The sequence below is a fragment of the Nostoc sp. UIC 10630 genome, from assembly GCF_010747425.1.
Classification (GTDB): domain Bacteria; phylum Cyanobacteriota; class Cyanobacteriia; order Cyanobacteriales; family Nostocaceae; genus Nostoc.
Genome location: NZ_JAAGOG010000004.1, coordinates 1 through 57,671, shown reverse-complemented (window position 1 = coordinate 57,671; position 57,671 = coordinate 1). Strand labels below are relative to the sequence as shown.

Below are 57,671 nucleotides of genomic sequence, written 5' to 3'. Positions count from 1 at the left end.
GCGTCTTCACTCTCCTTATTTGCTAGATGTGCTAAAAAGTCAGCAACTACTTGTAAGCGTTCTGAAGATAATCCATCTAAATATTGGTTGATTTGCTGACGAACTTCTGTGTTATTCATGTTTTTGCAACTGTTTTACTTCTCTAATTGTGCCAACTTCTTCTGAGCAAATTCCCGCACTTGCTCATCTGGGTCATTCTCTGCGCGATCGCGCAACAGTGTTAAAGTCTGGGGATGCTGAGGAAATTGCTTGATAATTATCTCAAGTGCAATGCGCCGAGGATTAGTTTCATCCTCTTCCTCGCGCTCAAAGGAATCATCAACAGCGCAGTTGTAGTAGATGTCAAACAACTCAGGCTGATATTTAAAGTATTTAGCTAATTCTTGGACTGCTGCACGTCGCACAAAGCAGTGATCATCCTGGGTAGCGCGTTCTTGGAGGATGGATTTGGTATCGGGGTCATCTTTGAAGTTCTTCGCTAATTGTTGGACTGCTGCACCTCGCACATCATTGTCATCATCCTGGGTAGCGCGTTTTTGGAGGATGGATTTGGTATCAGGGTCATCTTTGAAGTTCTTCGCTAATTCTTCGACTGCTGCACGTCGCACAAACCAGTGATCATCCTGGGTAACACGTTCTTGGAGGATGGATTTGGTGTCGGGGTCATCTTTGAAGTTCTTCGCTAATTCTTGGAATGCTACACCTCGCACATACTCATTATCATCCTGAGTAGCACGTTCTTGGAGCCAGGTTTTGGTATTGGGGTCATCTTTGAAGTTCTTTGCTAATGCTTGGACTGCTGTACGTCGCACCTTTTGGTGATCATCTTGGGTGGCGCGTTCTTTGAGCCAGGTTTTGGTATCGGGGTCATCTTTGAAGTTCCAACCTAATACTTCGACTGCTGCAAGTCGCACATCTTCGTGATCATCTTGGGTAGCGCGTTCTTTGAGGATAGTTTTGGTATCGGGGTCATCTTCGAAGTTCCAACCTAATACTTCGACTGCTGCATCTCGCAGATTCGAGTTCTCATCCTGGGTAGCGCCTTCTTTGAGCCAAATTTTGGTATCGGGGTCATCTTTGAAGTTCTTTGCTAATACTTCGACTGCTGCACGTTGCACATACTTATTATCATCTTGGATAGCATATTGTTTAAGCCAGGTTTTATTGTCGAGAGATTCTTGCCAGGTCGTTATAATTGCTGTGACTGCTTGAGTGCGAATTTCCTTCACTAGCTTAGTTTCTTCTCCATATCGCTGAGGGATGTAATAGTACCAGAGGTCATATTTGGTTAAGTCTTTTAGCTTTTCAAGTAATTTATTAGCCGTTGACACGATCGCCGAGCGATTTCTGACCTCTACAAGACACTTAGCCGCTAAAAAAAGATTGACAAACTTTTCCTCTTCACCATCTTGCGCCATTAAATAATCAAGAATCTCGCCAACGAATTTAGATTCAATCATTCCCGCAATTAGCAGTAAGACTTCATGCCAACTTTCATCTTGCCAGTGTTTGCCAAAAACTTCATTCTTAAGTTCCTCAATAGTCAGCGTTTGCGTTTCTTTAAACTGCCAGACAAACTCCCAAGCACAGAAATATTCTAAAAATGTCCGATGCACAAAAGCATAATAATCCGCACCCAGGAAACATAACATAAAGTTGCGAGTCCGTAGTTGATTAATCATCACCCGCGCCGCTTCTCTGGGTTTATCAAATTCTATGGTTTTGAGATAATCAGTCAGAACTTTGACTAAATCATTTTCATTAATCAAATTACCAGCCAAACCTTTATCACCAGTTTGCATAAGATAAGCAACCTGACGCAGCATCGCTTGCTTATCTTTATAATCAATCGTCTTGGGATCTAACCTCTTATCTTCTGTCAAAGCGCGTTCCACATCCCATTGATGCAGCAACACCCGCGATGCTTGATCGTAAAGTGTAGCTCTATCTCTTGGTAGCTCTTGATTCCGATTAAGAATTGCCATCATCGTCAACAGCAGAGGATTTCCCGCCAATTCTGTAATAGATTTGGAAGCTGCAATTCCTCTTTGTAGCCGTTCCCGTTTTCTCACCTTATCTGCTACATCGGTAAAAGTTAACTCATGCCAACGGTTGATAAAATCCTGAATTTGTTCTGAGTCTAAATCTTGTAATATAAAGTGGCGAAACTCAGCATTAAGCAATCGTTGCGGTTTATAGCCAATAATCCGAGAAGTGACAATTACCTGCACATCAGGATATTCATTAGTAAAGCGATGAATATCAGTAATTACATCCTCTCGATTACCAAGGTGAAAGACCTCATCTAAACCATCAAACATCACCAAGGCATTACCAGCTTTTAATTGTTTATCTAGTTCAAGCTGATTGAGATGATGAACAGCACCACTACATTGATGAAAAAATTCTAGAAAATTATTGCATTCTTTATCTTCCCGTCGCCGCATATAAGTGCGTAATTCAATTAGCAAGGGAATTGGTAATGAGATAACATTATCCAGTGGTGACTCAGCCCAAGTCAAAGCCAGAAATTGCAACAATGTAGACTTACCTGAACCAGGATCGCCCAAAATCACAAGATATTTATAATCTTGCTTTTTATTGACAACATCTAAAACTGAACGGATCGGCTGTTCAAAATAAACCCGTTTGTGGCGTTCTAATTCTTCTAATTCCACTTCTGCTTCTATTTGGTTGCTTTCTCGCAGCCGTCTAAGATGTTCTTTCGGCAGTTCGTGAACTTGTGGTAATACTTGATGAGCTTCCCGGACATTTTGAGCAGTAAAAATCCGCCATAATTTCAGTTCGTTATAAGCATACCCGCTAGTATCTAAGCTATCTAATTTGAGATTGCCATAGCGTTCGCGGATTCCTTCTTGATATTTAACTAAATTAAAATCTACAATAACACCAGCAATCTCTTTGGTATTTATTTCAATATCAGATAACTTTTGTAATTCAAGGATATGGTGTAATTCTTTTGAATCTCAAAGAAGTTCTTGGACTTGTGTTAAATACTGTTCTGTAAGTGATTGCCAGTTAAACTTAGATGGCAGAGGTTTTAATTGCAGCCTATTCCAACTATCTTCTAGGGTTTTAGCGTCTAGAGAATCACAATTAATATCAAAAGCCTTACTAAGAATTTCTGTAACTGACTTATCGCTGATAAATTTCTGGATGTCTTTGGTGTACTCTTTAATCTCAGTTTCAGCAAGTTTGCAACGAACCTTTAACTGCTGCTGCATGAGTTGCAAAAATTCCTTTAACGCTTTACCAGCAGCAATTTCTATGTCTTCCTTCTTAAGTTTCTGGAAAATCTTGCCAGGGATGCCTTTTAATAAATCTTTAGCCCAATCTTTAGCAGCATCCTTGGCTAAGTCTTCCAGAATGGGTTTAAAAATCAATCCGGCGGCCTGAGTTACACCCCAAATAGCTAACCAGTCCAGCATAATACTCGCTTCTGTTGAGATTTTGATTACGAGTATATCCACTAGCTGGAGTAATGTTTCCAGATTTCAGGGTTATTGCAGAAATATCACAGGTATCTGAAGAACCTCTCTCTAAATCTCTCTCCTTTTAGGCTACGGTGTACACACAAGTCTTATAAAGTTGTCTAACAGTGTTTCGATCCCCCCTAACCCCCCTTAAAAAGGGGGGAAATTTCTTCAAGTCCCCCTTTTTAAGGGGGATTTAGGGGGATCAGATGATTTGTGTGTACACCGTAGCCTAAAAGGAGAGAGACTTTGAATTTTTCCCCGTTTCCGCGTCGGGAAGGGGGTTAGGTTTCGCCTTGGTTTTTTAGATCATTGCTAACTGCACACTGCACCTACGCAATTTTCCTGCACAATTACTCCAGCTATAACCACGAGCTGCCGCTAATTATACCAAGGGATATGTGCGCTCAATTACCAAACAGATTTTACCAGGCTCAATCAATTCTTTGAGAAAAACCAAGTCTTGAGCGCTTATAGTTTTTCAAATACCAATTTGGCTTATTGATAGGAGATTAACGCTGTAAGACTTTCTCTACAAGGTTTTGCGGCTGTGTGTAATGGTGATAATTCTGTTGGTTTTGAGGACTATTTTAGTTGGAAAGAGCGATCGCTATGCCTTTCTTTGCAACTCTTGATTCACCCATTTTTTGATGAGTTAGGAAAGATAATAGTATATGTACTATATAAAGATATTTAACGAAGTGTTTTCAAAAACAAGTACCCTGAGTATCTTTGTTCTGACTCTCGGAAAAATCGGCTAGCCGAGAGTTACGTGTGAGATACATCACTACCAGGCTAGAGAAAAGTTAAGAATGGTTATGTTTTCCCTAAACCAAATACCAATGTTCAAACGCATATTATCTGCGTCGCTAGTTAGTTTGATCCCTTCAGTTGCTAGTTTAATATCCTTAGAGGTTTTTTCCCCCGCAGCGTTGGGTCAACCGCCTGCTGCGTCTGTTGAAACCAAGCTGAAAGTGCCTAGTAGCATGAACTATGCACCCTTCAATATTAACCGTTACTTGAAAGTACCCCCCAACTTCTCCATCGCTGTTTATGCTCGCATTAACAAAGCTCGCTTTATGGCAGTTGCTCCAAATGGGGATCTTCTAGTATCACAACCCAGTACGAATAAAGTATTAATTGTCCGGTCAAATGGCAGCAAAGACCCAATTATTTCTGACTTCGTAACGGGTCTACGCAAGCCACACGACATTGTGTTTCATAAAATAAACAACACCACATACGTTTATATCTCTGAAACTCATCAAATTAATCGCTTTATCTACAACTCTGGAGACTTAACCGCAAAAAATCGTCAAATCGTTGTAACTGGTTTACCAGACAGCAGCACATCTGAACTTAAAGGCGCTTATGGTCACGAACTGAAAAACATCGCCCTTGATGCCAATCACAAACTGTATGTATCCATCGCCTCTACCTGCAATGCCTGCAAAGAAGATACTGTTAGTAACCCAGTGCGTGGTGCAGTTTACCAGTACAACGCAGATGGAAGCAATCGGCGGCTGTTTGCCCAAGGCTTACGTAATGCCGAAGGATTAGCATTCTTGCCTAACACAAATGACCTTTGGGTAGTTGTTAATAATCGAGATAACATCGCCTATCCCTTCAACGATGGCAGTGGCAATTACGGTAAGATTATCCCTTCCTACGTGGACAACCACCCACCAGAGGAGTTTACGCGAGTCCGAGATGGTGGTAACTACGGTTGGCCTTTTTGCAACCCCAATCCTGATACTTCAAATGGCATGAACAATATGCCCTTTGACCGCGACTATGAGTTCAATGCTAATGGCAAGGTTAATTGCAATGCAATGGACAGGATTAGCAAGGGTATCCAAGCCCATTCCGCTCCCTTGGGACTAACATTCCTACAAAATACCAACTTTCCCAGCCAGTACTCAAATGGTGCAGTGGCGGGGCTGCATGGTTCATGGAATCGACAGAAGAAAACGGGTTACAAAATAGCTTACTTTCCCTGGAACAATAGCACAAAGACTCCAGGGCAGGAGATGGATTTAGTCAACGGCTGGCTAGTTCCAGGAACACAAGAAATCTGGGGGCGACCCGTAGACATGGTAGTCGATCAACAAGGTAATTTGTTAATTTCGGATGATTATAGCGGCGCCATCTACAAGCTCTCCTACACGCCGTCAGCAAAGGTGGTTAAGGTCTACAGAGATGCTAATTTTGCTGGAGTTTCCCAGTCTTTTCCTACAACTCTAGGAGTATACAAAGCCAACCAAGGTGACTTAAAGGTTGTGGGAAACGACACTATTAGCTCGTTAAGTGTACCACCAGGTACCGTAGTACGTGTCTGCCAACATGAAACTGGTGGTCGATGCCGTGAGTTTAGCGCTGGTGATTATAAATCCGTTGGGGCTGACTTCGATAACATAATCTCGTTTATAGAAGTTAAGTAGCACCACTCGCCGGATTTGAAATTTTGCCCCTTTCCAAAACGGGAAGGGGGTTTTTCGTTAAGGTTTGTAGTGAGCAATTCAGAAAATTCATTGCGATCGCTCAATCATGTTAGATTATAGTTTGTTGTTTCTCTTAAACACAAAATCCGACAGTTTCCTACCCATCTCCTCATTGTGGGAATGAAAAAAAAGGAGTTAAAAGTTAAGTTTTTTGAAAATTATGTGCAGCAATATATCTATTTCCATTGCCTCATATCGCTTATCAGATAAGACTTATAACCACAATTGAATATCATTGTCAAAGCAAAAATTAAATAAATATGAATTGCATTTTTACCCTGAAAAAAATGATATGTTAGATACAGAATTGAATTTCGCACGTTTCTGGAGTAGAACGATATAGACTACTCCAGTTTTTCACCCTCAAACCCTTGGCATTTACTGCTTTTGACTGAATTTGAGGGCAGTCTGAGTACACATTTAAATAACCCAAACCCAGTTACAAGTAGATTAAATTCCTTACTGGGATTGGGTTTTGACTGAGTACAAAGAAATCCTGAACCCCTATCTATAAACACTAGAACCCCAACCAAAAAATACTAGAACCCCTACCCGAAAAAAACTTTTTTAATTCTTGTAATGCTTGAAGAATTAGGTTTTTTAGTATCTGAGTACAAAAGTAATAAATCCAATAAATTCTATCCTAGATAGACATATCGCTTAGCTTCAAGACGGCTGATATAAATCTTTTATCGCCAATCACTTAACGCTCTGAAACAAAACAAAGCGAAAAGTGAGTGGAGGGATGAGATAGCACCATGCCTGAAGTGAAGAGAAGTCGCGGCTGTAAGCACAAATTCTACCCAAGAACCGAACGTTGACACACACCAGCCGAACATCAGATATCTATCGCCTGCTTTACTTGAAAACAAGTCGCCCTCACCCAAGGGTTTGCAGGCAGTGTGGAAGACGCGACTTCAATTCTGGGCATGAAAGAGTAGCAACAGCATCTCCCACAGTGGCAGCCGAGTCCACCGACCTTTTTGCGAAATTCAATGACATCACCGTCTACACGACTCCTCAACTCTAACGCTACGGAATCGCCAACCCAAGCAAAATCCGGTGGTTGCGGCTGCGACAGCACCAGCAGCACCACCGTGGAAAGGGACGAAAAGCTCCAAGAACGCATTGCTAAACATCCCTGCTACAGCGAAGACGCTCATCACCACTACGCTCGGATGCACGTTGCAGTTGCACCAGCTTGCAACATCCAATGCAACTATTGCAACCGCAAATATGATTGCGCTAACGAAAGCCGTCCTGGAGTAGTTAGCGAATTGCTAACACCAGAAGAAGCCGCACACAAAGCTTTAGTCATTGGTGGTAAGATTCCCCAAATGACAGTTGTGGGAATTGCCGGCCCTGGCGACCCATTGGCGAACCCAGAAAAAACTTTCCGCACATTTGAGTTGATTGCAGCGCAAGCACCAGACATCAAGCTGTGCTTATCAACCAATGGTTTAATGCTGCCAGACTACATTGATCGCATTAAACAATTAAATATAGATCACGTAACGATCACCATTAACATGGTAGATCCAGAGATCGGTGCTAAGATTTATCCTTGGGTTCACTACAGACGCAAGCGTTATAGAGGCATTGAAGGCGCAAGAATTCTCCACGAAAGACAGATGGAAGGATTGCAAGCCCTAAAAGACGCTGACATCTTGTGCAAAGTCAACTCCGTGATGATTCCCGGAATTAATGACCATCACTTAGTCGAAGTGAATCGAGTCATCCGTGAAAAAGGTGCATTCTTGCACAACATCATGCCATTGATTTCTGCACCAGAACATGGCACACACTTCGGTTTAACTGGTCAACGCGGCCCCACACCCAAAGAACTCAAAGAAGTTCAAGACAACTGCTCTGGTAACATGAAAATGATGCGTCACTGTCGCCAGTGCCGCGCCGATGCAGTCGGATTGTTGGGAGAAGACCGCAGCCAAGAGTTTTCCAAAGAGAAATTCTTGGAAATGGCTCCCGAATATGACATGGAACAACGCGCTACTGTCCACGAAGGAATTGAGAAGTTTAAAGAAGAACTTAAAGTAGCCAAAGATAAAGCGCTAGCTGGTAAGAAAGTTGCCAATAGTCCGAAAGTTTTAGTTGCAGTAGCAACCAAAGGCGGCGGATTAGTTAACCAACACTTCGGTCATGCGAAAGAATTCCAAATTTACGAAGTGGGTGGAAACGAAGTTCGCTTTATCGGTCATCGCAAAATTGACCAGTACTGCCAAGGTGGATACAGCGAAGAAGCTTCTTTTGAGCATATTATGAAAGCGATCGCAGATTGCAAAGCAGTTTTAGTCTCCAAGATTGGTAACTGTCCTCAAGAAAAATTGCAAGAAGCTGGAATCAAGACTGTTGAAGCTTACGACGTAATTGAAAAGGTTGCTTTGGAGTTCTACGAGCAATACGTTAAGGAATTAGGGAATAACGAATAGGGCATGGGGCATAGGGCATGGGGCATGGGATAAGAATTATCCTCAATGCCCTCCCCTAAACCCAATCCTCAATGCCCAATGCCCAATGCCCAATGCCCCATTCCCCAAAAGGAGAATAAATCATGGCTTACAAAATTCTTACTAGCCAGTGTATTTCCTGCAATCTTTGTCTAACGGTATGTCCCACAAATGCAGTTAAAGTGGTTGACGGACAGCACTGGATTGACCCTGAACTTTGTACAAACTGCGTTGGTAGCATTCATACCATGCCTCAGTGTAAAGCTGGTTGTCCCACCTGCGACGGTTGCGTTAAGCAGCCTAGCGATTACTGGGAAGGCTGGTTTGCTAATTACAACCGCGTAGTCGCTAAATTAACAAATAAACAAGATTACTGGGAACGTTGGTTTAACTGCTATTCCCAGAAATACTCGGAACAGTTGCAAAAGCGCCAACCCCAAAAAATGGCAGCAGAAGCTTAAATAATTCGTAATTCTTAATTGAAGACAACAATGCAAAATAACTGCATCTATCTCGATAATAATGCCACCACTAAGGTAGACCCAGAAGTTATAGAGGTAATGCTACCTTACCTGACGGATTATTACGGCAATCCCTCCAGTATGCATACTTTTGGTGGGCAAGTCGGTAAAGCAGTGAGAACAGCAAGAGAACAACTTGCAGCCATCCTGGGAGCCGATGAGTCAGAAATTGTCTACACAAGTTGCGGTACTGAAGGAGATAACGCGGCGATTCGAGCCGCACTGTTAGCGCAACCAGAAAAGCGACACATCGTCACCACCCAAGTTGAACATCCAGCAGTACTCAATGTCTGCAAACAATTAGAAACCCAAGGTTATAGTGTTACCTATCTATCAGTAAATAATCAAGGGCAGCTGGATCTAGATGAACTAGAAGCTTCCTTGACGGGTAACACCGCCCTGGTGACAATTATGTATGCTAATAATGAAACCGGAACGATTTTCCCAATTGAGCAAATTGGGTTGCGTGTCAAAGAATATGGCGCTATCTTCCATGTAGATGCGGTGCAAGCAGTGGGAAAAATCCCGTTGAATATGAAAACTAGCACCGTGGATATGTTAACTCTGTCTGGTCATAAGCTACACGGGCCCAAAGGAATTGGTGCTTTATATATTCGGCGTGGGGTTCGGTTCCGTCCCTTCATGATTGGGGGACACCAAGAACGCGGACGTAGAGCGGGAACAGAGAATGTTCCAGCAATTATTGCCTTGGGCAAAGCTGCGGAACTAGAACTGTTACACTTAGAAGAAGCGACCGCAAGAGAAAGAAAGCTGCGCGATCGCCTCGAACAAACTTTACTAGCTAAAATTCCCGATTGTGTAGTTAATGGCGACGTTACGCAGAGATTGCCAAACACAACCAATATCGGCTTCAAGTACATCGAAGGTGAAGCAATTCTACTGTTATTGAACAAATACGGCATCTGTGCATCATCCGGTTCTGCTTGCACCTCCGGTTCTCTCGAACCCTCCCACGTCCTGCGGGCAATGGGCTTACCCTACACAACTTTGCACGGTTCAATTCGCTTCAGTCTTTGTCGCTACACCACCGAAGCCGAAATCGATCAAGTAATAGAGGTAATGCCCAGTATTGTAGAACGTTTACGCGCCCTCTCACCCTTCAAAAATGATGATGCGGGTTGGTTGCAAGGACAAGAACAAGCACTGGCGCATCGTTAGGGACTGGGAAAAAATGGGAAAAGGTTAAAGGGTAAAGGGTAAAGGAATGATTTTTCCCCTTCCCCATTACCCTTCCCCAATCCCCCCACTCATAACTCAGCATTCAGCACTCAGCACTCAGCACTTAATAATATGTGGGACTACACCGATAAAGTATTAGAACTGTTTTACGATCCCAAGAATCAGGGAGAAATTGAAGAAACGGGCGAAGTTGGAGTTAAGGTTGCAACGGGAGAAATCGGCAGCATTGCTTGCGGCGATGCTCTGAGATTGCACCTGAAAGTGGAAGTAGAATCTGATAAGATTCTAGATGCTCGCTTTCAAACCTTTGGTTGTACTAGTGCGATCGCATCTTCTAGTGCATTAACCGAAATGGTCAAAGGTTTAACCTTAGATGAAGCTCTGAAAGTGTCCAACAAAGACATTGCAGATTACCTGGGTGGTTTGCCAGAAGCAAAGATGCATTGCTCTGTGATGGGACAAGAAGCGCTAGAAGCCGCTATTTACAATTATCGTGGCATACCTCTAGCTACCCACGATGATGACGATGAAGGCGCATTAGTTTGCAGTTGCTTTGGCATCAGCGAATCTAAGATTCGTCGCGTGATTCTAGAAAATCATCTCACGGATGCCGAACAAGTAACAAATTATGTAAAAGCTGGTGGCGGATGCGGTTCCTGTCTGGCGAACATTGATGATATTATTAGATCAGTTCAACAGGAATACGCCTCACCTGCTCTCAACAATTACGGCGTAAAAGTTGCCACAGAAATTGTTACATCTAAGGAACGAGCGCTAACAAACGTCCAAAAGATTGCTCTAATTCAAAAGGTTCTTGATGAAGAAGTCAGACCCGTACTCATTGCAGACGGGGGAGATGTAGAACTCTATGATGTAGAAGGCGATCGCGTTAAAGTTGTACTGCAAGGTGCTTGCGGTTCCTGTTCTAGTAGTACAGCAACTCTCAAAATTGCGATCGAAGCCAGATTACAAGATCGTGTCAGCAAGAGCCTTGTAGTCGAAGCAGTTTAGGAATTGCTGTAGGACTTAACGTATTCTACAAATACGCTCTAATATGCATTCAGCCAGGAACGGAAAGTAGGATTTGAACCATATAATTGTCTCCACATCAATGCTTCAATCCTACCGACAACTGATAGCTAAATTAGCTATGACGGCTAACAGCATATAGGCAAAAAGATTAAGCGCCTACTTGCAAATTTCATCATCCAACTCGCTTCAAAGGAACAGGATATGAGCACATTGTACGACAACATTGGTGGACAACCAGCTATTGAACAAGTAGTAGATGAACTCCACAAACGCATTGCCACAGACAGCACTCTCAACACATTTTTTGCTGGTACAGATATGGCAAAGCAACGTAATCATCTAGTTGCTTTCTTATCTCAAATATTTGAGGGGCCAAAGCAATACGGCGGTCGTCCAATGGACAAAACCCACGCTGGAATGAATCTACAGCAACCACACTTCGATGCGATCGCCAAGCATCTCGGCGAAGCAATGGCTGTGCGTGGCGTGTCAGCAGAAAACACCAAAGCTGCACTAGATCGCGTCACAAATATGAAGGGCGCTATTTTGAACAAGTAATAGGACTTATGCATTGATTGTTGACAAATAACAACATCAAGTCCTATTGAATCTTGCAAGCTGAAACACATTATGACGTATTTGTAAATTGCGTAATTTTCTTTGTTCTTTGTCAAAACAAATGACAAAGGACAAAGGACAAAAACCAAAAGAAAAAAATTTTAACGAGGAAGATCGATGAACTTACTGTCAATAATTTTGGCTGTGGAGCGATCGCCCCCAGCAGGCATTTATGCCAACGCTACCAACGATGCTCTACACGCGCTCACTACTGTCGCTCAACTGGCGTGAACGCAACTGACAAACGCACAGACCCACCAACCAACCAATTGCAGGGAAACAAGAACCATGACAGACGAAAACATTAGACAGATAGCTTTCTACGGTAAGGGCGGTATCGGTAAATCTACCACCTCCCAAAACACCTTAGCAGCTATGGCAGAAATGGGTCAACGCATCCTTATCGTCGGTTGCGACCCTAAAGCTGACTCCACCCGTTTGATGCTGCACAGCAAGGCTCAAACAACCGTTCTTCACCTCGCCGCAGAACGTGGTGCAGTAGAAGATATCGAACTCGAAGAAGTAATGCTAACCGGTTTCCGTAACGTTCGTTGCGTAGAATCTGGTGGTCCAGAACCCGGTGTAGGTTGCGCCGGTCGTGGTATCATCACCGCCATCAACTTCTTAGAAGAAAACGGTGCTTACCAAGACCTAGACTTCGTATCTTACGACGTATTAGGTGACGTTGTGTGCGGTGGTTTCGCAATGCCTATCCGTGAAGGTAAAGCACAAGAAATCTACATCGTGACATCAGGTGAAATGATGGCGATGTATGCTGCTAACAACATTGCTCGTGGTGTTCTTAAGTATGCTCACACTGGTGGCGTGCGTTTGGGTGGTTTGATTTGTAACAGCCGTAACACTGACCGGGAAATCGAATTGATCGAAACCTTGGCAAAACGGTTGAACACCCAAATGATTCACTACGTACCCCGCGACAACATTGTTCAACACGCTGAATTGCGCCGTATGACCGTTAACGAGTACGCACCAGAAAGCAACCAAGCTAACGAATATCGGACATTGGCTACCAAGATCATCAACAACAAAAACCTGGCTATTCCTACACCCATCGAAATGGAAGAACTAGAAGAATTGTTGATTGAATTCGGTATTCTCGAAAGCGAAGAAAATACTGCTAAGTTAGTTGCTCAGACTGCTGCTGAATAAAGCTCCTGTAGTCAAGTAGTAGCTGCTAAGAAATAACGATTTAGCACAAGGAAAAAGGAAGAGTTTCATATCTTACCTTTTCCTCTCTCTCTTGCATCTCCCCCCTAATCTTAGAGGGGACTCCTAGTCCCCCTATGCCCCCGATCCTTACGAGTCACAGAGGCTAAATATGACACCTCCAGAAAATCAAAACATCATCGAAGAAAGAAAAGAACTAATTAAAGAAGTTCTAGACGCTTACCCCGATAAAGCTAAGAAAAAACGGGAAAAGCACTTAAGTGTATACGAAGAAGGTAAGTCCGATTGCGGCGTTAAGTCTAACATCAAATCCCTTCCTGGGGTAATGACCGCTCGTGGTTGTGCTTACGCCGGTTCTAAAGGTGTGGTTTGGGGTCCTATTAAGGACATGATCCACATCAGCCACGGGCCTGTAGGTTGCGGTTACTGGTCTTGGTCTGGTCGTCGTAACTACTACATCGGCACCACAGGTATTGATACCTTTGGTACCATGCACTTCACCTCTGACTTCCAAGAAAGAGATATCGTGTTCGGTGGTGACAAGAAACTTGTCAAGCTAATCCAAGAACTAGATGTACTTTTCCCTCTCAACCGTGGTGTTTCCATTCAATCTGAATGCCCCATTGGTCTAATTGGGGATGACATCGAAGCAGTAGCTCGGAAGACATCGAAAGAAATCGGCAAGCCAGTTGTACCTGTACGTTGCGAAGGCTTCCGGGGTGTTTCCCAATCATTGGGACACCACATCGCTAATGACATGGTTCGTGACTGGGTTTTCACCAGATCAGACCAAGCTAAGAAAGACGGTACACTCAAGTTTGAAGGTACTCCTTATGATGTAGCCATCATTGGTGACTACAACATCGGTGGAGATGCTTGGGCTAGCCGCATCCTGTTAGAAGAAATCGGCTTGCGCGTAGTCGCTCAGTGGTCAGGTGATGGCACCATCAACGAAATGTTGATGACCCCCAATGTGAAGATGAACCTCATCCACTGTTACCGGTCGATGAACTACATCAGCCGTCACATGGAAGAAGCTTATGGTATACCCTGGTTGGAATACAACTTCTTCGGCCCCACCAAGATTGCTGAATCTTTACGGGAAATCGCTTCCAAGTTTGACGAAACAATCCAAGCAAATGCTGAGAAAGTTATCGCCAAGTATCAACCCACAATGGATGCGGTAGTTGCTAAGTACCGCCCCCGTTTGGATGGTAAGACTGTTGCCATCATGGTTGGTGGTCTACGTCCTCGCCACGTTGTCCCAGCTTTCCAAGACTTGGGCATGAAGATGATTGGTACAGGTTATGAGTTCGCTCATAATGACGACTACAAACGTACCACTCACTACATCGAAAACGGCACCATCGTTTATGACGACGTTACCGCTTACGAATTCGAGGAATTTATCAAAGCGCTGAAGCCTGACCTAGTAGCTTCTGGTGTGAAAGAGAAGTACGTCTTCCAAAAGATGGGTCTACCTTTCCGTCAAATGCACTCTTGGGATTACTCCGAACCTAGCGATCGCTCCTCAACATCATATAATGCAAGGTTTTTTGGCGGCGGGAGAAAAAAGAGTCTATTTCTAGCCTAAATGCAAGTTGCAGCGTTATTTAGGAACAATCTGCTTTGATGCTTTAGACAGTATAACTCTTATGAAGTCTGGTTTTTAGATTTTGCTTGCATTTTGCTTAAATAATAACTGTAAAATGAAAGACTATTTATAATGACGATTTTTTAGATTAAATGGTGCGATCGGCTTCACTTAACAATATGATGATTGAGGAATAGGGAGTACGATTAGTAAAAGCAAGAATAATTCATCTAGGGTATGTCAAACCTAACTTTGCTTTAACAGTTAAATTCATCGGCGGCAAGTTATCTTCGCAACTTTGCTAGCATCTCTATTCTGTCCACTGCACCAAAGTGCTGGGCTACTGAATCTAGAGTCAAACTTCAATTTTACTTCTCTATCCAAGTTTTATCGAGAATCTCCCTCAAATTATTTTGACTTTGATAAGACGTAGATTTTGGTAGTGAGATGTAAAGTCTATCTTGCTCCAAGCAATACTCAACAAACCACCTAATGATATTTCGCCAATCTTGACCAGTTAGCTTTTCGTTCTTCATGAATAGCGCTCTATTTTTTGAAATATATTCCTGGCTGACAACGGGAGTCATTAATGCCATCTCACTCATATATATACCTTCTTTATCATCAGTGACAAACTCGTAATGGATACGTCCACAATGGGTTATTTTTACTCTTTGGGACTCATAAATATTTGTATCTGTTGGGTCGTAAGGTTCAATAAGACGGTAATCAAGAAGAGCCTTGAGATTTTCCTTGACAAGAGTTCGACTTACAGTAGTAGGCTCAAAGTAATTTAGAATGTCTTCTACAGAACGGTATATCTTTTCTGGTTCTAAAGTCTCAGAATAAACGTCCATCAGGAGCCGAAGAACTGATAATCGAAGAAGTGGACTTGTAACAGCATTGGAGCCAACCTCGAAAAGATTTAAGATGAAACTGCTATCTTGTTGATAAAAATGATTGTAGTCTCCTAGTAAAAGAGCCTTTTTTATATTTAGACGCTGTGGACGGAATTTTTGACCAATAGCATAAGCTTTAACCAATTCAGAAATATCTATAATTGGTGAAGTAATAATTCTCTGAGCGATTTGAAGCCCTCTACGAATATCAAAGTTGGCAAGCCATCCAACCATACGTCCTACATAATCTTCATTGACAAATATGTCTTCTACAGACAAAGCAAACGCTGTAACATCTGAGATCGATAAACGAATTCCCTTTTTAGTGAAATATTCTCTGCTAGTTTCAGTGTCTTCTTGAGCTTTTAGCTTAATAAATTCAACACGTTTGGTAAGAACTTCTTTTGTCGAAGGTACTGGCAGATAAAAGTCTCGGTGGTCATAAGATTGTAGTGGACCTGATTTTGAAAGCTGCCAAACAGTACGATCAGTTATAGGACAAATAATAAACGAAAAGCATTCTCTATAAATTGATTGTGCAAATTGAAAGACAGACTCTTGAAAGGTTTGTGCAAAATGATCAGTATTGTCAAATACAATACAAGGCATCAACTTCCTAGAAGCAATTGAGTTTTTAAGCAGTTTTCTAACATATTCCTGGGGTTGTTTTACGATTAAATTACTTATCAATTCGCCAAACTTTTCTTTGAAAGCATCCTTGTCTCGTTGATATAAAGGTTTATACTCTCCATCACTCCATCTTTTATATTCAGAAAAGAAAATTCCTTGAAGGTCGTCATAGGTAGGATAGCCATCTTTAAAAAGGTTAATCTCTAATTCGCTTTTTAACTTATCAGTGAGCCAGTCTGAGATTGTAGCTATATTTCCATCCGAATTTGCTACATCAATGCGAAGAAATAAGCAATCTTCACGCAATTTTCTATTTAAAATTAACCGGAAGAATCGGCTGATAAAAGTAGATTTTCCTGCACCTTTATTTCCTATGATTAAAACAAATTCGCCCTTTTGTAGTTCTATTGCACTCCGAATTTGATCTTCTAACTCTGCTCCTTTGTCTGAGTTAACAATGTCAATTCTATTCAATAAGTTACTTGTAATCTTTTCCAAACTTTCATCTGCTGCACGACTCTCTTTTGATTCCACAAAACACTTCGCAAGCATATCAGGATCGTCACCCGAAATAGTGCTAAAGAAGTTCCGGTAAATACCTTCTAAATCTCTCAGCAATGGAGCTTTTTGAAGCAAGCGTCTCTCAGATAAGCCTGTGACTGCCTCTAGAATCTCATTTTGACTAACCTGCAAACCTTCAGCTTCGTGAACATGAACTTGATATAAATTTGCAAGCATTCCTTCTGAGGAAAATAGGTCATAGAATACAGCAAAGTTTTGCTGAATAGCTTTAAAACTTGGGAATACTATCGCTTTTCCTTCTTTTGGGGGTAATCCGTCCGTGCGAACAGCCCAGAATCCTATCCACTCAATACCTGTTGTTAACGCTGAGAATAAAACAGCTGTGTCTGTACAATAGCGTTTTGCTTGTTCTAATCCTTCAGTTGCCGACTGGAGGGCTGGTCCACTAACTTTATACCAAGCCATACGTGGTTGACGAGTATCAATCAATAGCTTAGAAGTGCGCTTGGCTTCTACTACAAGTCTGTTACGGCCTCCAGCAGATAGTAAATAGTCAACATAACCAGATTCTGTATGAGGTTCAGTCCTTATTCCTTGCCTATCCCAGCCCAAAACCTCAATTAATATACGGTCGATAATATGAAGTCGTGTATCTTGCTCAGTCTCAAGCGGGGTATTACTTTGAGTCAGTTCCTGACATAAGTTATCAAACCGTTCCTTTGCTAAATCAATATTCATAAACACGAACTCACGAGAAAGTATTAGCTTGAACTGGTTTTAGAGTGTAACTTACTTCTGAAAGCTTTGCCTGTGATCGCCCAAATTTGACAACATTTAGAGATTATGTGTGATACGAACAAGAAGTAGACAGTTGTTGCGATGTCTGCGACGGGCTTCGCCTACGCCCTCAGCGAAGACAATAAACTAGGTGATCGCATTAAACCGTCCAATCCTCAATTACAGCAGTTTTCGATCAAACCCGCCACAAAAATAAATCCTAAAACAAAGCCCAGTATTGCTTTAAGTTGTGGCATGTTTGATTGCAATTCGCTGTAAGAATCCGGGTACTTTGCTGAAATCCCTATGATTGCGTGTTAATAAAACTAATTTACGAGATAGTGCGATCGCCCCAGTTCGACAACACGCCACTGTATATTTATACTGGGTGAAGTTAAGCGATCGCCCCAACTTGACAACATACCACTGCATATTTATAGATGATATGTGCGATGCACAGAATTTAGATATCGCTCTGAGTGGCGATTGCGATCGTTCAATACTGAACCTGCATTATCAACCAGATGGATTGGCAACTCCCACAAACCCACATTTTGTAATGCAACTTTGCAAAAATAGGAAGACCCACTACTAACCCCATTCGAGATACAATATTGATGTATTGTGTTTTTTAACCCTAGAAGGAAACTTATGGCAAAAATAAAAAACAATGCACAGCTAACTTTCAACGAAGTTGAACTTGAAGAACTCTCCGATGCAGAGATGAAATGGGTGATTGGAGGGGCATCGGTGGCTTCAGTGCCGCAGTTTAAAGTACCGCAGTTCCAAATGCCGCAGTTCCAACTCCCTCAATTTGATTTCCAACTCCCTCAATTTGATTTCCAACTACCCGAGTTCCAAATACCGCAGATTCAACTGCCCAAGTTCCAAATGCCCGAATTTAATTAGTCTCTGCTTCACTTGCCTGCACTTTGATTTCAGCAATTTGTCACGAACTTTCATACTTAGGGCTTAAATCTTAGTTTCAATAGTATCAAAATCATAAGGCTCGATAAACTTCAATCAACTTCTGTCACTTCCGGCGTTCTGTACTTAGTATTGTTTTCAAAGCAATTGCTCTCAAGCTATGTAATTGACTAATTTTTGACAGAACTATCCCCAGAATAAAAATTGGTTTGGAGAATGAGCTATAGGCGATGTCTACGACGGGCTACACCTACGCAACACCTATAGATAACGTTTGCCATATTCAATTATTAGCGAGAAGTTGTAGCTCAATACACTTGAGGGACAAAGAACTGCTCATTACGAGGAGCGCGAACATAATCCTCAGCCACAGGTCTAGAGGGAAGCTCTAAGGGAGGAGGTGTCATATCTTCGTAAGGAACTTTGCTCAACAAATGATGAATGCAGTTGAGCCGCGCCCTTCTTTTATCATCTGCTTCAATTGTAAACCAGGGGGCTTCTGGAATATTTGTGTAAGCAAACATGGTATCTTTTGCTTTGGAGTATTCTACCCAGCGATCGCGTGATTCCAAATCCATTGGGCTAAGTTTCCAGCGCCTTGCTGGGTCGTGACTGCGAGAGAGAAAGCGTTCCTCTTGTTCATCATCGCTGACGGAGAACCAGTACTTGATTAAAACAATGCCCGATCGCACCAGCATTCGTTCAAATTCCGGGCAAGATTGCATGAATTCTTGATATTCTGCTTCAGTACAAAAACCCATCACCCGTTCAACTCCGGCTCGGTTGTACCAACTGCGATCAAACAGAACAATTTCGCCTGCTGTGGGAAGATGTTGCACGTAGCGCTGAAAATACCACTGAGTTTTCTCGCGATCGGAAGGAGTTCCCAGAGCAACTACACGACAGCCACGAGGATTGAGTGGATCGGCAATGCGTTTAATTACTCCTCCTTTGCCAGCAGCATCGCGCCCTTCAAATATGACGACAACCCGATAGCCAGTGTGCTTAATCCAGTATTGCATTTTGACTAGCTCAATCTGGAGTTGCTCTAGTTCAGTTTCAAAAGTCTTTTTGGGAATTTTCTTAGCAAAAACTTCTGTGCTACCATCAAAAATCCGTTTGGATTTTTTAGCTTTTTTCTTGTCTTTTGCCTTTACTAGTTTTTCTATTAAGTCTGGAGTGGGTTGAACTAGACCAATATTTTGCTGGTTTTTCACTTCATCAATTGACATCGCACTGACTCCATGCCATTGAATCGGCATAATTAGAGTTTATCTATCAAGTATATATTTTAATACTGACTAAGCGTAAATATACACATTTGAAAGTATTCTGACATCAAAGATGTAAAACCAACAAGCTAATGACTAAAGTCAATGGCAGTAAAACATATAAGTACATCAACCTTTTGCTAACTTACTTTATTATACAGATTGGGTTAGGCGCGATCGCAAACATTTTTCACAATTAAATTTATCAATACGCGAGCTAACCCAACTCTCAATCTTTAATAACTAAATTATTGCGGATTCATCCGAATCAAGTCCGTTAAAATACTATCCAAGCTGCCGTTAACTTGAATTCGATCAATCTTTTCTGCAATCCGCTCTAATACTTCGAGTTCTTTTAAACGTAATGCAACGGGGTTATCTTCCATCACTTTGGCGGTGTTTAGCATACTGCGAGTAGCAGCCGTTTCTTCTCTACGTCTGACTACGTTTGCTTGAGCGGCTTTTTCTGCCTCGACTACTTTGCTCAAGATAGTCTTAATCTCACCAGGTAAAATAATATCTTTAACACCTACAGAATCAACTTCAATTCCATAATCTGCGGCTTTCTGGCGAATGTATTCAGAGATGCTTCTATCAATTGCACCTTTATCTTCTAATAAAGCATCTAAGTTGCGTTCACCGACTGCACCACGCAAAGCAAACTGTAATTCTTTGTACAAGAAGCCGGAAATATCTGATAAGCCGTTTTTTGCTCTCAATGGGTCTTGGATGCGGAAGCCTGCGGTCAAATTCAACCGCAGAGGTACTTTATCTTTAGAGAGGATGTCTTGACCGGATACTTCCATATTTTGCAGTCGTAGGTCAATGGTTTCAGTTTGAAAAGAGCGGCCAAATAACCACCAAGCATGTACCCCTGGCGATCGCAGTCCTTGAAATTCTTGATTAATGTATACTAGTCCAACGTGTTGTGCTGGCACTTGGCAAATATGCAAACAGTTGCGACTGAGCAATTTCACTTCTGTTGAACCCTCAACCAACTCAGCCACTAAGTTAGGCTGTAACTGAGCATCTGCGCTGATATCGAGAATTTCCACTGCAACACCTTGCCAAAATAACTTGCGGCTGGTGGGTGGCAAAATAGAAATCATTTTCCCTCGATAGCGCACAATTGCAACTTGTGAAGTCTGTAATTGCACGGTTTGACAGTAGGCAGCAATAAAGTCGGGATGTTTTTCAATGAGTACGTCTTCTAGGGGAAAGTCTGGGTTAGGGATAATCCGGCTGAGAATTCGGACTGTAACATCTCTATCTACCGACCAAAAAGCATACTCTCCTGCTTCTAGAGGTCGCACAAAATTGTTTTGCAGATATAGTAAACCAATCTCAGACTCTGAGATTTGGAACTTTTTGAGTCCATTCAATGCAACTGAGCGCAATTGCTGTACAAAGGAACTAGGTAATTCCCAGCTTTCCTCTAAGTTGAATAGATGAGACTCTACCTCAATAAAACCACGCCAAAAAGCAATCAATTTATTTGGTGCAACGCTTACCCAATTCTGACCATAGCGGACTAACGCAACTTGATTGAATGCGGTTCTGATAATCAATAAATGTTCTTGTAGTTCGGCTTCATGATTTCGCAATAACAGTTCTAGGTTTTCAATTTGAGCTAATGGCTGATTCAGGTCATAAATTTTTACTTGCCAATGGCGACCAAAATATGTGTGTGTACCGGGCTGCAAAATTTTCTTAAAGTCACTGCGGTGATATAAGATGCCCATTTCGTTAGGTTTGATATAAAACGTTTGCCACATAGTGATTTGCATAAATAATTTGTCTGATAGGTTAAGTAAGTTAGGCAATTACAACTAGCTAAAAAGATTAGAACAACACATTTATAACCTTGCTTGAATCCAAATACCACTGGTGTATCACAGCTTAAGTACTGGAGTAGACAAAATTCATTTTGAGGTTCTTTAGGCTTTACATCCCTTTAAACAGAAGCTAAAAGATTAGTTTTGATAGTTTGTACTACTATATACTACAAAAAATTTATTTACTCTGCCAGTGCAGGTTTTTACAGTTCCGGTGCGGACAAAAGCTTCTCCAAAGCTGGATTAAGATTGCTGTTACTTTTCTCAAATTGCTCAATGGCAATCTAAAAAAGATAACCGCGCTCAAATATGCCGTTCACTTTGCCAATCCAGAATTCCCAAAGGAAAACCAGATGTAGGAAAAGGATAGAACATACTCAAGTTAGGGAGAGATACAGTTGCACTAGCTCTTTTACTGTTATAAATACCTGCATAACAGAGTAGGAAAAACAAGAAGTTTTTTTGATTGGGTCTTTTTCAATACCCAATAATTCTGCGGCCTTGTCCCTAACAAGGTGCCCGTACCCAAGGCGAGGGTTTTTGGGTGAAAGTATAGGAATCGAACCTACGACTAATCGGCGATACACCGATCGCTCTACCAAATGAGCTAACTTTCATGGTGAAATAGTTGAAAGTACTGAGCGGTATACGCTATTACCAGAGGTTAGCGTACCAGTCGGGTATACAGAACCCAAACTACAGCTTTGTGACTTTGTTACTATCTCGGTTCAAATCTAGCACAGGAAAAAAGTTAAAAAGGCGAATTTCATTTGCACTGGCTATTTTTGGCTGAGGTACACCTAAATAAGTCTTTTCTAGCTAAATAAGCAGCTTTAAAAACGTATTTCATCAGTTTGAGTGTCATCATATTTCTGCTTGATGCGTTCCACGCTTGATTTAAATTCTGCACCTTTGTTCGGGTTAATCATTGCGACATAATTTGCAAACCCGGTAATTGCGGCAATTAAATTAGTTGATTTACCCCAAGTTTTTCCTGATAAACCTTCTTGTTCAATTTGATATAGAGTTGCACGAAAGGCTTTTAATGTCTTTTTAGATATATTTAATTGTGTATTTACAATAACACCTGTTACTTCTTGCTGCACTGATTTACCGGAAATCTTGGTTTTATTATCATTAACAGTAAAACCTTCAGTAGTAATAATAACTTTAGTGTTTTTAATCAAATTAGATATTTTTGATGATACATCTTCAGAAGCAGAAAAGGTTAAATCGTCAGCATACCGTGTATAGCAAAACCCAAGATTTTCAGCGATCGCAGTAAGACGACTATCGAAATTACGGCAAACTAGATTAGAAATAGCAGGACTTGCAGGCGAACCTTGAGGTAAATGGCGGTTTTCTGAAGCTGTATAATCAATTTGTCCGTTTATTGCTATTTCAGCAGTCGTACAAATCAACCCAAAAATTGTCGCCGTAGGTTCTGAATAACCAAACCCACAAAATAATTCTTTGACACGTTTGTAAGAAATTGACTGAAAAAAATTCTGTAAATCAATATTGACTATTACATTTGCACCAACATGGGGTTTAGCATTGGTGACTATCGAACGATTTTTGCAAAAGCCGTGCGCTGCATTATGAACTTCTAATTTCTCTAAAATATTCTCTAGAATCCACCTTTGAGCAGCTTTAAGTTCCGGCTTTGGTGCAGAAATAATTCTTTCTCCACCTGTCTTTTTTGAAATTTTGAAAGGGAGGTAATGTCTAGTTATGGATGTACTAGTTGTTAAAAAGTGCAGTTTTTCCAGGCTTATCCCCATTGCAAAGGCTATTTCTTCAGCAGTATTATATTCAGCTAAACCATGCGATGCCTGCGGCGGGCGTAGCCATCGCAAAAGTGCTAAATTATCATCAGTTTGCAACTTTTCTAGATTACTCTCAGCCGCTAATGGGGTAGTGGTTAGATTTTTGCTGTACATACTACAAAATATTTATTTACTCTGCCAGTGCAAGTATTTACAGTTCAGGTGTGGGCAAAAGCTTCTCCAAAGCTGGATTAAGATTGCTGTTGCTTTTCTTCGACTGCTCAAGGCAATCGACAAAAAGAGAACTGCGCTCAAATATGCCGTTCGGTTGCCAATCTAGAATCTCAAAGAAAAACTAGATGTGGAAAATGAAGGGACATACTCAAGTTAGGGAGAAATGCAGTTGCGCTTGCTCCTTGACTGTGGCTACCGAACATCATTCTTACGAATAATGACCGATAGCAGAACACTTGCACCGCAGAGTTGAGAAAATGAGGGGTCTCGAATCTGTTGAGATTCGTACCATATTGGCTACCTTGGAAGGGTATTGTCTTTTAACCCGGACAGGGTTGGGTGAAAGTATAGGAATCGAACCTACAACACATCGATTATGAGTCGATTGCTCTACCAGTGAGCTAACTTCCTGGAGTTTGATACAGGAGTCGAACCTGTGACCCTTCGATTATGAGTCGATCGCTCTACCAACTGAGCTAATCAAACAATGGTATAGTTTAAAGGACTCGGCGGTATACGCTTATGCAAAAGCTTGGCGCACCAGTTAGGCTTATGGAACCTAAACCATAGCTTTGTAACTTTTTTACTATTCCGCTCCAAATTTAGCATATTGGAAATTGTAGGTGTAGGCTTAAATATTGTCTGACTCAAGTCGCAACATATCGCGCATAAAAATCACCAGTCTTAGATAGGTTTGATGAAATTGCTTTTCGTTGTTGAACTGGTGACTTTCATAAAAAACATTGTTACCAGTCGATATTTCAAGAATATCCATCTCACAAGCTCCTGACTCCCAAACCGTTACTCTACCAAGATGTAATAAACTCTCAAAGTCAAGACACATAGCTGGATTCTCACTAGATTTACAGTAAGTGAGTGTATATTTCAGGCGATAAGCAGCGAAACGCGATCTTAATCCTGATTGAAATCGGTCAAAACCTCGTTCTGAAATTAGATGTGTTAGTGGATTTAGACTCATTCCTTATATTGTTGAAAGCAGGAGTATTATTAATTTGCCCCAACTCCGCAAAAAATAAGTAGCTCATCGTAGACTTTGAGCTACACGCCTCAATTTAATAGATGCTCACGATTTATTGCTGTAACTCAGTCTGGGAAAGCTAAACCAGTCATGGGGTCACGGATATACAACCCTAGTGTGAGACTACGCATCGCTTCATCCCAAACGGGTATTAATTGTTCTGCTTGATCTGCCCAATAATCAAATGTAATTAAGCATTGAACATTCGACCCCAAACCAATGCAAGTCCGCGAAAAAGCTTCCCGTGGTTCTTCTTGAACATCAATGAACTTCATCTCTGTCCAGACAATTCTAGCTGTTTGGCGTTTGATGGTAACAATTTCTCCCCTAGCAATGATGTTACGACTGTCGTCTTCCATCACCTTTTTCAATGTAGATTTTAGTGGAAACTGGCTCCAGTCGTTGGGTGGCAGACGATTGAAAGATACTTCTAGACAGCAATCATCGTTAGGCGGTTTTTTATCGAGGAATTTGAAAGATTTGTCTTGTGGCTCAAGAATCCAATCCTGGGGAACATTGAAGCGAACAGCGCCTCGATCTGCTACAAATATTTTGTAACCTGATGGAGATTCCCAACGATGGTCAGGTTTTAGTTCAAGCGTTTCTTTTATCCACTGGAGATTGCTTTTTTTACGCTTTGCCATAGGGTTTCTGCATTTCCTGCTCAAGAGGGCGATGTGGAATAGCCCATTGTAGACATTGCCCTTTTTGTTAATGTTATCAAATTGCTAGGATTTTGAAGAACTCTTATATTAAATTAATAAGATTTTAGGGATTTTATATCAAGGAATCCAAGGTAACTATAACGTTGTGATTAAAGTTTCAGCTTTTAGCATTAAAATCTTAGCCGCAGTGTTCATGGTTATGGATCATGTGTGCTATTTACTAATGCCTGAGTTTAGAATTTTGCACTTTATTGGACGATTGAGTTTTCCCCTCTTTGCATGGCTTTTGGCTAAAGGCGAAAAACACACCCAAAATGTATACCGCTATGGTAGCAGACTATTAATTACAGCAATTATCTCTCAGCCTATTTATAGTTTTGTTTTTCGGAGTTTATCACTTAATATTCTCTACACGCTTGTTATTGGACTTGTGATGTTGCGCTTAATAAGGCATTATTCGCAATTATGGCAGCAATTAATAATTACTGGATTGAGTGCAGTATTTGCCGAGAGTTTGGGGGTTGAATATGGAGCTTATGGGATTGGAGTAATTTTCTTGATGTCTTTAACAGACAAACTGAAGCCTAGCGTATGGTTGCTCTGCTGGTGCATCTTTGAGTTTATTTTAGGAACTTTATTTATCCGTAATATATTTCAGCATTGGGCAATTCTTGCAGGATTCATTGTTTTTCAATTCAATGGTAAACAAGGCTCACGAGCTAGATGGTTTTATCTGTTCTACCCGGTTCATTTAATTATTTTAGGTATAATCAATTATTTAATACGTTTCGGATATAGCAATCCGTTTTGATTTTTGTTCGCGCAGCGTGACGTAGCCATAATTATTTGTGTAGAAGGCAATAGTCAAGAAACCTCTTTGATCTGTACTTAATTTTTTCAAATATCAAATATGTGTTTCTTGCGTGTCTCCCCTTCTCCCATTCGTGAGAGGCTAGCGCCAAGGGAGAAGCAAGTGGCATTTGAGGAACGAAACCCAACATTTATTTCCGGAGCTTTTTTGGGTTGCGCTTGGCTATCACAGTGGCGTAGAGAACGCAGAGAAAATAAAGAGGGATTTTTGCCAATGATTTAGGATTGCTATAGGTGCTATAGCAATCCTAAATCAATAATATCTTACTTTAGAGGGAGATACTTTCCTCAAAAAAAATTAGAAACCTATAAATTTAAAAAATAATAGTATATACATTTAATACAATGATATTCATTAGATAAATCTTAGTCTTTTGTTAACGTTTACCAGCTATGATGCGAAAGTAGCGAATAATAATTCGGATTTGAATATCTAGGGATAATTATGTCATTCAAAAAAAAGCCCTAGATTTATCTTCTAAGCTACAAAATGTAGCCGAAAGTAACTATTCAACAGGTAAATATTTAAGGTAACAAGCATGAATTATACTATCGAGTCTGCACGCAATATTTTCTCTAGCACTCAAGTAGCAGATGCTGTTCCAGCCACTACAGCAATGTTTGCTGAACTCAACATTGATGATCAATTGGCATTTCTCTGGTATGCCTACGCTGAACTAGGTCGTACAATTACTCCAGCTGCTCCTGGAAAAGCAAATCTCCAATTAATGGAGGGTATATTCAACGAAATTAAGCAGATGTCTCATGAAGAACAAACGCAATTAATGAGAGATTTAGCGAGTAATGCTGACACTCCTATTAGCCGTTCTTATGCATATTTTGGTGTCAACGCCAAGCTGGGATTCTGGTGGCAGTTAGGAGAGTGGATGAAACAAGGTATTGTCGCTCCGATGCCAGTTGGCTATCAAATGTCACCTCAAGTTAAAGCAGTGCTAGAAGCTGTTCAGAAAATCGATCAGAGTCAGCAAATTACTGTACTACGCAATACTGTAGTAAATATGGGGTTTGATCCATCTCTGGCTGATAAAAAGCAAGCACAAATAAACTTTAAGTTCCCACGTACATCCCTAAGTCCCCAATTTACTATTGAGGGAGTTACAGAACCAACAGTGCTGAAATACATTGAAGCTATGAATGCAGATAACTTTGAAGCTGCTGTTGCTTTATTTGCTAACAACGGTGCGCTGCAACCACCCTTCCAAAAACCAATTGTTGGCCGAGAAGCTATCACTGCCTACCTAAGAGATGAGGGACAAGGGTTAGTGATGAAGCCAACCAAAGGTGTTTCGGAAACTATCGAAGATGGTTACACACAGCATAAAGTTACTGGTACAGTCGAAACTCCTTGGTTTGGAGGTAATGTTGGGATGAACATTGCTTGGCGATTTTTACTTGATCCTCAAGGTCAAATTTATTTCGTGGCTATTGATTTACTTGCTTCTCCCAAAGAACTGCTTAATTTAACTCGCAAGTAAAATTCATTTGCCTTGTTACAAAGTAATTGCGCTTGTTGAAGATGATGTTTTAAAAGTTTTTTTGCTCTCATTGTTAGGAAAGCATTGCATCTTATACCAATTCTGTATAAAGATGCGCCAAATTATATTGCTCGGTTCACCTAAAACCGAGCTTTAGTCATGTTTTTGCAATTTCTTGCAGTTGTTTGGATTGCTCTCTTTTGGGAGTATGTTTTGCGATCGCACTACCATCACAACGATCGCAACTAGCCATTGCAGCTTAAAAATATAAATAAAGTCAAATTTAGTTAGCAAAAGCAGCTTTTACTTTCTCAAACCCCAGTTTGCTTTCTCATTTCGGTGTTTTCCGCAAGCAAAAGCAGCTTTTACTTATTCAAACCCCAGTTTGCTTTCTCATTTTGGTGTTTTCCGCAAGCAAAAGCAGCTTTTACTTATTCAAACCCCAGTTTGCTTTCTCATTTAAGTAGTTCGCGCAATCTGCTGTAATTATCGCTATGTAACAAAAGCTATTGCAGATTTGCCGGAATTCTCTCAGGCTGATCAATACGGAAGTTCTTTAAGGTAAAGAATATCAACCGTACTGTATTACAAGGTGTAGGTCATGGCTAGGAGAAAAAGAACTTCCGCAGTGTTAGAAAGAGCAGTGCGTCGTGCAGCTAGCATAAACTCAATTGATCCAAGTTTAGATTTAGGCAATGGACTCACTTTACCTGCTTTCTCAACTCTGATCGAAATGATGCGAACTAAAGAGAATGCATATAACAGTGCCCTTTCCAGCTTGGATAAATTGTACCGTGAAATGCTGGAGACAGAAGACAAGTTGGGAGATATGACAGAACACATGTTAATGGCAGTTGGGACTCGATATGGCAAAAGCAGTGTGGAATACGGTATGGCGGGAGGAGTCCCTAAAAGCCAGCGTCGTAAGGGATTGCGAGGCGAGTCGCTAACTCCTAGCGGGGAACAGCCGTTATTTGTTGCCAGTGTGGAGAGCAAGAATGGAAAGACAGCAGCAACAAGTTAGCATGTGTACTGTTACTCAAAATTTGGTCTAGTCTAAATAATTGCGTAGATACATACTTCTAGGGAGAAACAAGCTAGGTAGCATTTGTCTGCGACACAATGCGCGAATGTAGAGAAGCACTTTGTCGTAGACATCGCTCTTTAAAAAAGAGACGTAGTAGTGCTACATCTCTACCGCAAGCAGATTCTCTCAGATTTTTCATCAGCTACACTTTTATAGAGACTTTATCCGTTCTATTCCACCCCATATTTCAAAAAGCCGTTTAGTTTCAGCTTCTATTTCTGAAATTATTCTTGGCTGTTCATTCCCAGAACCTGGAAAAACAACATAAACAAGGCCCTTGGGAATTCCTTGTCTGACTCTTGAGCGCACTAATGGATCGTTTCCAAGAGCCTGAGACAAAGCTATTGAACCCTCCCCTATCTGGTTCTTAGGCCCAATATCAGCATAAATTGCAAAAGCGAGTTTTCCGTTATTAGTGTTGTAAACAACTGCGAAATCCCCTAATTTAATGCCCGTAAGCTTTTTAAAATCACTATTTCCCGGAAGAACAATATATGGGATCTTGGTTGAATCAACATATCTGCGTGGATCTTGTTTAACAAATCCAGAATCGGATAATGCAGTTGTAGAAATATAGTATCCAGGATATGGATCTGTACTGCCTTGAATAAATGGATTACCATCTTTATTGACAACTATTGCCCACCAGTTACCTGGATTCCCAGCATTTGCCAAAAAATCAATTCCTGTATCTGCTGGGTGATAAGCATTAGGCGCACCATCAGCATTAATGCTCATACCTGCTTCATAAAAAATGGCAGATTCTCCATCTGCCTGCTGAATAGGAATATCACCAATTTTAATAAGAGTACTAATAGAAAAGGTTGTGATTGGACTAAGAAATTTTTGAGAGACAAAACCTTCTAAAATTTTTCCTTCGAGAATAGTTGCAACCTTTAACCACTTATTATCATCCAGATTTTCGATTTTAGATACAACTTGTGATTTTGGAAGAACCCCAATTCGATTGGTATCGTCAACAATAGGTGCTGAACGTATATTTAAACTATCTGATGTTACTTTGAATTGTTGCATAGATTACTCAAAATTTAAAAATTGAACTGAGGAAACTACATTTTAAAAAGCAAATTTAGTAATGTCTACGATAGCTGTACTTAGGTTATGGCGATTTCTATTTGAATGAGGATGAAGTACAGGGGTTGTAGAGTTATATCGATCAGATCATAAAAACCAAGGCGATCGCATGGATTGATACGTTACATAATATTACATACAAAAAATCCCCCAACTCCTTCTTTTTAAAGGCTGAGGGGGATTTAGGTTTCAAGTTTTTAGTGCGTAAGTCTTGTTTATGCAGTTAAGCGATCGCATTCACAATTACGCTAAATGTACTGAACCTGTATATCCTTTGAGAACTCCCAAAGAGCTACCAGATGAATTAATCAGCGTGTCATGTCCTATCTGGGTAAAGCTAGCGTTTAACCCGGTGACATCTAAGCGATCGTTGCAATCAAAGCCATAAATAGTTGCAAAGCCAATGCTTCCCAGAATTACTGTATCTCTTCCTTGACCCAAGTAAACTGTATCATTTCCCCCACCTATTACCTCAACAGATGAACCAAACAGGTTTGTATCCCTACTTAAAGGGTCAGGCAGAGAAACTGTTCCTCCTCGCAGATTTACTAAATCATTTCCATTTCCCACAAGGATAGTGTCATCACCTGAACCAGCAAAAATTAAATCGTCACCTGAGCCAGACTTAATAGTGCTGTTCGTATCAATTGTAATAACTGTGTCATTGCCATTACCTGTAAAAATCTTTGTATCGCTTGAGCCAGGGATTCCATAAGCAAGAATAAAATCCTCGCCGCAGCCGGTTTTAACTGTGGTTTCGCCATAGGGAGCAACAGCAATCTGATTGTCACCATCTCCAGCATTTATTGTTTGGTTATACAATGGCAAACCAGTGGCGAAAAAAATATAAGTTGCTATTGAAAGTTCACTGGTTATAATGTCATTTCCTGATCCTGTTTTAATGTTGGCATCTCCGCTTCCCAAAAAAATTAAGTTGTTACCTTTTCCTGCATCAATGGTTCGGTTAGCAAATCCACCTAAATAGAAAATATCGTCACCTGCTCCGGCTGAGGCAATCACTTTTGGAATTGTCCCTAAGCCAATAATATTAGTACCATCAGCATCGTATAAATAGTTTCCACCGTAATCGTCTAAAAAGTTATTTCCACTGCCTAAATTAATTTTGTAATTGCCAGATCCCAAACTGACATAATCATCTCCTGCTCCAGTATCAACGATCGCACTAATCCCATCAGGATTAGAGGATAGAGGACTAGTTTGCAATACCTCCCCATTGAAAGTAGTAGATAGATAGATTAAGTCTATTTCTCTTGCTAGTAAAACAACATCATTACCATCTCGTGTATTCACAACATTGTTGTTGCCTTCTACAACAAACCAGTCTGGATTAGCAGTACCGAAAACTCTTTGATTACTCTCTTGAATGTCTAGTTCAGTGTAGGTAATGCCGCGAAAAACTTGGGTTGTCATAAAATTTATTTTATACCTCAGTACAGTTCAGTGAAACCAGAAAGTTACGTATATGAGCTATTTTTCTGGATAAATCAATATAATCCGGTTAATCGCAAAAGTTTTTTATAATTATGGTTTAAATAAATGAAAAAGCCTGTAAAAAACAAGCAATATGTAGGCACTATGCTTGTAACTGCGATCGCCAATTAAACTTGACTACTCTATCCACTGATCCAGCAAAATATTTAGCCGTGAGATTGGTCTGGTGGTAAAGTTCAGCTTTTGTGAGAACTTTAGGATATTTGATATTATAGTGGGTTGCGCTTTGTGACAACATACCATATAGCTACCTTTGACTAGACTAAAAAACTAAATAAAGGTGAGTATGTCGACATATTGGGAACTATAGAAGCAAATCAAATTAGCATAACTTTTAGCTTCCAGCAATGAAGATTCCCTATCCCCGCAAAGGTAAAGCTTTCCCATTACAGATTGTTCTTGTTGTTCCCTTCCTTATCCAAATTTTTGCAGCGGTCAGTTTAGTGGGTTATTTGTCCTTTAAAAATGGACAAAGAGCAGTTAACGACCTAGCAGAACAGTTGATAGATCGCACGAGCGAGGTAGTGGATGAACATTTGAAGTCTTATCTTGCCATTCCACAAACCCTTAATCAGATCAATGCAGATGCCATCCGCAGGGGAATATTAGATGTGCGCGTAGGCGAAGCCCGCCTTAGGCATCGCCAAACCGTTGGCAAGTATTTCTGGGATCAGATGCACGCCTCTGACCTGACTTATATTGGTATCGGGCTAACGACAGGTGAGGGTCTTGGAGCCGCTCGTTATGACGGCAAGACGATCACCATTGATGATTGGACTGCCAAGCTTACCAATAATATTTCCACATACGCCACGGATAATCAAGGTAATCGAACTCAGGTTAATGCTCGGTGGGATTGGAACAATTTCAAGGAATCTTGGTACACTCAACCCATCGCTGCTGGTAAACCTATTTGGGCAAAGATTGTAACTGGAAATTTTCCTACTGGCCCTTACATAGCTGCTTCTGCCAGTCGTCCCATTTATGACTCGCAAAATCGCTTACTAGGCATGATTGCCTGCGATATTCATCTGTTAAAACTCAGCGATTTTTTACGAAATTTAGATATTAGTAAGTCTGGGCAAGTATTCCTTTTAGAGCGAGATGGCACATTAATCGCCAGTTCTGGTACAGAAAAGCCTTTTGTCCTCGTCAATCAAGATATCCGGCGATTACGAGCGATCGACAGTTCTGACCCAATCATACAAAACATTGGCAAACACCTCCAAACCTCTGGGTTTGGATCTATCACCCAAGACACAGATTTTCAACTTGACGTGCAAGGAAAACGGTATTTTGTCGATGTTGCACCTTGGCGTGACAAGTACGGCTTGAATTGGCTAATGGTAGTGAGTGTGCCCGAAAACACATTTATGGCGGAAATTCACGCCAACACGCGCACCACGATCGCACTTTGTTTTGGTGCATTAGTCGTTGCCTCTGTGATGGGCGTATTTACCTCCCATTGGATTGTACGCCCAATTCTGCGCCTAAATTTGGCAAGTGAGGCAATGGCATCGGGCAATTTAGCTCAGACAGTAGAAACTGGCGTTATTCAAGAACTTAATACCCTGTCTAACTCTTTTAACTACATGGCAGGGCAATTATATGAATCGTTTACCGCTTTAGAGAAAAGTAAAGAAAAACTAGAAGATCGGGTAGAAGAACGTACTACTGAACTCAAAAATACCTTAGAGGAATTGCAGCGCACTCAATCTCAAGTTATTCAAAGTGAAAAAATGTCTAGTCTGGGACAACTAGTTGCTGGAGTCGCACACGAAATTAATAATCCAGTCAACTTTATTCATGGCAACCTCGTCTATGTGCAGGAATATACTCAGGATTTATTAGCGTTTGTGCAATTGTATCAGCAGCACGATCCCAACCCTGCGGCTGAAATCCAAACCGTTGCCGAAGACATCGAACTAGAGTTTTTGCAGGAAGACTTACCAAAAATGTTGTCTTCCATGAAAGTAGGCACCGATCGCATTCGCCAAATTGTACTGTCGCTGCGAAACTTCTCCCGCATCGACGAAGCGGAATTCAAAAGTGTTGATATTCATGAAGGCATCGACAGTACCTTAATGATTTTGCAGCACCGCCTCAAAGCTAAACCAGAACAACCTGAAATTGAGGTGATTAAAGACTACGGCACTATACCTCTAGTAGAGTGCTATGCCGGACAACTCAACCAGGTATTTATGAATATTTTAGTAAATGCGGTTGATGCGTTAGAAGAAAATAATATTAAGCGTACCTATCAAGAGATTGAGGAAAATCCTAGTCAAATTAAGATTCGCACATCTGTAATTAATTCAATGTGGTTAGAAATAGCGATCGCTGATAATGGAGTCGGTATTTCTAAAGAATTTCAGCAACGCATATTCGATCCTTTTTTCACCACCAAACCCATTGGCAAAGGCACCGGAATGGGTATGTCCATCAGCTACCAAATCATCACAGAAAAACATGGCGGCAAACTAGAGTGTTTCTCAACTTCTGGAGAAGGAACCGAGTTTATTATTCAAGTTCCTCTCCAGCTAAAGGTTCATGGAGTGGTTTAACTTAATACTAATTTGGAATTACCAAATTATCTAGCCATTATTACGGTAGTCAATTCAAATTAAGTATTATATTGTACGTATGCTGAGAAATTAAAACCAGTAGTTATATTTTTTAAGGAACCTATGCAGATAAATCAGGTGATTGAAACCTACGATCGCGGGGCGGTAGATTATGACGCAATTATGAAGCGTTATTGGCACATTGAGCGCGAACCGCTAATTGCTTCTTTGCAGCTTCAGCCAGGACAAACTGTACTAGATGCTGCGGTAGGAACAGGTCTTAATCTTTCAGCTTACCCGGAAGGGGTAAATGTTGTGGGTATTGATTTTTCTGATAAGATGATGGATCAAGCACGTAAAAAGCGCGTATCCGCAAACATCACTTTCAAGCTATCGGATCTCTGCAACCTTGATTTTCCTGATAATAGCTTTGATGCAGCAGCGTCGGGATTTACCCTCTGTGTCGTTGAAGATCCAGTTCTTGCTCTTAAAGAAATCCTACGAGTTACTAAACCTGGTGCATTTATTGCCATTCTCGATTACTGCAAATCCCAAGATCCAGAGATTCAAAAATGGCAAGAGTTAATAGCTGATGGTGCTTCACAACTAGGCTTCCCGACTGGCAAAATCAAGTGGGATGCATTGATGGATTATGACGAATTGATTTACAACAGCAAGCTTCCGATTGAAGTGCTTGCAGACGAGCGGATAGAAAGTCCAAATCCGTTTTTATGTGGTTGTCAATTACTGCTTAAAAACTTAAAAAGTTAAAGACAACACTATTCCAGTCTTATAATTTTGTTTTGTAGTAAACCTTAAACTAGAGGGTGCGTTATAGCAATGCTTAACGCACCAACATATTTAGTGTGTTACGGCTAATTCTGATTTTCTCAAACTATTTAATCCTTGTATAGCCGTAACATAATCTACCTAATATTTACTTGATCAATAGACAGTTTTACAAATGATTTTGAAACAGTTCTAGAACATGCTGCCAAGCATCAGGAGCAGCTTCAGGATTATAGCTTGGGTGTTGTTCCATAAATGGGTACTTGTCTTTGAAGAATCCGGCGAAAAAACCGTGTCCGGCATCGTATCGAAATACACGATGATTGATTTGATGTTTCTTTAACTCTGCCTCAATTTGCTCGTTTTCTTGCTGGGAAATTAATGTATCTCTTGTACCAAAAAAGGCATAAATAGTACCTTGCATTTCCGAGGTGCGATTAATGGTTGGAATCTCTTCGTCATAACTAGAAGTAGTAATTCCACCACCATAAAACGAAGCTGTTGCTTTGATATCAGGGAAAGTTGCAGCGATGTAAGCAACATGACCGCCAAAACAGAAACCAATAACACCGATTGCATCATTTTTGACATTGGGTAAAGTTTTTAAGTAGGCGATCGCAGCTTGAATATCACTTAAGATATCTTGATACTTTACTTGTTGATAGTATTCCAACCCCAGCCTATAGCTTTCTGGACTAAACCCAACATCTTCAGCGCTAAAATCAGCTTCAAAACCGGGAGCAGTACGTTGATACATCGCCGGGGCTATTGCTACATAACCTTGTTTAGCGATTAGTTCGGTGATATCTCGAATATTACTATTGATTCCAAAAATTTCTGGAAAAACTATAACCGCTCCAAAAGTTCCGTTTTGTGCTGGTTGAGCTAAGTAAGCATCAATTTCTAAGCCATCGTTGGGTACTTTGACTTTTGCAGTATTAATTTCGATGTTTGTTGTTTCTACCATCTTTGTTTCGGCTGCTTTTATACCAACTCATTTATTCTGACGTTTTTTGACACCAATGGGCGATGTCTACGAGTATTGCTCTACTTAATAAGCATCGGGATTAAATATACGTTATCCAGAACCCTTGTAGAGATATAACAATGCTACGTATCTAAATGCAGATTAGAAAAATTTCTAACTTTTGAATAGATGTCATCTCAAACTTCTGGAAGATTCCAAGAGTTTTTGATTTGTGCGACCTTACATATAAGCATAAAGACTCAAAATTAATAACCAGAAAAAAAAACAATGCCAGATCAAAGTTTTAGAACAAATATTCCAGAAGTTGACCCAACAGAGATCGAAGATACTCGAACTGCGATCGCTGATGAACATCACTCCTTTCTTGAAAAGGTTATGGTTAAAAGCGGATTTGCAGATTTGTATGATGCAAGAGACTTTACAGAAGTTGTGTTTCGCGTCATGCGCGACTTAATGACCACAGAAGCAAGCGATCGCGTCGAGTCAGAACTGCATACAGAGGCTGTGCCTACAGATGAAAAAGCACTCCAGTTTGAAGTGGCTGAACTCTGGAAAGACACTAATCCAATTGTGAGATTTTTAAGTCGAGTCCGTAAACCCTTAAGAGGCCCGGCTCCCATTGGAATTGATTCCAATCTATTTCTGCGGCGGGTTGCTAATGAAGGAGGAATTCCAGGAACAGTTGACGCAGAACAGGCAGTTAAAGCGGTATTTTCTGCTACCAAAGACGAACTTTCCCAAGAGCGGATTCAGGAAATTGCTGGCTGGCTTCCTGACCGTATCCGTGAGCTTTGGGAGCAAGCTTAAATTAGAAAGCTAGAAAAAGTTAAGTCTGTTTGCGAGTAGCGATCGCAAACAGACTTTCTATATCTCTATAATAGATTTATTAATTCCCAACCATTAGCGATCGCTTACGACCTATGATTTCTACCATCTCGCGCCGCTACAGCTTGGATGAATATCGTGCGATTGAAGAAAAAGCCGAAGGACGCAGCGAATATCGAGATGGAGAAGTTGTACCCATGCCTGGAGGAACGCTCAAACATAGCCGCATCGGTCGAAACATTTTGACTTATTTTACTTCTGTGATGCGCGATACTCAATTCGAGCCAATTAACAATGATTTACGGCTGTGGATTCCTGAACATCGACGCGGAGTATACCCAGATGTAATGGTTTTTGACGGCGAACCGCAACTAAATGGCGATCGTTTAGATGAAGTATTAAATCCCGTGCTGATTGTTGAAGTCCTATCTCCTTCCACCGCAGATTACGACCGACTCAGTAAATTTCGGATGTATCGCTCAATTGCGAGTTTTAGCGAATATTTATTAATCGAACAGAATGAACCTTTTGTTGAACGCTATAGCAAACAGGCTCAAGGTTGGTTGCTCAGTGATTTTAGCGGTTTAGAGCTATCTATTTCTTTAGATTCAGTTAGTATTGAATTGCCGATGGCGGAAATTTATCGTGGCATTGTTTTTGAGTAAATGAGTTTGGGTTGAATCTGTTGTGCTTTGTGACAATGTATGAGTTAGAAGGGATGCGATCACACTATTTGTAAGGAATTTGATATTCAAGGGAAACACCATCTATTTGTATTTCAGAATAGATTATTACTTCCCCGTACCAAGTTATATAAGGAGATCCAGGAGTCTCCAGAGTCAACGTTGCACTCCCGTTAGCACGGTAAAATTTAATATCTGGAGTTGTCTTAGAGAACTCGTTCTGAAAGAACAGAGGTGGCAGCTTACTAACTCGTTCTGCAATTGACTCTATGTCATATTGACCAGTTGTAGAGGTAACAGCGATAGGACGAGGTAATTTTATTCGATGAAAGTGACGGACAGTTCTGGCAATGGCATTCCTCAAATGATGACCAATCCGGTACAGGTTTGCAAAATGATAACGTAGGTCACGATTCAAGGAAATAGCAGTTTTACCATCAGGATGAATTTCATAATCAGGTCCTATGCGCCCATTAGGTTGCATTCCTTCAAGGAAATACCCGACGATGCGAGCATTTGGAGGGAAGAATTGAATATTTTTCTCTACAGTTCGTGCAACGACGCCACCTCCTCTTGAGTACATCATTATGGAACGTAATTGGCCGCCACTGTGTTTTATCTTATTAACAATAGGGGCAAATGACTCTCTGTAGTCGTTGATTGCATTCCGAAGCTCTTTATACGCGGGATGATTAACCTTTTCTAACCAACTTTCTACATATTTTTCCTGAACTTTAATAGATGGATGAAGAACTTTAAGAATACGGTAGCAATCATCAATATGAGATTGTAGAGCGTGTAGTAATTCCTTTTGTAGATCAGGCAGCTTATTCAATCGATAATCTAGATGCCCAGTAGCATCAAACAAGGCTGTATAAACTTGATCTACTTCATCTATAACCGCTTTGAAAGCCAGCATTACTCTCTGTATTGAAAGATTGTAGATTGAGAAGGGATGCCGCTCTGTATGATCTTTGTGATAGGTAACGCTTTCAGGAAGTAGTTTTAAACAATTAAATGCCTCAGGGTGTAAGTTGCCGTCTCTATAAATTTTACGTTCAAGTTTCATACGAACATGGGTTAGTCAAATTTATACTTCCATGTAGTATAACAACCACAAATTAGATTTGCTAGAGCCTTGTGCGCTTTCGTGGTCTTAACCAATAATTTACAGTTTACCTAACTATTTATTATACGAAAGTTTTTTGTATAATCCTTTGCTAGATGACGATATATCAGCATTAATTTGGGCAAGTTTAACTTTGTTTATAAATCATTTCCATCCTTAACTTTTCAATTTCCAACTTCAAGCTTTCATTCTCCATCCTCAACTTTGTATTCTCCTCTCTAATCAACTCAACTTCATTCCTCTTACTCAAAGCCTGATTAATCGCCAACTTCCGCATATCTAGCGAAAACCAACGCTGATAAGTTTGCGTGTGAACCTGCACACTATGCCCCAAATTATCCGCCGCCGCTTTAATTGGTATCCCCAAAATATGCGCCCGAATTGCCCAAGCATGACGTAAATCATAAGGTTTAAAATCCAAACCTATCTTGCGGAACCACCAACTAACTCGCTGTGTTAACGCTGTTATCTCAGCATGATTAGTGTTATCTTTTTTAGCGATCGCACTCTTCAACATCTCTAAATATTTCGGATTTCTCAAATCAAAGTCGTCAATCCATTGCCGATGTAATGGTAATGCTTCTCTCTCACCAGTCTTAGAATCCTTATGAACTTTCCATGTCAAGTCTATATTCTCTTGATTCAACCACCAATCAATATCGGGATTAATAAAAAGTTCCCGTGGACGTAAACCAAAAACTGCTAACATTCCATAAGTCCACCGCCAAAGTTGCCAACTATCTTGAAGATTTTGATTAACTTGATTGCCTCTGTTATTTTGATAATCTTCAAACTTGATAATTCCCTCAGATATTTCTGCATCAGTCGGTATATTTCGGGAATTATTCTCCGGCATTTTGGAATATTTAGATAAATCAATTTCGATATTGAATGTCACACAAAATGCTGCGATCGCTCTAGCTGCATTATACTTAGCCCATTCCTTATCAATTTGCTCAATTGAAGTTATCAGATTTGCAGCGATCGCTAAATCTTTAGGATTCGTAAATCGTTTAGTTCGGGAAAAATAATAAAAAAAAGTATGTTCACTTTTAGTAGTTCGTTTATGAGTCTTAAAATACTCTTCTTCAAATTGTTCGAGTAATTCGCCTATAGTCTTAAATTCTTTTTTAATTGCCTCATTACCTAAATATTTATCATTCCATTCAAAAGTTTTACGAGCGATTAACTTCCCTAATTCATAGGCTTCTTCCTCAGCCGTTTTGAGTCCATCTAAGTTAGAGGGAATATTTAAACTGATATTGTATTGTTTTCTGCCAGTACCATTGCTATCTTTGTCTCCCGGTTTAATTGGTAAGGTCGCCCGTAATTGCAGACTTCCATTCGATTCTCTAATAGTCACCTTTGCCTTTGCAGACTTCAAACGCAGATTAACTTTCTCTAATTCTAGTAGTACTTTCGTTCTCATGTGTTCTTTTTGCTGCTGTGCTTGCAGACTTGAGCCAAGAAAACTGCCATCGGTAGATGAAACAGGCTCTAAGTCTGCAAAAGCTTGTTGATACTTGTCTTGACCCTGATTATGCATCGCTGTGTTTTTAGCCTATATTTAGCCTAAAAAGAAATGTGTTATCAGCGAACAATGTTTAGAACAGACACTGTTTACTGCAAACATTAGGCTATTTAAAAGAATTAAACCACAAAAAGGATTACTCCGGTCCTTATCACGGTTATGACGGCTTTGCCATCTTCGCACGTGACATGGACTTAGCACTCAACAGTCCAACCTGGGGATTAATTGGCGCTCCTTGGAATGAAAAAGCTCAGGCTAAGAAGGCTGAAGCTAAGGCTAAGGCTGCCGTTTAGGGAAATGGGAGAGAGAGATAAGTAAGGATAACCTGGGGCTAAAACCCCAGGGGGGAGTTGGGAATCCAAAATTCAAAATTGAAAGATTAAAAATTTATTTTGATTTTTGCATTTTGAATTTTGAATCATATTCCCACTCCCTACTCCCCACTCGCACCTCAATCAGTAAAAGAATTCAGTAAGCTTGGAGTCCAGAAGAAATGCCTCAGAATCCAGAAAAAATTCAAGATCACGTCGAGTTATTCCACCAGCCTGAGTACCAACAGCTATTTGAAAACAAAAAGCAGTTTGAAAATGGTCACGATCCCGAAGAAGTAAAACGGGTTTCAGAGTGGACAAAGGGTTGGGATTATCGTGAAAAGAACTTCGCTCGTGAAGCTTTAACCGTTAACCCTGCTAAAGGCTGCCAACCACTAGGAGCAATCTTTGCTGCTGTTGGTTTTGAAGGTACTCTACCTTTCGTTCAAGGTTCTCAAGGTTGCGTTGCTTACTTCCGTACCCACTTAACCCGTCACTACAAAGAGCCATTCTCTGGTGTATCTTCTTCAATGACTGAAGATGCAGCCGTATTTGGTGGTCTGCAAAACATGATTGACGGGTTGGCGAACTCTTACCAACTGTACAAGCCTAAGATGATTGCTGTCTGCACCACCTGTATGGCAGAAGTAATTGGTGATGACTTACAAGCCTTCATCAACAACTCTAAGCAAGCTGGTTCAGTTCCTCAAGATTTCCCAGTACCTTACGCTCACACCCCTAGCTTTGTTGGTTCCCACATCACTGGTTACGACAACATGATGAAGGGAATTCTTTCTAACTTGACCGCAGGTCATAAGAAAGAAACCAGCAATGGTAAAATCAACTTCATCCCAGGTTTTGATACCTATGTAGGCAACAACCGCGAAATCAAGCGGATTGCTTCTTTGTTCGGCTTTGACTACACAATTCTAGCCGACAACAGCGACTACTTGGATTCACCAAACACAGGTGAATTCGATATGTACCCAGGTGGTACAAAGTTAGAAGATGCAGCAGATTCAATCAATGCGAAAGCTACGATCGCTCTGCAAGCACACTCTACACCCAAAACCCGCGAGTACATCGAGAAAGAATGGAAGCAACCAACCTCAGTTTCCCGTCCTTGGGGCATTAAGGGTACTGATGAGTTCTTGATGAAACTCAGCGAATTGAGCGGTATCCCCATTCCTGAAGAATTGGAAATCGAACGCGGTCGTGCAGTTGATGCCATGACTGACTCCCACTCATGGATTCACGGCAAGCGCTTCGCTATCTACGGCGAACCAGATTTAGTATACAGCGTAGTTGGCTTTATGCTAGAAATGGGTGCTGAACCTGTGCATATCTTGGTTCACAACAGCAACGAAGTATTTGAAGCAGAAATGAAAGAACTGCTTGCTTCTAGCCCCTTCGGTCAACATGCAACTGTTTGGCCTGGTAAGGACTTGTGGCACATGCGTTCACTGTTGTTCACCGAACCAGTAGACTTCTTAGTTGGTAACACATACGGTAAGTACCTGTGGCGCGACACCAAGATTCCCCTCGTGAGAATCGGCTACCCCATCATGGATCGCCACCACCTACACCGCTATGCCACCATTGGTTATCAAGGTGTGATCAACCTCCTCAACTGGACTGTAAACACCCTGTTTGAAGAAATCGATCGCAACACCAACATTCCTTCTAAGACAGATATTTCCTACGACTTGATTCGTTAGAAATTGCGTAGAAACACAACGTGTTAATTAAGGGTAAAGAAGGGGAGTAGGGAATAGGGACTGGGGACTGAGGACTGAGGACTAGGGACTGGGAAAACACCCAATGCCCAATGCCCAATGCCCCATACCCAATCCCCAATACCCAATCCCCAACTCCCCTTTTTCTTGCTAGCATTTACCCAAGGAATTGATAAATGGAAACCATCAATCACACTCACGAACATACTCACACTCATCCTCATCCTAACTACCATCCACCTAACCAGAAAAAACGAGGATGGTTCCACAATCTTCTTAATCCGTTGCGTAGTGTAGTGGATGGAATTCAGGTTAAAAATAATCGCTTCGCTCATCTAATTTGCCAAACAATTCCTTGTTGTTGTCCCTTTGAGCGACAAATTCAATTATTTGGGAAGACTATTGATATTCCACCACTATGTAAACTCAATCCTTTATATGACGAATTTGTAGGATTGCGTTTCCGCGCTCTATCTTACCTCGCCGATGTATGTGGAGAGGATGTCACAAAATACATTTGCTAATTATTGGGCATGGGGCATTGGTTATTGGTCATTAGTCATTGGTCATTAGTCATTGGTCATTAGTTATTTAAAGGACAAATGACAAATGACAAAGGACAATTAACAATTAAGAGAAGAGAGATGAAAAGCACCCAAGGCAAAATCAACGAGCTGCTGACTGAGACAGGATGCGAACATAATCAGCACAAACAATCCGAAAAGAAAAACAAATCTTGCGCCCAACAGGCACAACCTGGCGCGGCTCAAGGGGGCTGTGCCTTTGATGGTGCAATGATTGCTCTAGTGCCGATCGCAGATGCTGCTCATTTAGTCCACGGGCCGATCGCCTGTGCTGGTAATTCCTGGGGCAGTCGTGGTAGTCTGTCGTCTGGCCCTCAACTCTACAAAATGGGCTTTACCACAGACTTGGGTGAAAATGATGTCATCTTCGGTGGCGAAAAGAAACTCTACAAAGCAATTCTGGAACTTCACGAGCGCTACCAACCAGCAGCAGTATTTGTCTATGCCACTTGTGTTACAGCCTTAATTGGCGATGATATCGATGCAGTCTGCAAAGCTGCGGCTGAGAAAATTGGTACTCCTGTTGTTCCCGTCATTGCTCCAGGATTCATTGGCAGTAAAAATCTCGGCAACCGTTTTGGTGGTGAATCTTTATTAGAATATGTTGTCGGAACAGCAGAACCGGAACATACAACGCCCTATGATATTAACTTAATCGGTGAATACAACATCGCCGGTGAAATGTGGGGAGTAACACCACTGCTAGAAAAATTAGGCATCCGTATTTTGTCTAAAATTACGGGCGATGCTCGCTACAATGAAATTCGCTACGCCCACCGCGCCAAGCTCAACGTCATGATCTGCTCACGAGCTTTGCTCAATATGGCGAGAAAGATGGAGGAGCGTTACAACATCCCTTACATTGAAGAGTCTTTCTACGGCATCGATGATATGAATCGCTGTCTGCGAAACATCGCCGCTAAATTAGGCGACGCTGATTTACAAGAGCGGACAGAAAAACTAATTGCAGAAGAAACGGCTGCTTTAGATTTGGCATTGGCTCCTTATCGCGCTCGGCTCAAAGGTAAGCGGGTTGTGTTGTATACAGGTGGTGTCAAGAGTTGGTCGATTATTTCGGCTGCTAGAGACTTAGGCATTGAAGTTGTTGCTACCAGTACTCGGAAAAGTACTGAAGAAGATAAAGCCAAAATCAAGAAGTTGATTGGCAATGATGGCATCATGCTAGAGAAAGGCAACGCTCAAGAATTGTTACAACTGGTTAAAGACACTCGCGCAGATATGCTGATTGCTGGTGGACGTAACCAATACACAGCTTTGAAAGCTCGAATTCCTTTCCTTGATATCAACCAAGAACGCCACCATCCTTATGCAGGTTATGTGGGAATGATTGAGATGGCGCGGGAACTGTACGAAGCTCTGTATAGCCCGATTTGGGAACAAATACGCAAACCCGCTCCTTGGGAAGAAGAGGAGGAAGTTTAAATGGCGATCGTTACCGCTTCTAACAAAGCACTGACAGTTAATCCCCTCAAGCAAAGTCAAGCTTTGGGCGCAACCTTAGCCTTTTTGGGATTGAAAGGGACAATGCCCTTATTCCACGGTTCTCAAGGTTGTACTGCTTTCGCTAAAGTTGTCCTAGTGCGGCATTTCCGGGAAGCGATTCCCCTCGCTACGACGGCGATGACGGAAGTCACTACAATCTTGGGTGGTGAAGAGAATGTGGAGCAAGCAATTCTGACTCTGGTGGAAAAGGCTAACCCAGAAATTATTGGTTTATGTACCACTGGGTTAACGGAAACTAGAGGCGATGACATTGAAGGATTTCTGAAGGAAATCCGCGATCGCCATCCTGAATTGAATGATTTAGCGATCGTTTTTGCACCTACCCCAGATTTTAAAGGTGCGTTGCAAGATGGCTTTGCTGTTGCAGTGGAAAGCATAGTTAAGGAAATTCCTCGCGCGGGTGGACTTAGAACTGAACAAGTCACAATTTTGGCGGGTTCTGCCTTCACACCTGGGGATGTACAGGAAATCAAAGAGATAGTCACATCCTTTGGATTAGTGCCGATCTTTGTACCTGACCTTGGCGCTTCTCTAGATGGACATTTAGAGGATAATTATAGTGCGGTTACAGTCAGTGGCACTACCTTAAAACAGCTACGAGAAGTAGGTAGTTCTGCCTTTACCCTGGCATTGGGTGAAAGTATGCGGGGGGCTGCCAAGATTCTCGAAGAACGCTTTGGCACACCTTACGAAGTGTTTGGCGAACTAACTGGATTAGAACCAGTAGATGAATTTATCCAAGCATTGGCGATTCTGAGCGGTAACAGCGTACCCGAAAAATACCGCCGCCAACGTCGTCAGTTGCAAGATGCGATGTTGGACACTCATTTTTACTTCGGTGCAAAGCGAGTTTCCCTAGCACTGGAACCAGATTTGTTGTGGTCAACCGTGCATTTCCTGCAATCGATGGGAGCGCAAATTCATGCAGTGGTGACAACCACGCGATCGCACCTCTTAGAAAAACTCCCGGTTAAAAGCATTACCATCGGCGACTTAGAAGACTTTGAGAGTCTAGCAGGCGGTTCTGATTTGCTGATTGGTAACTCCAATGTGGGTGCGATCGCAAAACGCCTTTCGATTCCTCTTTATCGTTTAGGATTGCCCATTTATGACCGCTTAGGTAATGGTCAATTTACCAAAGTTGGCTATCGAGGCACGATGGAGCTTTTATTTGGCATCGGCAACCTGTTTTTAGAGGCAGAAGAAGCGAGAGTTAAACAGTTCCAAGAGTTCGGAACTGTGAGCGCAGAGTTTTGAATTCACACTTGAAATTCAAAACAGTTCAGTTAAGAATTGATCCTCCCTAACCCTCCTTAAAAAGGAGGGAATAGAGCAAGTCTTAAATTAGCCCCCCTTTTTAAGGGGGGTTGGGGGGATCTTCCGAGGCTAAATATTACTAACTGAACCGTATTGCTTCAAAATTCAAAACTTTAAAGAGGAGAATTACAATGAAAATAGCCTTCACGACGAGCGACCGAGTTCATATTAATGCTCACTTCGGATGGGCAAAAATGATTGATGTTTACGAAATTACCGATGAGGGATATCACTTCGTAGAAACCCTCACCTTTGAAGGCGAACTCAAAGAAGACGGGAATGAAGACAAAATCACCCCAAAACTTGAAGCAATAGGTGACTGTACGATTGTTTACGTAACAGCAATTGGTGGTAGTGCCGCCGCTCGGTTAATCAAGAAAGGTGTCACCCCAGTGAAGGCGCGATCAGAAGAAGAAGAAATTAGTGAAGTGCTAAATAAGCTAGTGAAAACCCTCAAAGGTAATCCTCCACCTTGGTTGCGTAAAGCTTTACAGCCAAAAACCACAAACTTTGCTGATGAAATTGAAGACGAAGCAACAGTATGACCGCAAATAATAGTGTGAACGGAACCGCTACAACTGAAGTCTTGAACTCACCTTTTTTGAAGGTCTTAATCAAACAAATCCGTGGTCAAGACAGTTATGGAGTTTATCGTACTTGGTCGGATGAGTTGATTCTCAAACCCTTTATTGTTACCAAACAAAAGAAACGGGAAATCTCCGTTGAAGGCGAAGTTGATGCGGTAACTCAAGCCCGGATTATGGCATTTTTTCGAGCTGTAGCGGCTGGTATTGAACAAGAAACAGGTTTGATATCCCAGGTTGTAGTTGATTTGAGCCATGAAGGATTTGGTTGGGCGCTAGTTTTTTCTGGTCGTCTTTTGCTAACTGTGAAAACCCTGCGAGATGCTCATCGTTTTGGCTTTGACTCGCTAGAAAAATTAGCAGAAGAGGGAGAAAACTACGTCAAAAAAGGTCTTGATTTGGCGAAGCGCTTTCCTGAAGTTGGCAAAATTTAATTAGTCATTGGTCATTGGTCATTGGTCATTAGTAAAAGACAAATGACTAATGACAAAAGATGAAGGACGAAGGACAAATGACAATTGAGGAACTACAAGGACAAATCAGACGGCTTAACAGCAAAGCAGGTCAAATGAAAATGGATCTGCATGATTTAGCTGAAGGGCTACCAACAGATTACAACCAACTTATGGATGTTGCCGCCGCAACTTATGAAATCTATCGCCAGTTAGATGAGCTTAAGCAACATCTGAAACAATTGGAGAATGCCAAATGACTCGAACTATTGATGAATTCAAGAAGCTCGTAGATGCAGAAGAATTTTTCCAATTCTTTAATATGTCCTACGACTTAGAAGTTGTAAATGTACATCGCCTACATATTCTGAAAAAGTTTTCTCAATATATGCAGGAAATTGATGATAATTCTCCTGATTTAAGTCAAGAAGAGAAATTAAATCAATATTCTTTGGCTTTGCAAAAAGCTTATCAGGTATTTATCGAATCGACAGCTTATGAACAAAAGCTGTTCAAAGTGTTTAACGACAAGCCGAAAAATGTAGTCACACTGACAGAAATCACTTCTGATTAGGAGGTATAAATTGGTTAACCTAACGCCTACCGAATTAGAACGCTATCGTCGCCAAATGATGCTTCCAAATTTTGGCGAAACAGCACAGAAACGCCTGAAGTCAGCGACGGTTTTGGTTACAGGTGTGGGGGGATTAGGCGGTACGGCGGCGCTTTACTTAGCAGTAGCGGGCGTTGGGCGGCTAATCCTAGTCCGGGGTGGTGACTTGCGGCAAGATGATATGAATCGTCAGGTTCTCATGACTGATGATTGGGTAGGTAAGCCAAGGGTATTCAAAGCTAAAGAAACTCTGGATGCGATTAATCCTGATGTCCAAGTGGAAGCTGTTCATGATTACATCACCCCGGAAAATGTAGATTCGTTAGTGCAATCTGCTGATATGGCTCTTGATTGCGCCCACAATTTTACAGAGCGCAATTTGTTAAACGAAGCCTGTGTGCGATCGCGTAAGCCAATGGTGGAAGCCGCAATGAATGGGATGGAGGCTTACCTGACGACGATTATTCCTGGTGTGACTCCTTGCTTGTCTTGTCTGTTTCCAGAAAAGCCTGAGTGGGATCAGCGCGGCTTTTCAGTTCTAGGCGCTGTTTCTGGAACCCTAGCTTGTTTAACAGCACTGGAAGCTATCAAGCTGATCACCGGGTTTAGTCAGCCTCTATTATCGCAATTGCTGACAATCGATTTAAATCGGATGGAATTTGCTAAACGCCGTTCTCACCGCGATCGCTCTTGTCCAGTATGCGGTAATAGTGCGCCTTGGAGACACGCACAATCCAATTCGATGGAACCCACAGGTATTGCACAAAATACTTAATTTTGTCATTGGTCATTAGTCATTGGTCATTAGTAAATAACAAAAGACAACTGACAAATGACGAAGGACAAATGACAATCTACACCTGAAATCAGAACAACTAATCGCTACAAATCAGGAGAACTGATGGCCGTTATCTTATCAGAAAAAGCAGAATTTCATCTGCGAGCATTCCTCAAAGGTTCAGCACCCGACGCTGACGGCGCAACTAAAGGTGTCCGGATCTCGGTAAAAGATGGTGGTTGCAGTGGCTATGAATATGCGATCGATATCACCAGCAAACCTCAACCAGATGATTTGGTAAGTCACCAAGGCAAAGTGGTAGTTTACGTTGATGCCAAAAGTGCGCCTTTATTAGACGGAGTTATCGTTGACTTCGTTGAGGGAGTGATGGAAAGCGGTTTTAAATTCATCAACCCCAATGCGACTGATACCTGCGGTTGTGGAAAGTCCTTCAAAACAGACGACGGCACGCCTACTGGTGTACCTTGCAGCTAACATCATTCCGTTAGGGCCAAGTCTGATTGTAGAGGCTTCCCATAGATGCATTCCACAGAGTTTCAATGCCCTTAAGGTAGCCTCTAGTTCGCTTTGCATTCCTCACCCTTATAGAGAAGCCGACTAAACTTTGCATCTCTGTAAGAAGAAGGAGAACAAAAAGTAGGATATGTTGCTCAAAAACTTCGGAAATAAACCAACTGTATAACGTTTGAGGAGAATCGGAAAATGGCTTCCTACCAAGTTAGATTAATCAACAAAAAAGAAGACATCGACACCACAATTGAAGTTGATGAAGAAACTACCATCTTAGAAGCAGCAGAAGAAAATGGTATTGAATTGCCTTTTTCATGTCATGCAGGATCTTGCTCTAGCTGTGTAGGTAAGGTTGTTGAAGGTGAAGTTAATCAAGAAGATCAAAACTTCCTAGATGACGATCAGGTTTCTAAAGGATACGCTCTACTTTGTGTAACTTATCCTCGTTCTAATTGCACAATCAAAACACATCAAGAAGCATATCTCGTATAAATTATTACTTTGGTTGTTGTCTTTGGCAACCAAATAAAGCATGAAGGATGAAGGATGAAAATATACTTCCTTCTTCCCTTCAAAATTATTAATTTATAATTCAAATGTTTACCCCTTTTAGTGTGACTGGCTGTTCATTAGAGTTATTGAGAGCGGGAGAGCGAGGAATCGTCACCTTCTGTAAAAGTCAGGATGAAAGAATCTTAAACAGACTAATATCAATAGGGGTAACACCAAGAACTACTATTACTTTAGAACAAAACTTTCCATCATTTATTTTTAAAATAAAAAATATATCTTTAGCACTAGATACAGAAAGCATCCAAGCTATTTATGTCCACATTATTGATCATTGAACTAATTAAAATATATAATAAATAATATTTTCTTGAACAAAAATTTTTGAATTTGTAATTAAGACCATATATAGCAATTACGAATTACGAATTACGAATTAAATTGACCTCACTCCTATATTAATTCAAGGAGTGAGGTCATTAAATTGAAAGATATAAATGCAATTCGATATTAGTGATAGTTGCTGTTGAATAAAAGGCAACTTGCCTATTTTTATTCAACAGCAACTATCACATCTGATGATTTAATTACTGCATAAGCCTCCTTGCCTTCTGTAAGTCCCAGCTTTTCCGCTGATGATTTTGTGATTATTGACACTAACTCTACTCCTGGTGCAATTTCTAAAATTATCTCAGTGTTAACTGTACCAGGTACAACTTTTTTTACAGTACCTTTGAGAGAATTGCGAGCGCTAATTTCCATGTTTTGTGTGTGTTTTACTTATTTATACTTAAATAAGTTAGCAAATTTGGCTTGAAAAAAGAAAATGTTTTAAATTTCTTAATAAGTCTTAGATGTATAAAGTAAATCTCAAGATCATAATTCGTTTTTATTAAAAACAACATTTAATGGAAAAATGGTATCAAATTTTCGCTTTAACAATGTGCTTAAGACCATTATTAAAGCTAGGGGGAACTTACGCAAAAGTCTATTTGCTATTAGTCTAGATAATGAAATTAGATTGTAAACAATACTGCACTTTAATTGTTTTTAAATATTTTTTTCTAGATATATCCAGGGATCTTTATAAATGATTCATAATTCAAACTTATCAGAGTGATAATATATAACTAAGCTAAATTGTTGCTAGTTAACTTAGTACTAAAGCAAACCAAAGTAAAATTGCTGGGTGAGGGCGGAGAGTAGTGAGTGGGGAAAGATTTTTTCGTTTTACCAAACTTTTAAATACTTAGCAAAGTTGCTTTGGCAAACAACTAGACTTTAGCTACTCGTATAAAATTTTAAAAGAATGGTGGGTAATGCCCACCATTAAGTTTTCTAAGCAATTTTATGCTTAGAAAATACTTAATCGTGTGAGGTTTAAAGAATAATTATGAGTCAATTAAACAGACAAGAATTGAGTGAAGCAACAACTCAATGGCTAATAGCAAAAGCCTATAACCCTGGGGATTTAAATCAGCCAGGAGAAAATGGCGATACAGCTTTGATGAAGGCTACAAGAGAAGGAGTGTATACAGTCGTCAAAGAATTAATTGATGCAGGTGTAGATATCAACGCTCGAAATAGCGATGCCTCCGGCGGGCTACGCCTACGCAACAATGCTTTGTGGTTTGCTTGTTTTGGTAATCACTATGAGTTAATTAATTTACTGTTGGCTGCCAACATTAATATTGATAACCAAAATGATAACGGTGCAACCGTTTTAATGTATGCAGCATCAGCCGGAAAAACAGAAGTCGTCAAGTTACTTTTACAACATCATCCTAACTTATATTTGAAAAACTTAGACGACTATAAAGCTATCGATTTTGCCAGCAATGTAGAAGTTTTAAGGATACTTAAAAATGCCATTAAGTCAGATGTCGGGCAAAGCTTATCATGACGCTACCAAGCATTCTTACTTATCAGTACAACTCGATCCAAATTATGTAGATGCTTCAACACAGCCATCTGCATTTAAAGTTTATCCAAAGTTTTATCGGAGAGTAAAATTAAATCTCAATAATCCTGTTCACTCTTTTATCTCGTTAACCAGTGCGATAACACTAGAAAAAGTATATAAAGATGGCCCTTATAAACTGCGGGTGAATCCATCAGCAGGCGCTCTATATCCTACGGAAGTTTACGTACAGGTTCGTGGAATGGAGGGAATGGTAAATGGTATATACCATCTAGAGGTTGAGAATAATTGTCTAACTCTCATCTATGAATTAATTGATGATGGGTTAGAGAGTTATATTATACCGGGGAAATGTATCAACGGATTCATCTTTTTAATTAGTTGTGTTTATTATAGGTCTAGCTGGAAATATCAAAACAGAAGCATAAGATATTGCTTTTTAGATAGCGGACACCATTTAGGTGCAGTTGCAGCTTCAGCTTTTCTCCACAACCGAGATATACAACTAATTTTCGACTTTGATAAACTTGCTCTCAATTCAGATTTGGGATTTGAGAATAAAGAGTTTATTACTGCTTGTGTGATGTCAGGAGAAGTACAAGATAAAAAAATCAGACGATTAAGGCTGAAAGTTCCTTTTGTTTCTGGTACTGATTATTTTGAATCCAATCAATTTATTGAAGATGGCTATCAAGCAACTACTCTACAAAATAGCCGCCAGCAGCAATTAGAATATCCTCAATTTGAATTCGACAAAGATAAATTTTATCAAGTTGTTTGGGATAGACGTTCTATTAGACGTTTCCGGAAAGAGTCTATTTCTCAAGAAGATTATTTATATATAGTGCAGCAACTTCAACAGTCAATACCAACAGAAAACTATGAGGAAATAGAAATTTACTCAGTCGTGCATCGAGTAGAGGGAATGACATCTGGGTTATATAAAGGTACGTATCTGGTTAAGACAGGTAATTTTAGTGAAAAGACAGGTTACTTATGTATTAATCAGGCTATTGCTAAAGATAGCGCTGTAACTTTATTTTTTGTGTCAGATTATTTAAACTACCAAACTGCTATGCAAATAGCTGGTTTTCTGGGACAGAGACTTTATTTAACTAGTAATTATTTGGGGATTCAGTGTAGTGGAATAGGTGCTTATTATGATGATGAAACCCAGGAATTATTAGAAACAAATAAAGATGTACTTTATGGAATGGTGATTGGAATATAAGTAGGAAGCTAAAGAGAGATGGCTAGAAATATGTATTACTTTAATAGTGATGACTCACATCCTATGCAACCAACATCGGCAGATATTATACTGCGACAGCAATTAGAGGATTCTATTAGTAGATACTTTTATGAAGCGTGCGATCGCAATATTCAAAATCTGCTGTCTGATTGCCGGTGGTATGTCACAACCCACGCCAATGCTCTGACATTGGTAATTGAATGTCCCGATCAAGTTATTAATTGGCGTGTTTTACAAAAAATTGTGCCAATGGGGACATTGCTATATGGAATTGTTAACAGTGCTAAAATCCGTGTTTGTCCGCCAGAAAGTCAAGGTATACCTTTTGAAATGAGGGTAGATGAACTTTCTGTTTATCGGGATTGGGCTTGATTTGATTTTGGATTGTTAATTAAAAGTTGATATTCTGTTTGATAAGTGCAGCTACCTCTTCAAAAACTAAATCAGCAGAATGTTTGACAACAAGACTTAATTCCAGCCCCAAAGCAAGATTTGCAGCCTCAATTAAATAAACTGTGACATCTTCAGGAAAGTCATTTTGAAAGATTTTCCGTCCGGCGGCTAAAGCATTATCCCAGCGAAAATCGTGCAAGTTATAACTAGGTTCTGGCAACGCTTCCAGTTCTTTTCCTGGAACTTTAAACACAGCACCCGGTTCTGAACCAGTTGAACTTGCATCAATAATTACTAATTGTTTACTACCTCTAGCTTGAAACATTACTTCCATCCCTGCGGTGCCACAGTCATAAACTCGCACATGAGGGTGAGGGTTTTCAGCTAGATATTTTTGTAAGCGTTGGGCAATGATTACGCCTACTGCGTCGTCATTGCGATTGAGATTTCCACAACCAATAATAGTTAGCATCAAATAATGACGATTACTTGTATGAACCAATGTATGAGTACTGGTATCGAGTAGGCTGTAGATCAGATAAACAGTAGTGACTGAAACAGAGGCTTTGACTAATAATATAGACAAAGCCTCTGAAAAATAATTTATCAGTCGGAAACTATAAATCTACACCATGTTTCTTGGCAACTTCAGTTAGTTTCTCATACTGATGTTGTGATGCTTGAGTTAATATCTCTTCAGCCTGTTCTTTAGTACTTCCCTCTTTAGGAATTAAATACTTGACATAAAGAGATACAAAATCAGCTGCGATCGCTAAACCGGATAAAGCGTGTTTGTCAGCTTCCTTGCCAGCGATCGCAGCTACCAAACCGGCTTTAATTGGGTCTGGTTTAACTTTCATGAACTGCTCGACAAGTTTAGGAACGTAGTCTTCTGGTGGCAAATTATCTAACTTACTTCTATCAGGAGTAAAGTTACATTCTGCGGCTTGAGCTTGCTCTAAAACACACCATTCTATGTATTCTTGCAATGCTGCATCGGGAACGCGAGGGAGATAATTATGTAGCGCTAAATCAGACACAAGCTTACCGTGTAAATTGCTGTTTTATGCAAATGCATTAACGCAAGCCTAACGCACTGTTTCTATAAGTTTTAGTGTGGTACGCTACGAGTTTTGAATATAAGGCATTGGGAATAGGACATTGGGAATAGGTTATTTATCCCTCATTTTCCCCAAATTTATCTTTTGGGCAATCGCTTAGGTAGATGGTTAATCAAGTAAGCTGTAAGTAACCCAAGTTGGAGAAATGGAGCGCGAAACATGACACTCACTGAGCTACTTCCTGCTGTCAGGAAACTCTCTATATCAGAAAAAATTAAGCTAATCCGCATTTTGGCGGAAGAATTGGATACCAACAAAGATATTTCACCTCTCGAACCATTTAAAACCTATGATTTGCCTACACCCTACAATTCGTTTGGCGCAGGTGAAATTCTCATGCAAGCCTTGAAACAGGAAGATTAGGTCTGACCACATGCGATTCAAATACTCGACCACTGACCTTTCCCAAAATGAGTTTGACAGTTTGCCACGGATTCCACTTTGTCTTCGTCAGGGTGATAAAGCTGTTGAAGCTCTTGGATTAGTGGACAGTGGTGCAACTGTAAATGTTTTGCCCTATGAAATTGGTATTGAGTTAGGTGGGGTTTGGGATGATAGCAGGGCGATTATTCAATTAGCAGGCAACCTGAGCAATCTGCCAGCAATGCCATTCTTTGCAAACGTTGAGATCGGTGACTTTGCGCCAGTTCAACTGGTATTTGCTTGGGTGAGAAGAGCGAATGTACCCTTAATTTTTGGACAGACAAACTTTTTCCTAGAGTTTGATGTGTGTTTCTACCGTTCCAAACTTGAATTTGAGATTGAACTAAAATCTGAGTAATAAATATGAATTTGTCAATGATGCGATCGCAAGTGCAACGGAGATAAAAATTCTGCTAACTCAACCAGCCCTTGTGCTTCTCGTCGTTCTGCAAGGGGGAGCGCTTCGCCTGCATCTTGGCGATCTAGCAGAAATTGCAAACGCTCTTGGACAGCTTCAGGAAGTTGAAAGTGAATCAGTTCAATAGGTATCTCAATAACTTCAGCCATACATCAGCCATACAAAGTATGTCTACCAAAATCGCAATCACTTGTAGAGCCAGTGTAACTCAATGTGCGTTGTGGTAGACAACCTGATATTTGAGAATTAAGCAGTCCGAAAACGCGCTAACTCTTCACCAGTTTTAGCATCATGGGCATGGACTGTACACACTAAACATGAATCAAACGATCGCGCCACATGACCAACTTCCACCGGATCGCTAGAATCGTAAATGGGTGTCCCAATTAAAGCTTCTTCAATGGGGCCACGGATTCCTTCACCGTCACGAGGGCCGATATTCCAAGTACCTGGGGCAATAACTTGGTAGTTTTTAATCTTACCGCCCTCTATTTCCACCCAGTGAGATAAGGAACCGCGTGCTGCTTCCGTTGCACCCCAACCCTTGCCATCTTTTTCTTTGGGTTTGATATACCAAGGGTCGTTTAATTTGAATTCGCGCAAGCAGTGTTCAGCTTGACGATATAACTTGACAAGTTCGTGAACTCGTGCTAGCTGACGCACATGAATACTAGCACCACCCATTTGTTTGAAGACATCAAGGATAAAACCGTCGTAGTGTTGCCAAGATTCGCCATGTTGACCACCAGCTACTAATTGCCGCGCTAAGGGGCCGGTTTCCAAGCGTCCGAAGTCTTTGTGCAGGACTGCACTCGACCACGAGTAGGCGTTATCGAAGTCTTTGGTATTGATTGCAGTGGGTTTAGTGGTGCGATCGCTAGGGTGAATATCTGCTGTCCCTTCATCGTACCAAGAGTGAGTTGTATTCTCGCGGGTAAATGACTGATCCATTAAAACGTGAGTGTCTGCGAAGCTGTCGTACACACCACTTTTCATAATCATCGCCGCATTTCGTCCTTCGATAGTCGGCTTTTGGTATTTATCTTCATGGGCTAAATATCCCCAAGTGACATATTTACCAACACCAGCGCCATATCTATCTAAACCGATATCTAAACCCATGCGCCAATAAAAACCTAAGTCGGAATCTCGATGATTTCGGTCTTCATCCAACCAATCTCTAAAGTCATCATAAGTTTGGATTTGTTCGTAGCGTTCTAATGAACAACCCAACCACACTGGTTCTAACCAATTGGTGCGGAAGTATTCGAGAATCGCCCAAGCGCGGGTAATGTCTGTAAGGGTTGGGGCGCACATCACACCACCAGGCACCATATAACTGCTGTGGGGCCATTGTCCGCCCAATAGTGCATAAATTTCTACGGGTTTAGCGGAAATTGTTATGCCTAGTTCGTAAGATTTGCCAGTGAAGGCGGCAAAGCGTTTAACAGCTTCCTCATAATAGCGACTATTACGGTATTTTCTATTTGTTAAATCAATAGCAAACAGTCCATAAAAATAGCGGGGAATGCTTTGAATTGTCTCGACAATTTGACCGAGATTTCTCGCCAGAATTGCATTACGAGGAACTTCTGTTTCCCAAGCTGTATCTAATGCCCAAGATGCAGAAGTTAGGTGAGAACCGCCGCAAATTCCGCAAATGCGAGGTGTGACAATTAATCCGGCTTGCGGATCTTTACCGCGTAGGATAACTTCAAATCCGCGAAATAATTCAGCGTGTGTCCAAGCGTTGACTACTCTTCCATGTTCAATATCAACTCGAACATCTAAATCGCCTTCAACTCTACCAACGGGCGAAATGTCTAATGATTGAATTGTCATTTGTTATTTGTCCTTTGTCATTTGTTATTTGTCCTTGGTCATTTGTCCTTTGTCATTTGTTATTGGTAATTATTCACTCGCCCCTCCGGCAAAATGGTCGAAACCCTTGATTTATCGTTGATGGGAGTGTGAAAGGTTATAGTCTAATACGCTTGGGTTTTCAAGACGCGATAAATCGCCGTCTCTACAAGTGTTTTGTTGCTCATTCTGAACTGTATTAGGTTATAGTCATTGGTCAAATCACAAAGGACAAATGACTAATGACCAATGACAAATGACTAAACTGTAAAAAAGTCTTCTTCTGCCCAAGGTGGTGCTGCATCTTTTGCAACCATTGTGAGTAAGGCGTAGTCTTTTTTGTTCACTCCTGGCGGTAATTCTTTGGGAACTCCCATTACTGTTTGGGTTTTGAATACTGTTCCTGGTTTGAGATCAAAGAAGGGAAATTCTGGTTCTGTGCAACCTAAGCAAGGCATTCCAGCGCGAGTTTTAGAAGAGACGCGGTTCCATAAGATGCGGTTGCAGGAAGAATGAGTCATGGGGCCGCGACAACCCAAGTCATAAAATAGACAGCCTTTGCGCTGACCAAATTCGGCGGTTGATGCTTTGTAGGCAAAGTGGACGTTGCGGGTACAACCTGTTTGGGTATAGGTGTTGAAGAAGGTTTGGGGACGATTTAGTTCATCGAAAGCAATGTCTGCTATGCGTCCAGTAGCGATCGCAACTAATATCTGCGTAATCCAGTCGGGATGGGTGGGACATCCAGGTATATTAATTACAGGTAATCCGGCTTGCGATACGAAATCTTTCCCTAAAAAGCCGCCTTCTTGACGTTTGAGAAATTGCAAACCTTCCGATTCGCTGGGGTTGGGTGACATGGCGGGAATTCCTCCCCATGTGGCACAGTCTCCCACAGCGACAATAAATTTAGCAACTTTGGCGAGGTCTGCTAACCAATCTTTCATAGCGCGATCGGCAAAGCGATTCCATTCGCCAGTACCGTTGGGGGCGTTAACAACACTGCCTTCAAATACCAAGATATCTAAAGAAATTGTGCCAGAAATACAATTCCGTAGCAGCGTTTGTAAATCGTTGCCTAATTCCAGCCCCAAGGAAGGATGCCAAAGTATATTGATACCAAAGTCGGCAATTAAATCGCAGACTGTCGGTTCTTCAGCGTTGAGAAATGACATGGTGTTGCCTGAACAAGCACCACCTTGTAGCCATAGTACATTAGTCATCGGCTAGGTGTTTTTGTATTGTTTGCGATACGTGACTTAGTAAATAATGCTTGTAGAGTCTCACGTATTTATCAATATTTATTTATTTATATTAGTGGATTTTCTATTGGATTATCTTTTGTTAAATAAAAATTAATCATTGCTAAGAATTTCAATGTACTTAAAATTGCTTAAAAGGTTGTAACAAGAACATAATTTTTTACTAGAGCTTGAATAATAAACGAAGCGCACTGATTTTAGATAGCTGTTTTAAATTATTTTGAGAGAGTTGGAATCTCAACTTTTATATATAAATGGGCTAATATTTTAAAGGTGAAGGTCTTGTAAATTAATAAATATCACCGCTAACCAAAAAAGGTAAATAGTAAAT

54 protein-coding genes, 3 tRNA genes and 1 pseudogene (1 of these 58 running past the window's edge) are annotated in these 57,671 nt (G+C 40.9%); 35 read left to right on the top strand and 23 right to left on the bottom strand.

What is annotated here, in order from left to right; genetic code table 11:
- Positions 1–119, bottom strand: partial view of a hypothetical protein gene (locus G1O98_RS02265; RefSeq protein WP_163926974.1) — the 5' portion only. Its footprint begins 112 nt before the window's first position; the window shows 119 of its 231 coding nt (coding positions 1–119); its start codon is at positions 117–119; its stop codon lies beyond the left edge, outside the window.
- A gap of 15 nt (positions 120–134) precedes the next feature.
- Positions 135–3,449 (bottom strand): annotated as a pseudogene (locus G1O98_RS02260) (HEAT repeat domain-containing protein).
- Between the two features lie 887 nt (positions 3,450–4,336).
- Between G1O98_RS02260 and G1O98_RS02255 the strand changes: the two are divergent.
- The 8 genes from G1O98_RS02255 (at position 4,337) to nifD (ending at position 14,613) form a co-directional block, all read left to right on the top strand.
- The gene (locus G1O98_RS02255; RefSeq protein ID WP_243458320.1) at positions 4,337–5,935 is read left to right on the top strand and encodes a PQQ-dependent sugar dehydrogenase; all 1,599 of its coding nucleotides are present in this window, start codon (positions 4,337–4,339) and stop codon (positions 5,933–5,935) included.
- A gap of 1,055 nt (positions 5,936–6,990) precedes the next feature.
- The gene (gene nifB / locus G1O98_RS02245; protein WP_175586476.1) at positions 6,991–8,442 is read left to right on the top strand and encodes a nitrogenase cofactor biosynthesis protein NifB; all 1,452 of its coding nucleotides are present in this window, start codon (positions 6,991–6,993) and stop codon (positions 8,440–8,442) included.
- 122 nt (positions 8,443–8,564) lie between these two features.
- Positions 8,565–8,921: a 4Fe-4S binding protein gene (locus G1O98_RS02240; RefSeq protein ID WP_163926971.1), complete on the top strand. Its 357-nt coding sequence runs from the start codon at positions 8,565–8,567 to the stop codon at positions 8,919–8,921.
- Between the two features lie 30 nt (positions 8,922–8,951).
- Positions 8,952–10,160: a cysteine desulfurase NifS gene (nifS, locus tag G1O98_RS02235; protein ID WP_163926970.1), complete on the top strand. Its 1,209-nt coding sequence runs from the start codon at positions 8,952–8,954 to the stop codon at positions 10,158–10,160.
- A 132-nt stretch (positions 10,161–10,292) separates the two neighbouring features.
- Positions 10,293–11,192 carry a Fe-S cluster assembly protein NifU gene (gene nifU / locus G1O98_RS02230; protein WP_163926969.1) on the top strand — a complete coding sequence of 300 codons (900 nt, stop codon included), beginning with the start codon at positions 10,293–10,295 and terminating at the stop codon, positions 11,190–11,192.
- 222 nt (positions 11,193–11,414) lie between these two features.
- Positions 11,415–11,771, top strand: a complete 357-nt coding sequence (locus tag G1O98_RS02225; RefSeq protein ID WP_163926968.1) for a group 1 truncated hemoglobin — start codon at positions 11,415–11,417, stop codon at positions 11,769–11,771.
- A 348-nt stretch (positions 11,772–12,119) separates the two neighbouring features.
- Positions 12,120–13,001, top strand: a complete 882-nt coding sequence (gene nifH / locus G1O98_RS02220; protein WP_163926967.1) for a nitrogenase iron protein — start codon at positions 12,120–12,122, stop codon at positions 12,999–13,001.
- Positions 13,002–13,170: 169 nt separating this feature from the next.
- Positions 13,171–14,613 (top strand): nitrogenase molybdenum-iron protein alpha chain, encoded by a 1,443-nt coding sequence (gene nifD, locus G1O98_RS02215; RefSeq protein ID WP_163926966.1) that lies wholly within the window; start codon positions 13,171–13,173, stop codon positions 14,611–14,613.
- Between the two features lie 368 nt (positions 14,614–14,981).
- On the opposite strand, the gene G1O98_RS02210 is transcribed toward nifD, so the two are convergent.
- The gene (locus G1O98_RS02210; protein WP_163926965.1) at positions 14,982–17,402 is read right to left on the bottom strand and encodes a hypothetical protein; all 2,421 of its coding nucleotides are present in this window, start codon (positions 17,400–17,402) and stop codon (positions 14,982–14,984) included.
- Between the two features lie 349 nt (positions 17,403–17,751).
- On the opposite strand from G1O98_RS02210, the gene G1O98_RS02200 reads away from it, so the two are divergent.
- Complete coding sequence (locus G1O98_RS02200) at positions 17,752–18,036, top strand: hypothetical protein (RefSeq protein ID WP_163926934.1); 285 nt, start codon at positions 17,752–17,754, stop codon at positions 18,034–18,036.
- 56 nt (positions 18,037–18,092) lie between these two features.
- Positions 18,093–18,350 (top strand): hypothetical protein, encoded by a 258-nt coding sequence (locus tag G1O98_RS02195; protein ID WP_163926964.1) that lies wholly within the window; start codon positions 18,093–18,095, stop codon positions 18,348–18,350.
- A 326-nt stretch (positions 18,351–18,676) separates the two neighbouring features.
- Here G1O98_RS02195 and ppk2 read toward each other — a convergent pair whose 3' ends face one another.
- From ppk2 to G1O98_RS02155, 8 genes are all read right to left on the bottom strand, one after another.
- Positions 18,677–19,630 (bottom strand): polyphosphate kinase 2, encoded by a 954-nt coding sequence (ppk2, locus tag G1O98_RS02190; protein ID WP_243458319.1) that lies wholly within the window; start codon positions 19,628–19,630, stop codon positions 18,677–18,679.
- Between the two features lie 257 nt (positions 19,631–19,887).
- Positions 19,888–21,414 (bottom strand): slipin family protein, encoded by a 1,527-nt coding sequence (locus G1O98_RS02185; protein WP_175586483.1) that lies wholly within the window; start codon positions 21,412–21,414, stop codon positions 19,888–19,890.
- A gap of 601 nt (positions 21,415–22,015) precedes the next feature.
- A tRNA-Ile gene (locus tag G1O98_RS02180) sits at positions 22,016–22,091 on the bottom strand.
- 216 nt (positions 22,092–22,307) lie between these two features.
- Positions 22,308–23,360, bottom strand: a complete 1,053-nt coding sequence (locus G1O98_RS02175) for a reverse transcriptase family protein (protein WP_243458318.1) — start codon at positions 23,358–23,360, stop codon at positions 22,308–22,310.
- Positions 23,361–23,813: 453 nt separating this feature from the next.
- Positions 23,814–23,888, bottom strand: a tRNA-Met gene (locus G1O98_RS02170).
- Positions 23,888–23,963, bottom strand: a tRNA-Met gene (locus G1O98_RS02165). The genes G1O98_RS02170 and G1O98_RS02165 overlap by 1 nt, the downstream gene beginning before the upstream one ends.
- A 145-nt stretch (positions 23,964–24,108) precedes the next feature.
- Complete coding sequence (locus G1O98_RS02160; protein WP_163926961.1) at positions 24,109–24,456, bottom strand: hypothetical protein; 348 nt, start codon at positions 24,454–24,456, stop codon at positions 24,109–24,111.
- 125 nt (positions 24,457–24,581) lie between these two features.
- Positions 24,582–25,160, bottom strand: coding sequence for a hypothetical protein (locus G1O98_RS02155; protein WP_163926960.1), 579 nt, complete (start codon positions 25,158–25,160; stop codon positions 24,582–24,584).
- A 166-nt stretch (positions 25,161–25,326) separates the two neighbouring features.
- On the opposite strand from G1O98_RS02155, the gene G1O98_RS02150 reads away from it, so the two are divergent.
- From G1O98_RS02150 to G1O98_RS02140, 3 genes are all read left to right on the top strand, one after another.
- Complete coding sequence (locus G1O98_RS02150; protein WP_163926959.1) at positions 25,327–25,992, top strand: TraX family protein; 666 nt, start codon at positions 25,327–25,329, stop codon at positions 25,990–25,992.
- Positions 25,993–26,590: 598 nt separating this feature from the next.
- The gene (locus tag G1O98_RS02145; RefSeq protein WP_163926958.1) at positions 26,591–27,547 is read left to right on the top strand and encodes an orange carotenoid protein N-terminal domain-containing protein; all 957 of its coding nucleotides are present in this window, start codon (positions 26,591–26,593) and stop codon (positions 27,545–27,547) included.
- 601 nt (positions 27,548–28,148) lie between these two features.
- On the top strand, positions 28,149–28,571 hold the full coding sequence (locus tag G1O98_RS02140) for a hypothetical protein (protein ID WP_163926957.1): 423 nt from the start codon (positions 28,149–28,151) through the stop codon (positions 28,569–28,571).
- A gap of 213 nt (positions 28,572–28,784) precedes the next feature.
- Here G1O98_RS02140 and G1O98_RS02135 read toward each other — a convergent pair whose 3' ends face one another.
- The 3 genes from G1O98_RS02135 to G1O98_RS02125 all read right to left on the bottom strand — a co-directional run bounded on the left by G1O98_RS02135 (position 28,785) and on the right by G1O98_RS02125 (position 31,479).
- On the bottom strand, positions 28,785–29,669 hold the full coding sequence (locus G1O98_RS02135; RefSeq protein ID WP_163926956.1) for a glycoside hydrolase family 75 protein: 885 nt from the start codon (positions 29,667–29,669) through the stop codon (positions 28,785–28,787).
- Between the two features lie 303 nt (positions 29,670–29,972).
- Positions 29,973–31,160: a hypothetical protein gene (locus G1O98_RS02130; protein ID WP_163926955.1), complete on the bottom strand. Its 1,188-nt coding sequence runs from the start codon at positions 31,158–31,160 to the stop codon at positions 29,973–29,975.
- A gap of 163 nt (positions 31,161–31,323) precedes the next feature.
- Positions 31,324–31,479, bottom strand: a complete 156-nt coding sequence (locus G1O98_RS02125) for a hypothetical protein (RefSeq protein ID WP_163926954.1) — start codon at positions 31,477–31,479, stop codon at positions 31,324–31,326.
- A gap of 109 nt (positions 31,480–31,588) precedes the next feature.
- Between G1O98_RS02125 and G1O98_RS02120 the strand changes: the two genes are divergently transcribed.
- Both G1O98_RS02120 and G1O98_RS02115 read left to right on the top strand, forming a co-directional pair.
- Positions 31,589–33,805 (top strand): ATP-binding protein, encoded by a 2,217-nt coding sequence (locus tag G1O98_RS02120; protein WP_163926953.1) that lies wholly within the window; start codon positions 31,589–31,591, stop codon positions 33,803–33,805.
- 123 nt (positions 33,806–33,928) lie between these two features.
- Positions 33,929–34,576, top strand: a complete 648-nt coding sequence (locus G1O98_RS02115; protein WP_163926952.1) for a methyltransferase domain-containing protein — start codon at positions 33,929–33,931, stop codon at positions 34,574–34,576.
- Positions 34,577–34,763: 187 nt separating this feature from the next.
- Here the strand turns inward: G1O98_RS02115 and G1O98_RS02110 are convergent, their stop codons facing one another.
- The gene (locus G1O98_RS02110; protein ID WP_163926951.1) at positions 34,764–35,561 is read right to left on the bottom strand and encodes a dienelactone hydrolase family protein; all 798 of its coding nucleotides are present in this window, start codon (positions 35,559–35,561) and stop codon (positions 34,764–34,766) included.
- A 288-nt stretch (positions 35,562–35,849) separates the two neighbouring features.
- Here G1O98_RS02110 and G1O98_RS02105 point away from each other — a divergent pair, with 288 nt between their 5' ends.
- The gene (locus tag G1O98_RS02105; RefSeq protein WP_163926950.1) at positions 35,850–36,389 is read left to right on the top strand and encodes a DUF2267 domain-containing protein; all 540 of its coding nucleotides are present in this window, start codon (positions 35,850–35,852) and stop codon (positions 36,387–36,389) included.
- A gap of 113 nt (positions 36,390–36,502) precedes the next feature.
- Entirely contained in the window at positions 36,503–37,072 is a 570-nt protein-coding gene (locus tag G1O98_RS02100; protein WP_163926949.1) for a Uma2 family endonuclease, read from the top strand.
- A gap of 64 nt (positions 37,073–37,136) precedes the next feature.
- Here G1O98_RS02100 and G1O98_RS02095 read toward each other — a convergent pair whose 3' ends face one another.
- Together G1O98_RS02095 and G1O98_RS02090 are read right to left on the bottom strand one after the other, a co-directional pair.
- Positions 37,137–38,159, bottom strand: a complete 1,023-nt coding sequence (locus tag G1O98_RS02095; RefSeq protein ID WP_163926948.1) for a hypothetical protein — start codon at positions 38,157–38,159, stop codon at positions 37,137–37,139.
- Positions 38,160–38,346: 187 nt separating this feature from the next.
- Positions 38,347–39,765: a site-specific integrase gene (locus tag G1O98_RS02090; RefSeq protein WP_175586475.1), complete on the bottom strand. Its 1,419-nt coding sequence runs from the start codon at positions 39,763–39,765 to the stop codon at positions 38,347–38,349.
- Between the two features lie 173 nt (positions 39,766–39,938).
- On the opposite strand from G1O98_RS02090, the gene G1O98_RS39200 reads away from it, so the two are divergent.
- The 13 genes from G1O98_RS39200 to G1O98_RS02025 all read left to right on the top strand — a co-directional run bounded on the left by G1O98_RS39200 (position 39,939) and on the right by G1O98_RS02025 (position 49,028).
- Positions 39,939–40,043 carry a nitrogenase molybdenum-iron protein subunit alpha gene (locus G1O98_RS39200; RefSeq protein WP_083782302.1) on the top strand — a complete coding sequence of 35 codons (105 nt, stop codon included), beginning with the start codon at positions 39,939–39,941 and terminating at the stop codon, positions 40,041–40,043.
- 200 nt (positions 40,044–40,243) lie between these two features.
- Positions 40,244–41,779: a nitrogenase molybdenum-iron protein subunit beta gene (gene nifK, locus G1O98_RS02080; RefSeq protein WP_012407198.1), complete on the top strand. Its 1,536-nt coding sequence runs from the start codon at positions 40,244–40,246 to the stop codon at positions 41,777–41,779.
- Positions 41,780–41,973: 194 nt separating this feature from the next.
- Positions 41,974–42,321, top strand: a complete 348-nt coding sequence (locus G1O98_RS02075; RefSeq protein WP_163926947.1) for a Mo-dependent nitrogenase C-terminal domain-containing protein — start codon at positions 41,974–41,976, stop codon at positions 42,319–42,321.
- 120 nt (positions 42,322–42,441) lie between these two features.
- Positions 42,442–43,824: a nitrogenase iron-molybdenum cofactor biosynthesis protein NifE gene (gene nifE / locus G1O98_RS02070; protein ID WP_163927026.1), complete on the top strand. Its 1,383-nt coding sequence runs from the start codon at positions 42,442–42,444 to the stop codon at positions 43,822–43,824.
- Positions 43,825–45,162 (top strand): nitrogenase iron-molybdenum cofactor biosynthesis protein NifN, encoded by a 1,338-nt coding sequence (gene nifN, locus G1O98_RS02065; protein WP_163926946.1) that lies wholly within the window; start codon positions 43,825–43,827, stop codon positions 45,160–45,162.
- A gap of 191 nt (positions 45,163–45,353) precedes the next feature.
- Positions 45,354–45,767 carry a nitrogen fixation protein NifX gene (gene nifX / locus G1O98_RS02060; protein WP_012407194.1) on the top strand — a complete coding sequence of 138 codons (414 nt, stop codon included), beginning with the start codon at positions 45,354–45,356 and terminating at the stop codon, positions 45,765–45,767.
- Positions 45,764–46,240: a NifX-associated nitrogen fixation protein gene (locus tag G1O98_RS02055; RefSeq protein ID WP_100900532.1), complete on the top strand. Its 477-nt coding sequence runs from the start codon at positions 45,764–45,766 to the stop codon at positions 46,238–46,240. Before nifX ends, G1O98_RS02055 begins: the two co-directional genes overlap by 4 nt.
- Before the next feature lie 77 nt (positions 46,241–46,317).
- Positions 46,318–46,518, top strand: a complete 201-nt coding sequence (locus G1O98_RS02050) for a CCE_0567 family metalloprotein (protein WP_100900533.1) — start codon at positions 46,318–46,320, stop codon at positions 46,516–46,518.
- Positions 46,515–46,832 carry a nitrogenase-stabilizing/protective protein NifW gene (gene nifW / locus G1O98_RS02045; RefSeq protein WP_163926945.1) on the top strand — a complete coding sequence of 106 codons (318 nt, stop codon included), beginning with the start codon at positions 46,515–46,517 and terminating at the stop codon, positions 46,830–46,832. The genes G1O98_RS02050 and nifW overlap by 4 nt, the downstream gene beginning before the upstream one ends.
- Before the next feature lie 10 nt (positions 46,833–46,842).
- Complete coding sequence (locus G1O98_RS02040) at positions 46,843–47,646, top strand: HesA/MoeB/ThiF family protein (RefSeq protein WP_163926944.1); 804 nt, start codon at positions 46,843–46,845, stop codon at positions 47,644–47,646.
- 126 nt (positions 47,647–47,772) lie between these two features.
- On the top strand, positions 47,773–48,144 hold the full coding sequence (locus tag G1O98_RS02035) for an iron-sulfur cluster assembly accessory protein (protein WP_012407189.1): 372 nt from the start codon (positions 47,773–47,775) through the stop codon (positions 48,142–48,144).
- A 228-nt stretch (positions 48,145–48,372) separates the two neighbouring features.
- Positions 48,373–48,672, top strand: coding sequence for a 2Fe-2S iron-sulfur cluster-binding protein (locus G1O98_RS02030; protein ID WP_094339973.1), 300 nt, complete (start codon positions 48,373–48,375; stop codon positions 48,670–48,672).
- 104 nt (positions 48,673–48,776) lie between these two features.
- Positions 48,777–49,028: a FeoA family protein gene (locus tag G1O98_RS02025; protein ID WP_163926943.1), complete on the top strand. Its 252-nt coding sequence runs from the start codon at positions 48,777–48,779 to the stop codon at positions 49,026–49,028.
- A gap of 214 nt (positions 49,029–49,242) precedes the next feature.
- Here G1O98_RS02025 and G1O98_RS02020 read toward each other — a convergent pair whose 3' ends face one another.
- Positions 49,243–49,452, bottom strand: coding sequence for a molybdopterin-binding protein (locus tag G1O98_RS02020; protein ID WP_163926942.1), 210 nt, complete (start codon positions 49,450–49,452; stop codon positions 49,243–49,245).
- Between the two features lie 631 nt (positions 49,453–50,083).
- Between G1O98_RS02020 and G1O98_RS02015 the strand changes: the two genes are divergently transcribed.
- Genes G1O98_RS02015 through G1O98_RS02005 form a run of 3 tightly spaced genes read left to right on the top strand, consistent with a single transcriptional unit; the run spans position 50,084 to position 52,235 of the window.
- The gene (locus G1O98_RS02015) at positions 50,084–50,593 is read left to right on the top strand and encodes an ankyrin repeat domain-containing protein (protein WP_163926941.1); all 510 of its coding nucleotides are present in this window, start codon (positions 50,084–50,086) and stop codon (positions 50,591–50,593) included.
- Positions 50,556–51,842: a nitroreductase family protein gene (locus G1O98_RS02010; RefSeq protein WP_163926940.1), complete on the top strand. Its 1,287-nt coding sequence runs from the start codon at positions 50,556–50,558 to the stop codon at positions 51,840–51,842. The genes G1O98_RS02015 and G1O98_RS02010 overlap by 38 nt, the downstream gene beginning before the upstream one ends.
- 18 nt (positions 51,843–51,860) lie before the next feature.
- Positions 51,861–52,235, top strand: a complete 375-nt coding sequence (locus G1O98_RS02005; RefSeq protein WP_163926939.1) for a hypothetical protein — start codon at positions 51,861–51,863, stop codon at positions 52,233–52,235.
- 19 nt (positions 52,236–52,254) lie between these two features.
- Here G1O98_RS02005 and G1O98_RS02000 read toward each other — a convergent pair whose 3' ends face one another.
- Together G1O98_RS02000 and G1O98_RS01995 are read right to left on the bottom strand one after the other, a co-directional pair.
- Positions 52,255–52,728, bottom strand: a complete 474-nt coding sequence (locus G1O98_RS02000) for a hydrogenase maturation protease (RefSeq protein WP_163927025.1) — start codon at positions 52,726–52,728, stop codon at positions 52,255–52,257.
- A gap of 145 nt (positions 52,729–52,873) precedes the next feature.
- On the bottom strand, positions 52,874–53,296 hold the full coding sequence (locus G1O98_RS01995) for a hypothetical protein (protein ID WP_114083647.1): 423 nt from the start codon (positions 53,294–53,296) through the stop codon (positions 52,874–52,876).
- A 240-nt stretch (positions 53,297–53,536) separates the two neighbouring features.
- Here G1O98_RS01995 and G1O98_RS01990 point away from each other — a divergent pair, with 240 nt between their 5' ends.
- Both G1O98_RS01990 and G1O98_RS01985 read left to right on the top strand, forming a co-directional pair.
- Entirely contained in the window at positions 53,537–53,740 is a 204-nt protein-coding gene (locus G1O98_RS01990; protein ID WP_099103703.1) for a hypothetical protein, read from the top strand.
- 10 nt (positions 53,741–53,750) lie between these two features.
- Complete coding sequence (locus G1O98_RS01985) at positions 53,751–54,158, top strand: hypothetical protein (RefSeq protein ID WP_163926938.1); 408 nt, start codon at positions 53,751–53,753, stop codon at positions 54,156–54,158.
- A gap of 14 nt (positions 54,159–54,172) precedes the next feature.
- Here G1O98_RS01985 and G1O98_RS01980 read toward each other — a convergent pair whose 3' ends face one another.
- The 3 genes from G1O98_RS01980 to G1O98_RS01970 all read right to left on the bottom strand — a co-directional run bounded on the left by G1O98_RS01980 (position 54,173) and on the right by G1O98_RS01970 (position 57,301).
- Complete coding sequence (locus tag G1O98_RS01980) at positions 54,173–54,367, bottom strand: hypothetical protein (RefSeq protein WP_163926937.1); 195 nt, start codon at positions 54,365–54,367, stop codon at positions 54,173–54,175.
- A gap of 97 nt (positions 54,368–54,464) precedes the next feature.
- On the bottom strand, positions 54,465–56,060 hold the full coding sequence (locus tag G1O98_RS01975) for a nickel-dependent hydrogenase large subunit (RefSeq protein ID WP_163926936.1): 1,596 nt from the start codon (positions 56,058–56,060) through the stop codon (positions 54,465–54,467).
- A gap of 278 nt (positions 56,061–56,338) precedes the next feature.
- Positions 56,339–57,301 (bottom strand): hydrogenase small subunit, encoded by a 963-nt coding sequence (locus G1O98_RS01970; RefSeq protein ID WP_163926935.1) that lies wholly within the window; start codon positions 57,299–57,301, stop codon positions 56,339–56,341.
- Positions 57,302–57,671: the final 370 nt, after the last annotated feature.

What these genes read in the sequence shown, in the direction of transcription:
- G1O98_RS02255 (WP_243458320.1), top strand. Translation starts at nt 4,337, where the DNA reads ATGTTCAAACGCATATTATCTGCGTCGCTAGTTAGTTTGATCCCTTCA.
- nifB (WP_175586476.1), top strand. Translation starts at nt 6,991, where the DNA reads ATGACATCACCGTCTACACGACTCCTCAACTCTAACGCTACGGAATCG.
- G1O98_RS02240 (WP_163926971.1), top strand. Translation starts at nt 8,565, where the DNA reads ATGGCTTACAAAATTCTTACTAGCCAGTGTATTTCCTGCAATCTTTGT.
- nifS (WP_163926970.1), top strand. Translation starts at nt 8,952, where the DNA reads ATGCAAAATAACTGCATCTATCTCGATAATAATGCCACCACTAAGGTA.
- nifU (WP_163926969.1), top strand. Translation starts at nt 10,293, where the DNA reads ATGTGGGACTACACCGATAAAGTATTAGAACTGTTTTACGATCCCAAG.
- G1O98_RS02225 (WP_163926968.1), top strand. Translation starts at nt 11,415, where the DNA reads ATGAGCACATTGTACGACAACATTGGTGGACAACCAGCTATTGAACAA.
- nifH (WP_163926967.1), top strand. Translation starts at nt 12,120, where the DNA reads ATGACAGACGAAAACATTAGACAGATAGCTTTCTACGGTAAGGGCGGT.
- nifD (WP_163926966.1), top strand. Translation starts at nt 13,171, where the DNA reads ATGACACCTCCAGAAAATCAAAACATCATCGAAGAAAGAAAAGAACTA.
- G1O98_RS02210 (WP_163926965.1), bottom strand. Translation starts at nt 17,402, where the DNA reads ATGAATATTGATTTAGCAAAGGAACGGTTTGATAACTTATGTCAGGAA.
- G1O98_RS02195 (WP_163926964.1), top strand. Translation starts at nt 18,093, where the DNA reads ATGGCAAAAATAAAAAACAATGCACAGCTAACTTTCAACGAAGTTGAA.
- ppk2 (WP_243458319.1), bottom strand. Translation starts at nt 19,630, where the DNA reads ATGCCGATTCAATGGCATGGAGTCAGTGCGATGTCAATTGATGAAGTG.
- G1O98_RS02185 (WP_175586483.1), bottom strand. Translation starts at nt 21,414, where the DNA reads ATGTGGCAAACGTTTTATATCAAACCTAACGAAATGGGCATCTTATAT.
- G1O98_RS02160 (WP_163926961.1), bottom strand. Translation starts at nt 24,456, where the DNA reads ATGAGTCTAAATCCACTAACACATCTAATTTCAGAACGAGGTTTTGAC.
- G1O98_RS02155 (WP_163926960.1), bottom strand. Translation starts at nt 25,160, where the DNA reads ATGGCAAAGCGTAAAAAAAGCAATCTCCAGTGGATAAAAGAAACGCTT.
- G1O98_RS02145 (WP_163926958.1), top strand. Translation starts at nt 26,591, where the DNA reads ATGAATTATACTATCGAGTCTGCACGCAATATTTTCTCTAGCACTCAA.
- G1O98_RS02140 (WP_163926957.1), top strand. Translation starts at nt 28,149, where the DNA reads ATGGCTAGGAGAAAAAGAACTTCCGCAGTGTTAGAAAGAGCAGTGCGT.
- G1O98_RS02135 (WP_163926956.1), bottom strand. Translation starts at nt 29,669, where the DNA reads ATGCAACAATTCAAAGTAACATCAGATAGTTTAAATATACGTTCAGCA.
- G1O98_RS02130 (WP_163926955.1), bottom strand. Translation starts at nt 31,160, where the DNA reads ATGACAACCCAAGTTTTTCGCGGCATTACCTACACTGAACTAGACATT.
- G1O98_RS02125 (WP_163926954.1), bottom strand. Translation starts at nt 31,479, where the DNA reads ATGTTGTCACAAAGCGCAACCCACTATAATATCAAATATCCTAAAGTT.
- G1O98_RS02120 (WP_163926953.1), top strand. Translation starts at nt 31,589, where the DNA reads ATGAAGATTCCCTATCCCCGCAAAGGTAAAGCTTTCCCATTACAGATT.
- G1O98_RS02115 (WP_163926952.1), top strand. Translation starts at nt 33,929, where the DNA reads ATGCAGATAAATCAGGTGATTGAAACCTACGATCGCGGGGCGGTAGAT.
- G1O98_RS02110 (WP_163926951.1), bottom strand. Translation starts at nt 35,561, where the DNA reads ATGGTAGAAACAACAAACATCGAAATTAATACTGCAAAAGTCAAAGTA.
- G1O98_RS02105 (WP_163926950.1), top strand. Translation starts at nt 35,850, where the DNA reads ATGCCAGATCAAAGTTTTAGAACAAATATTCCAGAAGTTGACCCAACA.
- G1O98_RS02100 (WP_163926949.1), top strand. Translation starts at nt 36,503, where the DNA reads ATGATTTCTACCATCTCGCGCCGCTACAGCTTGGATGAATATCGTGCG.
- G1O98_RS02095 (WP_163926948.1), bottom strand. Translation starts at nt 38,159, where the DNA reads ATGAAACTTGAACGTAAAATTTATAGAGACGGCAACTTACACCCTGAG.
- G1O98_RS02090 (WP_175586475.1), bottom strand. Translation starts at nt 39,765, where the DNA reads ATGCATAATCAGGGTCAAGACAAGTATCAACAAGCTTTTGCAGACTTA.
- G1O98_RS39200 (WP_083782302.1), top strand. Translation starts at nt 39,939, where the DNA reads ATGGACTTAGCACTCAACAGTCCAACCTGGGGATTAATTGGCGCTCCT.
- nifK (WP_012407198.1), top strand. Translation starts at nt 40,244, where the DNA reads ATGCCTCAGAATCCAGAAAAAATTCAAGATCACGTCGAGTTATTCCAC.
- G1O98_RS02075 (WP_163926947.1), top strand. Translation starts at nt 41,974, where the DNA reads ATGGAAACCATCAATCACACTCACGAACATACTCACACTCATCCTCAT.
- nifE (WP_163927026.1), top strand. Translation starts at nt 42,442, where the DNA reads ATGAAAAGCACCCAAGGCAAAATCAACGAGCTGCTGACTGAGACAGGA.
- nifN (WP_163926946.1), top strand. Translation starts at nt 43,825, where the DNA reads ATGGCGATCGTTACCGCTTCTAACAAAGCACTGACAGTTAATCCCCTC.
- nifX (WP_012407194.1), top strand. Translation starts at nt 45,354, where the DNA reads ATGAAAATAGCCTTCACGACGAGCGACCGAGTTCATATTAATGCTCAC.
- G1O98_RS02055 (WP_100900532.1), top strand. Translation starts at nt 45,764, where the DNA reads ATGACCGCAAATAATAGTGTGAACGGAACCGCTACAACTGAAGTCTTG.
- G1O98_RS02050 (WP_100900533.1), top strand. Translation starts at nt 46,318, where the DNA reads ATGACAATTGAGGAACTACAAGGACAAATCAGACGGCTTAACAGCAAA.
- nifW (WP_163926945.1), top strand. Translation starts at nt 46,515, where the DNA reads ATGACTCGAACTATTGATGAATTCAAGAAGCTCGTAGATGCAGAAGAA.
- G1O98_RS02035 (WP_012407189.1), top strand. Translation starts at nt 47,773, where the DNA reads ATGGCCGTTATCTTATCAGAAAAAGCAGAATTTCATCTGCGAGCATTC.
- G1O98_RS02030 (WP_094339973.1), top strand. Translation starts at nt 48,373, where the DNA reads ATGGCTTCCTACCAAGTTAGATTAATCAACAAAAAAGAAGACATCGAC.
- G1O98_RS02025 (WP_163926943.1), top strand. Translation starts at nt 48,777, where the DNA reads ATGTTTACCCCTTTTAGTGTGACTGGCTGTTCATTAGAGTTATTGAGA.
- G1O98_RS02020 (WP_163926942.1), bottom strand. Translation starts at nt 49,452, where the DNA reads ATGGAAATTAGCGCTCGCAATTCTCTCAAAGGTACTGTAAAAAAAGTT.
- G1O98_RS02015 (WP_163926941.1), top strand. Translation starts at nt 50,084, where the DNA reads ATGAGTCAATTAAACAGACAAGAATTGAGTGAAGCAACAACTCAATGG.
- G1O98_RS02010 (WP_163926940.1), top strand. Translation starts at nt 50,556, where the DNA reads ATGCCATTAAGTCAGATGTCGGGCAAAGCTTATCATGACGCTACCAAG.
- G1O98_RS02005 (WP_163926939.1), top strand. Translation starts at nt 51,861, where the DNA reads ATGGCTAGAAATATGTATTACTTTAATAGTGATGACTCACATCCTATG.
- G1O98_RS02000 (WP_163927025.1), bottom strand. Translation starts at nt 52,728, where the DNA reads ATGCTAACTATTATTGGTTGTGGAAATCTCAATCGCAATGACGACGCA.
- G1O98_RS01990 (WP_099103703.1), top strand. Translation starts at nt 53,537, where the DNA reads ATGACACTCACTGAGCTACTTCCTGCTGTCAGGAAACTCTCTATATCA.
- G1O98_RS01985 (WP_163926938.1), top strand. Translation starts at nt 53,751, where the DNA reads ATGCGATTCAAATACTCGACCACTGACCTTTCCCAAAATGAGTTTGAC.
- G1O98_RS01980 (WP_163926937.1), bottom strand. Translation starts at nt 54,367, where the DNA reads ATGGCTGAAGTTATTGAGATACCTATTGAACTGATTCACTTTCAACTT.
- G1O98_RS01975 (WP_163926936.1), bottom strand. Translation starts at nt 56,060, where the DNA reads ATGACAATTCAATCATTAGACATTTCGCCCGTTGGTAGAGTTGAAGGC.
- G1O98_RS01970 (WP_163926935.1), bottom strand. Translation starts at nt 57,301, where the DNA reads ATGACTAATGTACTATGGCTACAAGGTGGTGCTTGTTCAGGCAACACC.